Below are 47,512 nucleotides of genomic sequence, written 5' to 3'. Positions count from 1 at the left end.
CCCTGCCGTTGCCCATTCCACATAGCCGCGCGGGTTGGCCGCGCTGGAGAGCGCGACCGCACGCGGCGAGAGGATCTTGACCGCAACGGCCGCAGAATCTGCTTCCCGCAGAGCGTCGAGGGTGCCCGTCAGGCCATAGACCTTATCCTGCGACAAACCGCCGTGCATCAGGTCGAGGCGGGTCAACTCCTCCTCGGTGAGCAAGCCATCCCATGCGCCCGGGGCGAACAGATCCGAGCGCCATTCAAACGTCCGCTCCGCTTCCAGCACATGCACGCGCATGCCGGGCCCGCGCTGATCGAGCGGGATCGCCTCGCGCGCGCCATAGGTCCCGACCGCCCGATAGCTGGTGCTGGCGATCGCCTCGGTGCGCGCAGCCGCTGCGACGGTCACGATCCGCGCTTCCTCCACGGTCTCGCGCAAGCCGCCGATCAGGTCCGCACCGTCGATCACGACTGTGGCGCCGCCATCCTGGCTGATCGTCAGGGTTGCGCCTGCGTCGGGGGACACCGCTTGCCGCGCCATTCCCGATGCATAGGCAAGCGGTCGGTTGGCGGGCGCGTCATCGGAGCGGTACGGGTGCGCCGGCAGGATGACCCGACCGCTGAGCCGCGTGCGGCCCCCGATGACTAGCGCATAAACGAACTCGGCGGCGGTTCCGATCGGTCCAAAATAGTCGAGGCCCTGCAGGGTGCTCCGATCCATGCGGATTCGGATGTCGCTCACGTCGACACCGTCGACGACAGTCACACCCCGGAAATGGACGCCTTGCGTTTCGTAGGTGGCGCCCCCCTCGCCCGGCACAACCTTCGCGAGCGCAATCCGGGGAGGGCCGGGAACGTCGCCATCCAGGCGAACTTCCATGGCAAGCGCGATGTTCTTCAGATCGGCTCCGACGACGCGGATCGGGTACTCGTAATAGTCGTCGTTCCGCCAGATCTTGAGATCGTGGCGCGCCGTGACATCCTGCGTCATGGACGGTTCTCCGGTGAGGTGTTTGGGTGCGGACAGGTCGGCTGGCCGGCCGGTATCAGGTCTGGTCGACCTGCCGCGGCTCCATCTTGATGTTGTGCGAGAGGACGCCGTTGGAGACGTAGGTATGGGCGTCCGTCACCGTCGCCTTGACGATCTGATGCGAACCCGGAACCGGCGTGCCGATGTCGCGCATCTTCTTCCAGGAACCGGTATAAACGAGGTGATCGCCGGTGGCGCGCAGCTGCCGGCCGCCAACCTCCGCCAGCCACACGTCCTCGCTGTCCGCGATCTCCACCGCCTCAACCGGGAAGATGCCCCAGCCGCCTGCGATCTCGCTCAGGCGCAGCTCGTGGCGCGTCAGGATCCGGTCACCAACGGCAAGGCCGCCAGCCGGTTTCTCCGTACCATCGGCCATCAGGATCGGTGTGTCGGTGGTCACGCACTGCCCGCCTGGAGGAGTCGCGCCGCCACCGCTCGACGGAGGGCTCCCGGCAGTCGGGATGATCGCATAGCCCAGGTAATGCCGGCCCGGGTGCTCGGGCGCGGCGCGGGCGTCGATATCGTCTTCGAACAGCTGGTAGGTCACTGCGCCGCCAAGGCGTTCCTCGTCGTCGTAGCCGAGTGCTCGGAAGGAGCCGGGAGCGAGGCCGGTGGCGATCGTCGCTCCGGCAACCGCAACGTCCGGATGGCCGTCCGTGTAGCGGCGAGTGTGCGCGCTGATCGACAGCGCCCCGTCGTCGCCGGCCGAGATCGTCAGGCCGATGGGGAACGACGTGGCGATTGCGGCTTGGGTTCCGCCCGCCGCACTGAACACCCCGGCTGTGACCGGGCCCAGCACCAGCCGGTCGCTGTAGGCGCCCGCCACCATATAGCGGACCGCAACCTCGTACTGCGTGCCGGAGCTAACGCTCGTGATCTCCTTGCGAGTGATGCCCGCGCCGTCGATACCTCCCCCGCTCCAGCCGGCGTCCGGATCGGCGCCAGCCGCATAGGGCCGGTATTCGAACAGGACGCCCGCCATCGGGCGATCATCGGCGGCACCGGTGACGATCAGCGCCGGGAAGGACACGCCGTTGGCACTCAGCACCGCCCCGTTCGCGATCCAGTCGGCGGCATCTGGCGCGCTGAGGTCGACCGTCGGGATCGAAAGATCGGGCGTCGGCGGCGCGGTGCCGCCCTTGCCGAGCGCGAAGTTGTGCTTCGACGCAGTCTCCGACCGGCAGGTGAAGGTCACGCCGACCGTCGCCATGTCGATTTCGCGCATACGCACCACGACGCTGCGGCCGACGAGCGCGGCTTCGGGAATGTCCACTGTCAGGCAGTCACCGGGCCGATAGCCGATCATGGTGGCGTTGCAGGGAAGAAGAATGCCGTCGAGCTCGCGCCCGTTCAGGATCTCGTAGAGGCCCAGCTGCGCGCCCTGGTCGACCTGCTGCACCAGCGGGAACTTCGCCTCCTTCGGCCGGCTGCCGCCGTCGACGGCGACATAGTCCGGTATCGCGATCGCATCGAGCGGGACCATCTCCCAGCCGTGGCTCTCCAGCCGCACCCAGGGGATCACGGTGTTGCGGCGAGCACGGCGTGAGGCGGTTCCCGGCACGTCGACGTCGCCGATGATGTCGCCGCTGGTGATGGTGCCGATCGACACCCGGGGGGCGTTGAAGGTGACCGACAGCTGCCCGGCGACCGGCATCGGCTCGCCGCCGCCCGCCTGGCAGATCATCTTGAGGATGTCCCAGTCGTTGTCGGCCGTCGTGTAGACGATGCCGCCAGCCTTCCAGTTGTTCGCATCGCAGATGTTCGCGAACTCGACGAACGGCGCCAGGTCGATGCCAACGACCTTCATACCGCCCCCGGCGATCAGCGTGCCGTTCTGGGCCCGCCCGTGCGCCCAGGTGATAGCATGCAGCCCCGGGTTCTCGCTGTAGACGTACGTCGCCTCCTGCCCCAGCCGGCACGGACCCGCGCCGCCCGGATAGGTGCTGTCGAGACGGGGATCGTAGACGAAGACGCCCTCAAGGATCCGGCCGCGCTCGGGCACCCCGTTCGGGAACTTCTTGCCCTTGCTGTCGAACTTGAGCGTCCACAGGTCAGCAGCGAGCCCCGATAGCTTGGAGGTCGCATTCCAGCCGGGGAAGTCACCCTGCGGCCCCTGCAGCGCCCGGCTTTCCGGACAGGCGCCAAGCTGCTGGTCGAGCCACATGTAGCCCGCGTACGTTCCCAGCGCCGCACGATTGGAGAAATTGACGGTGGCCTTCTCGACCTGGAACGGACCGAGGCTCTTGATAGGGCCGATGCTGTGGACCGCGACCCAGCTCTCCAGGCTGTTCTTCGACCCATAGAACTGGCGATGCACGACCTTGCCGGCCGAGTAGGTCCGGCCCATCGCGTACGGCAGCCCCGATTCCTTATCGATCGTAAACTGGGTCGGATTGCCGCCGAGGGAGCCCTTCGGCTGGGCAACGGACGCTGCGATGGATAGCACGCTCGCGCCAGCCGAGGCCGCAGTCGCGATCGTCGCGATCGATGCTCCCGCGATCGTTGTCGTAGCGGCCGCTGCAGCGCCGATGGCAAGGCCCACGCCGGTCGCCGTCAAGGCGACGGCACCAACCACGAAGGCGGCTGTTCTCAGGGCTTTCGCCATGGCAGGATGTCTCCGAGGGAGCAGCTGATGGATTTCGCACTTGGATTTGCTTTGGCTGCTGCAGCTGTTTTGCTGCCCGGGGGCCAAGCAGGGACGTCCAAAGTCGAGGTCGACGGGAAGACGTATCGCGTCACGGTCGAAGGGGAGAGCGTCGTCGTCGCTCGCAAGTCGATGCTGGTCCGCTACGATATCGAAGAGCGCGATCGGCAAAGGCTCGCGGTGGAGAAGGCGACGGGCTGCAGGATTGCCGACGAACTACCCTCTAGCGACGCTCGCCTACGGGGCCGTCTCGTCTGTTCGCCGGCAAGCGAAACGCCAGGTAGCTAGACGCGCCAGGCGGTGAGAAATTCGACCGGCTGGAGGATCTGGGCGCCTTCGAAATCCTGATGCCATCCGAGCGTGCGGCCGTTGTTCAGGGCAACCTGCAGCGAGCCTCCGAAGGGGCCCTCACCGGGCACCACAACTAGATCTGCCATCCAGCGCATGGCTGGCGGGATCCGCATGAGGCCCAATGCATCGAGTGCATCGGGCAAGCTTTCGAAGCCAGCCCGTTGCAGCGCGCGGCTAGCGCCAAGCATCGACGAGTAAGTTCCTGCCTTTGCCAGCTGCGGCCGGTGCCCCATCTTGCGCAGAAGAAACGCTGCCATCCGCACGCAGTCGTTCTTGCCATAGATCAGGGGCTGCCCCCTGAAGCGGTCGAGGGTCGCCTCGGTGGCCTGCTGGCGGCGAAGGAGCACGGTCATAGCCCGATGTTCCCGAGGAATGAGGCGGCAAGGCTGCCGCCGCCAACAACGCGGACGTTTGAGGGGGGCTTCTCGACACCCCATAGCGACGTCTTGTCGATGCCGGTCATGTTCGCCAGCCCGGTCTCGCCCGGCCACATCATCCGGTGCCAGCTATCCGACAGACGGGCGCCGCGCTCTACGTCATGGAACGTCTCGAGTGCGGAGGCGCAGCGCCATTCCAGCGTGCGCGTCCCCTTCCCGACCCGCAGCCGGGGCACGTCCAGCTCTCCAGCGAACAGCTGCAACGGCTCCGGCAGCAGCCGGCCGGTCGCGGGATCGATCAAGCCGAGCCAGCCGGCGACCTCCCCGCCCTGAGCGGTCGCCGACGCCAGTTCCGAGGCTGCGGCTTCGTCTGGAGGAACGAAGGTCAGCTGCCAATCCGGCGCCTCGTCCGCTACACCGTCCTTCAGGTTGCTCGCAGCGACCAGGACGCCAAAGCGCGGATCCTCGCCGACGTAACGGTCCGCCCCGAACGGCACCTCGACCGAGCCCACCACCTGGCACAGCGTGTAGCCGGGCAACCGCACCCGCACGAGCGGCGCAAACGGGTATCGCCCGGAGCGCAGCGCTGCCGCCATCTGGGGCGTGAGGCGAAACGTCATGCCCGCTCCTGGATGCTGAACGACAGTGGGTCCGTCTTCGCACGCCGAAACAGCGCGCCCTTGTCGAAGCCGAGCAGCTTCCCCTCGATCATGGGGGCCACGAACTCGACGGGCTCGGCGTCGATCGTCAGAAAGCGGAGCATCGGCCAGATGGGCAACTCCACCCTTCCGGTTTCCGGCACCATCATCTGCCCGGCGCCAGCGATCATGTGGACGTAATGCCGCCCCCGGTGGATGATGCTGAAGAAGTTGCCGCGGGTCAGCCAGCCCCGCTGCAGTCCGCGCAGCGACAGCGTCGTGCCGCCCTGGTCGGTGCCATCGACCACCACGGCGAAGCCGGCGGTATGACGGGCCCGGTTCGGCTGGACGATCCGCATGGCAGCGGTTCCGTTGCTGGCCTCGAACAGCGCGGCCATCATCACCCGCCCCTCGTCATCGTTCCGGAACTGGGTGGTTTCGACGTCCACCGCGAAACGATCGCCCGGGCGCGGGATAGGAAGGTCCGGGCCCCCGAGCGCGCCCTCCTGCTCACTGCTGAACAGACGCGGGCGCAGCGCAAACGACTTGATCCGCAGATGCGGGATCTCAACAGCCATCAGCGCCAACCCCGCCCTAGACGTCGAGCGCCAGCTGCCATGTCGTTCGCCTCCGCCATTGCCGCGCCACCCGCCGCTGCGACTTCGGCACCTTGAGCCACCATCGGGCCCGCCACGGACGAAACCCGGGCGTCAAAGTACGGAGACGGGGTGAGCTCAAGCTTCAGCTTCATCTCGCCCCCCGGCATCCCTCCTGCCCCACCAAGCAGGCGCCGCGTCTCGCCGGCCGATGTCACCCGCGAACCCTGCGGCAGGTTGACGATCTCCGGCCCGTTCTCCGCGAGCCAGGTGGCGCCACCCGACCACCATTCCGTGCCAGCCGCGTTGTTGCCGACACCCTTGGAGCCGAACAGCTTCCCGATGTTCCCGATCGCGCTGGTGAGGGTGGGCAGAGCCTTGTCGCCGTTCAGCAGGTTCTTGATCGGGTTAAGCAGGGCGAGCTTGATGAACTCGCTCTTGAGCATGTTCAGGATCGTCTTGCCGGCATTCCCCCAGCTCGACCACGTGTCCTCAGAAAGCACCGTGTCCACGAAGTCGCTGCCGAAGTCGCGCAGCTCCTGGAACCCGGCGGCGGCGAGCTTCGCCTGATTATAGAGGCCGTCCAGCCGCTCATGGTTCGCGAGGATCTCGCGGCCTTCGGTACTGTCGGCGTCAATGCCCTGCCGCTTCAGGTCGAGGATCAGCCGCAGCTTCTCCGCCTGGCGCCCGCGCTCGTTGTCGTTGGCAGCGGACATCGCCAGTTCCAGCTGCGCCAGCTGCAGGGAGTCACGCTGATCCTCGACGGTGCCGGCGTAATACTCCGCACGGCGCTTCGCCTCGCTTGCCCATGACTCGTCTACACGGGCATCCACGAAGCGCTTGCGCTCCTCGCCCTTGTAGCCCTGGTTGTCTGCCTCCGTCTCTGCGGCCCGGCGCGCGCTATCCATCGCGCGGCTCAGCGGATCCTTTGCGAGGTCGTAGATGCTGGAGATGGTCTCCGCGAACCGGGCCTTGGCCGCATCGGTCGCCTTCACCGCGCCGCTGTTCGCCTCTTCCTCGTGCATCTCGGCCAAGGCTTTGCGATAAGCCTCGATCACCGTCGTCAGCTGCGCCAGCGCCTCGCCCTGCGCCACCGTCTGCAGCTTCAGCAGCGGCCGAAGTGCAGCCTCGTCGGACAGCGCTCGCGCCATGTCCTGCGCGGGCAGCGTGCCGGCGAGCACCTGAGCGCGGACAGCCGCACGGGCCTCGGTCTCCTCACGCAGCTGGGCAACGGACTTCGCGCCGCTCGCCACCTGCTCGCCGACCATCACCTGCAGCTGGCGGGCGACCTGCGCGTCAGTGTCGATGCCGCGACGCGTGGCGTCGGTCAGGCCCTTGCGGGCAGCCTCGGCGCGCAGGGCGGCAGCTCCGCCCACCAGATACGCCTTCGCCAGATCGAGCGACGCTTCGGCGTTGACCTCCATCGCCTCGGCCTGACGGCCCAGCGATTCCGCGCGGCGATCACCGCTGCGCCGGCTGGCGTCCTGCGCGACGTTGAGATCGCGCTCGGCTGCCGTGCGTGCCTCCAGCAGCTTCGCCTGATCCGCGTGCGTCTTGCCGCTCGCCTCATAGGCGGCATCGGCTTCCTTGATGCGGATTTGATACTGCGCCTGCGCGCGATCAAGCGTGGTGGTCGCCCCGGCGAGCTTGGCACGCGCTTCCAGCAGGCTGGTGTCGGCGTTCGCGAGCGCGGTGGTGTCGCCACGAAGCGCACGAAGCTCCTTCTGCAGGTCCGCGTTCTCGCGCGTGGCGATGATCGCCTGACCGCCGATCCCGGAGACGTCGAGGGCTACCCGCGCCAATTCCGGCCGGGTTTTCGCCAGCGCAGCGAGGCCGTCGGCCAGCTTCGCCACATCACCACCCGCAGCGCGAATGACCCGCTGCACGTCGACGTCGTCTTCGAAGCTCACGCCGCTCGTCGTGGAGCCTGGGGCGGCGCGGGTCGTGCGGAGGGTAGCATCCGCGGCGCGATCGAACGCCTTCGCCCGGGCATCGGTGACCGCCTTCTCGTTCGCCGCGATCTGCGCCTGGCGCGTCAGGATGGCATTGAGGACCAGCGTGCGGTTCTGCTCCTTGAGCTTGCCCGTCGTGCTGTCGATGAAGTTCCCGATATCCGACTGCCGGTCCTGGAACTTCTTCATGCCCGCCTCGGCCTTCTCCGAAGCGTCGTTGTTCTTGAGCAGGTGATCGGTGAGAGCGCCGAGCAGCAGCATGCCGCCCGTGATCGCGAGACCGTAGGGCCCGATCATGAAGCGGGCGAACGACCCGGCCTTGCCCTCTAGGTTGGCAAACTGCCCCGCCGCCTGACCGCCCTGGATCGCCAGCACGCTGAGCGGGTTCGCACCCATAGACAGCTGGGTGAACAGATCCTGCGCCTGGAACGACAGGCCCTGCATCGCCGCACGCTGGGCGCCAGCGGAGTTGGCGTTGCGTTGCTGCGCCGCGGTCGCGGTGTCGAGGGCGGCCCTCTCCTGCCCGAGCTTGGCGACGTACTGGTCGAGCGAGATCCGGCCCTTGCTGACAAGATCCCGCGCGTCCTCCATCTCGGCGTTGAAACGCTGCTGCGCGGCCGCAGCAGGATCGATGGAGGCGACCAGCGCGCGGGTCCGGGCATCCAGTTGCTCTTCGACGGTGAGCAACTCGCTCATTGCCTGAGCCGAGCGCTTTGCTGAGCCCTCCCACTGGCCGAAGCCGGTCCCGGCGGCAGCCTCGACGCGAGCCTGTACCGCAGTCAGCTCGGCAGTCTCGGTCGCGGCCGTGCGCGTTGCGCCAGCCACCTTTTCGAGGATCGCAGCTGCCTGTGCCTCGGCCTGGACGAACTGATCGAGCGTAATGCGGCCGGCGTCGTGCAGCGCCGCGGCCTCGCGGATCTCGGCGTTGTAGCGCTGCTGAGCTGCGAAGGCGGGATCGATCGCGCTCACCAGCGCCCGGGTCCGGACGTCCAGCTGCTCTTCGGCTGCGATCAGCTCCTTGAAGGCCGCGGCAGACTGGCGGGCGGATCCCTCCCACTGGCCAAAGCCGGTGCCGTTCGCGTCGGCGATCCGCATCTGCACCGCCGACTGGGGCGTGATCGCGGCGATCTTGGCAGCGGCGTTGGCCTGCCGCTGGATTGCTGCCTCAGCTTCCTCACCCGCCCGCTGGTAGGCTTTGCTCCAGCGCTTTGCCGACGCGTCACCCGACGCGGCGATCTCGTCAAAGGTGCGGGTGACATCGGCCTTCCCAGTCGTGCCCATGCGGATCGAGACGGACTTTTCCACGCGCCCTCCTCAATCCCCGGCGTCATCCCCGGCGAACCGGGCGACGATCACGGCTTCCGCGTCTGGCAGAACGTCCGCCAGCATCTCCATGTCGGCACCCAAGGCAGCACCGATCGCCATCACGGCGGCGTAGTCGAGGGCGAACGGCTTGCCGTCCATTCCGCGGACGCGCAGCTGCCGCTCGCAGGAGTTCAGGACTTGCCAGACGCCTTCCGCTTCCTCGGTATCGGGCTCTTCGATCCGGTACGGGCACTGCTCGCACCGCCGCGCTTCGCTCGCTTGGCAGGTGAGCTGGCAATATCGCTCACCGGCATCGCCGCCTCCCCAGTGCCATTCTGAGAGGCGGCGGAGACGTTTTTTGTCCGCTCCCGCAGCACGAACGGCATGACATACGCTTGGTCGAGAGCCTCAAAGATGAGCGGGTCTGAGAGCGCATGCTCAAGGTTCTCCCGGCTGAACGGCAGCTGCTGACCGGGGCCCTCGTCCTCGGGCCCGCCCATCAGGCAGACATCCTTCCAGTCGCGGGCGCCAGCAAGGATCAAGGCCACGCTGAGTGCGTCACCCAGTTCCTCCAGCTGCTCGGCAGCCGGGGCATCAGCGGCATCTTCGCCTTCCTCGGCCTCTTCGCCCCGGATCGCCTTGATCGCAGCGCGGCGGGCCCCGCGCATCATCTTGCGGTCGATCGGAGCGAACAGCACCTGGCAGCCCATTACGGGCACCCAGGCGGGGCCCTCTGCCTTCTTCTGGATAACGAGCATCAGGCGGCGTCTCCGATCCACTCGAGACGGACCTTGCGCTCCTCCTCGATCACCTTCAGGTCGCTGCCCTCGCGGACGAAGTTGCCGCGCTCGACCGCATAGCGGCGGACGGTGCCCTTCTCGGTGTCGGCTTCGAGGACGTGCTGGATCACCTTGTCGGTCGCGGTGTCGACGACACGAAGGTTGGCAAAGCCGGGGGTGATGCCGGCGGCAGCATGGGTCGGCAGCGGCGGCACGGTCTTTTCGGTCGCCGCGTTGGCGGCGGTATCTTCCTTCTTCACGGGCGTTCTCCGCTGGAGGATCAGTAGCTGGCGACGTCGTTCTTGAGCACGGCCGTCAGCGTGTGACCGCCGGCACCAGATGCCTGCCAGTTGGACGTGGCCTGGACGCCGCCCGGGCCGGTGATCGGCGTCTTCACGCGCGGGAGGAACACGCGCGGGACAGTGAAGACGAGGCTGAAATCGCCTCGCTTCCAGCCGAACGACAGATCGATCGGCGTGCCGTCGACAGCCGCGTCGTAGAGGTCGAGCCGGTCGAACCGCATCGTCAGTTCGCCGTTCATCATCGCCTTGAGCGGATCCGCGCCGTCGATACGGCCGTCTTCGCGGATGGCCTCCACCTTCTCGTAGCTGTTCGAATAGGTGAAGCCCGCGCCCGTAACGCTGCCCAGCACGTCGCCGCCGCGCTTGATCGAACCCGTCGCCTGCTGGAACCGCTCGCCGGCAAGCGTCGTGGGCGTGCCGGCGACGCTCAGCGCCTGCTTGCGGGTCTCGCCCTGCGCGATAACGCCGATCGTCGCATTGAGCATGCCGGAGCGCGCCATCGACACGCGCAGTTGGTTCGCCAGCGCGCCGAAGTTGACGGAGAAGCTCGGGATCTCGGGGTTGCCGATCTCGATCGACGCGGACGGCAGCTGGTCCTTGCCGGAAGTGAAGGTGTGCGTGGTGACGCCGCTTGCAGTGGCGGAAACCGGATCGCCCAGCAGCAGCTTCAGCCACCAGCCGAATGCGCGGGTGTCCATCGGCACCACGACGTCGCCGTCGTTGGTCGCGACGTCATATTCCGGGTCGAGCCCCTCGCGGCCGAAGCCAAGCTGGTCGTCCTCGATCAGCGGCCGCTCTTCGCCCAGAGAGTTGCTGACGAACGGCAGGCGCCGGAAGCCGCTCGTGGGCGTCTGCCCATAAGCGGTTTCGAACACGGCCGACTGCACGGCATTGATGCCGAGCGCGCGCCGGCGGGTAGGCTGTACGGCCATGGTGGGTTCCTTCGGGCTCAGTTGAGAGGGGAAGTGGTCGAGTAGGAGGCGACCAGGTCGAAGTCGCCGCCGCGCGCAGGGTTCGCGCCCTCGCCGTAGATGTCGTCAGTGTTGGGACCGGTCGGCTCCAGCCAGTCGCACAGCCCGCCGAGCGTGCGATCGGCTTCGATCTGGTCACCGATCCGGCCCATCATGCGGTCGACGTCTTCTTCGGTGGCCCCGGTCACTTCGATTGGGATGCGGTGCTCATAGTGGTAAACGAGCGGACAGAGGTCGACTTCGGGCTCTCCGGGCTCGCCACTGCGAATTACCACGCGCCCCGTCGGCGGGATCCGAGCGGGCGCGGCGTCGGCGCCGTCGAGCCCCAGCACCTGCGAGTGCGGCACGGCCGCTTGTACGAGCGCCTTTACGGCGGCGAGAACATCGAGGCGCTTGCTCACCAGTTCTTCTCCAGGCCTCGCGTGAATGCTGCGATGAAGGCCGCGCTCCAGTTCGCGGCGGGGCGATCAAGGTCGAGCAGCTTCGGCATGCGTGCGCTCGGCACGAGGGTGTACATGAGCGTCAGGGTTGCAGCGCGGCCCTGCCGTTGGCGGCCGGCGGTGTTGGCGCGCACGCCGCGGCCGCTCCGGGAGCGAATGAGTTGCATGAAGGCAAGCAGGTTCCCGTTCTTGCCGCGCCGGATGATGAAGTCCGTGTTGAACCGGTTCTCACATTCCTCTGGAGTGATCGCGCCACCCTTCAGGCCTCGCGCGCTCATCTTCCCATTGGACTGCCGGCCGATCCGGCCCATGCGAGCGGATGCGCGCGGCACGTTGCCGGTCGGGATCCAGAGGAACTTCGCGCCGCCGACGGGACGGATGGTCGCGCCTCGCACGAAGCTGTCGATGATGTCCGGGGCACGGCTGTAGATGTAGCCGGCCGGGTTCATGCCGTTCCGCGACTTCGGATAGACGTTGCCGCGCCATGTGTTCGCCAGGCGCTGTCCGAGGCCGGCCGAGGTCACCTGCCCGCGCAGCTCGCGCAGCGCGTCGCCAGTGGTAGCACGCATAGCGACCGTCGCGGCGCGCGCGACGCCGCCCTCGGCTTCGCGCATCACCTTGGCGAAGTCGGGGACCTCGACCTCGAATTTCACGCTTCCGGCGCCTCGCAGGTCCAGGTCATGCCCTCGACATCGACCGCCGGGTCGCCGGTGACGATGCAGACGGTTAGGACCTCCGCCTGGGCGGCCGGATCAATCTCGCGGATCAGGAAGCGATCGCCCGCGGACGGCATGGGCACTTCGGAGCGCCGCACGTCGATTATGCAGGTGTCCTGCCGAATCCGGCTGTCGCCGAACGGGGCGTCGGCAGTCGGGCGGGAACGGATGATCCGCACCCCCTCCTGCACGCCGCTTTCGGTCACGTAATCCGCCGCCTCGGAGCCCGGCCCGTGGAACAGGGCGTCGAGCGCCGAGGCGAACGGATCCATGGCCTTACGCGGCGATCTGGCCGGTCAGCAGAACCCGGCCGACGGTGTCGGCAGACGCCTGCGACTGACGCGCCACGCCGATCAGCGTGTTGCCGGTAGCGGTCGAGGTGACCCGCTTGTTGGTGTTGTCCCAGTAAAGCTTGGTGGTGTCCGCCACCCAAGCTTCTCCAGGGGCCTTGGTCATGTCGAACACGCCAACGCGGCGCGCTTCCACTGGGGCACCCTGCGCAGCAGAGGCGAGGGCAACGGCGAACACCGCGCCGACCAGCAGCCCTGCACCACTGGTTACCGCATAGGGAGCGGTCATGGTGATGGTCTCACCGGGCTGGATGAAGTTGCGTGCCATCTTGGCTTACTCCTTGTCCGCCGCGGCCTTGCGGCGCGCAGGCTTGGCCTCGGCCGGAGCGTCGGTTTCGACTTCGGCCTGGTGGGGGTTAGCGGGGGTCTCCGCTTGCGAGCCGCTCGGCTCGGTGCCTGCTTCGACCGGGGCGTCCCGGTTCTGCTTGGCGGTAAAGTCGGCGGTCACATCCTCGCCCACTTTGCTCTCGACGAGGCGCTCGGCTTCGGCATCGTCAACATGCAGCACACCCTCGTGGGGGTGCCGCAGCACGCCCGCGACGTGCGCTGCGGTCAGCAGCTTCACGAACTTCATGGCTGTTCTCCTAAAGCGGTCAGGGCGGCCGCAGCCGGCCCTGCCGCAGGTTCACGGGTGCGCGGGCCTTAGGCGCCGGGCTGCTTGTAGGCGGAGCGCCAGTTCACGGCGCCGACGCCGTAATCGTGGCGGACCTTCCACTCGACGCCGTCGACGCGCCAGCCGTCCTGGCTGTCGGTGAACGGCTCGGTCACACCGTTGAGGAACACCACCTCGATTGCCGGCGCGACGTTCGGATCCGCGAAAGCGTAATAGGCGGCGCCGGACAGGCGCGGGCTGTCGACGATGTCCTCAAACATCCCGTTCACGATGTTGGGCCGCTGCAGCTTGTTCACGGCATCCGGATCGTACTGGCTGCCGTTGATGACACGCGCTGCGCCGCCAAGCGCGAGCGCGAGCAGCAGGATGGACGGGCGGATGTCGAGGAACTCGTTTCCGCTGACGTCCTTCTGCTGCGCCATCGCAACGCGGATCGCGTCGAAGGCAGCGACCGAAGGCGCGGCACCCGCTGCAGCGAGGTTGCCGTGGTCCGCGTGGAACAGCGGCTTGCCGTCGTTCATGATCGGGTTGCTGTTGAGCAGCGCGAACACGTCGATCTCGATCGTCAGCTTGGCGGCCCGGCCGAGGTCGACGGCGAGACCGGAGAACACCTCCATATCGTCGTTGACGATCGCCTGACGCGACAGGTTGATGATATTGCCCTTGGTCGAGGCGGTGATCGCTTCCTTCGCGAGGTCAGGGATGGCCTTATTCTTGAACTCACCCGACTCGTTTACGTTGTCGAGCGCGCCGAACGAACCGCGCAGGTATCGGCTATGCGGCCGGAAGTCGGTCACCGTGCCGGTGCCGCAGAACCGCGTCCAGGTGTCGGGCGTCGTCGCATAGGCAGCCTGCAGCGTGCGGTGGATCGCGTTCTCGAACAGGACCGGGAAGTCGCTGGTCGTCTGCGTGATCACCGCGCCCTGCGAGGTCATCGCCTGGCGAACGATCTGGTCCGGGTCGCGAGTGGTGATGTTCACGCCCAGGTTGCCGAGCGATTCGCGCGCGAGGTCGACGTTGCGAACGCCACGGAACTCGCCCGGGTCGATCTTGATCGGCTTGCCGTTTAGCGCGGCGGCCTTCTCGACAAGGTGAGCGACGCCCGCCTTGACGAGCAGCCAGTTGGTGGCGCCCTCCCGGAACTTCTCGCGCTGGTCCACGGTGACCCGCGCGGGGCTGTTGTGGCCGATATTGGCGGCATCACCCTCCTCCGCCAGCTTGTCGAGGATCTTCTCGCGTGCCGTCGCGAGCGGAGTGCCGTCGTTGACGAGACTGTCGATGAAGTCGCCCGGCAGATTGTGCTTAGAGCCGAGCGCCCGGATGGTCCCAACGCGGGAGCGTTCCGCGGTCACGGCGTTCTGCACATCGGCAGTGGTGAGCGCGACGGCCGACGTGTCGGTCTGGGGCGCCGGAGTGCTGGTGGCCGGCGTCAAGGCGAGGGCACCGGTTGCGGGGAGCGCGTCCTGTGCGTTGAGCGCCACGGCAGACTTGACGATCTTGTCGATCTCGTTCTGCGTGCCGCCGTCCTTCTGGAACGTGGCGATCGCGGCAACCAGCGCCGCGCGGGTCTTATAGAGGTCCATGGTTTTCTCCTGTGGACGTTTAGGAGCGGCAGCGGCCGTCCGCGGGGTTCCCAGCATCGCCAATGCGGAGATGACCGGGCTTTCGGGGGCCTTGCGAAACCCGAATGCTGACACGTTGCAGGCCGCGGCGTTCGACGCCTCCGACACGGACGTGATGAACTTTTGCTCGAGCGCCTGCTCCGAGGTGAGCCAGGTCTCTGCGTCGAGCATGGGGATCAGATCGTCGGCGCTGAGACCGGTCTGACCCGAGTAGATCCGCACGAGCTGGTCGCGGATCACGTCGAGCTTGTCGGCCGCAGCGCGAAGCTCGCGAGCGTCGCCGATCGCCACATCCCACGGATTGTGAATCATCATCAGAGCGTTGTCGGCCATGATGATCTCGTCGCCGACCATCGCGATCACCGACGCCATGGAGGCCGCTAGCCCGTCGATATGGACGGTGACCTTGCGGCCGGCGGCCTTGGCGGCGGCGAGCGCGTTGAAGATCGCCAGCCCTTCCATGACGTACCCGCCAGGCGAGTTGATGCGGACTACGATGTCGCCGTCGTCGCTGGCGATCAGGGCGAAGAGCGTCTTGGCATCAAGGCCGTCCCACTCGTCACCGACGATTCCGTAGATGAGGATTTCGAGCATTCAGGCCCCCTGAGGCTGTGCGGGAGGAGCGGAGGACTCTTGCTCCGCGGGGTTGCCGACAGCGGTGACCCGGCGAGGGTCGCAGTCGAAAATGAGCCCGAGCTTGTCGATCTTCTCGGCGTCGGCCTTCCACTCGGCGAGGAAGGTGTCGGGATCCTCCCCGCGGCGGCGGGCGGCAGCGGAGATCGTGTCCTGACCAGAGCGGATGGCGTCCCGGGTCGCCTTCACCTCTTCGGCGGGGTTGATCATCTCGCGGCCCGGGGGCGTCCACCGTACCGTGACGCCCTCGACGTTCTCGCCCAGCATCGCGAATGCATCGATCAGCCAAGTCGAAACCGCGCCGCAGAACTGCGGAATGAACATCGTCCACTGCCAGGCAGCCAGCGACCGCTGATATTCCAGCCAGCCCATCCGCCCGGACGAGAAGTTCACGTTGGACAGGTCGCCGGTGAGCGCCTCGTACGGCACGCCCAGGCCGGCACTCACCGCGCGCAGCGAGACCTTGGTGTAGTCAGCGTACCCGTCGACGCCCGGCGGGCTGGAGAAGGTCACGTCCTCCCCGGGGCGGGCGTATTGAAAGGTGCCGGGCTCGATATAGTCGAGCGGCTCGCGATCGTCGGGCCCGCCCTCTTCCTGCGCGATGCCGGGGATCAGGCCGTCCGGATCCTCGCCGGTCACGACACCGACGAACGCGCTGGCGAGCTTCTGACGCGTGAGCTGCGCATCCTCGAAGTCGCCGAAATCCTTCATGCGGAGGATGACCGGTGCGAACCAGGTGGCGCCGTGTTCCATCTCCGGGCGGTCCGCGCGGAACACGTGCGCCACGTCTGCCGCCTTGACGAAGGTAGAGCCCAGCGCGTCGGCGCGACCTCCACCCGGATGGCCGTTGAACAGCCAGTAGCCCTCGCGGGCACCGAGCGGACTGAACTGCACGCCGTTGATCAGGAAGCCGCCTTGCACACCGGGAGAGGTGGAGAGCGGCCCGTGCTTCGACGGATCGATATAGTCAGGCTCGATCACCTGAAGCTGGAACGGCAGCGGCAGCCGGTCGGAGGCCCGACGCCACCGGCGACGCATCACCACGGCGCCGCTCTCGACGATGGTCCGGGCCGCCTGAAGCTGGAGGCCGTAGAGATCATGCCGACCGCTGGCGTCGCACGCGATGGTGTCGAGGTGCCTACGAGCCAGCTTGTTCAGCCGGTCATCGATCTTGCCGTCGCGGTACACCTGAAAGGTGATTCCGGTGCCGACCATGTTGTTCGCGATCGTGGACGCGCCGCGCGCCGCGAACGGGTTGTTGCGGACGAGGTCACGCGCGATTCCGCGAAGCGCGGCGGCAACAGCAGGCGAGAGCTCGCCATTGGCATCCAGGCGCGTGCGCCGCCACCCTGCGGCCCGGCGACCGAGCGTGGCGCCATCGTATTCTGCTCGCGGACGGCGCCCAGTACGGATGCGCTTGCGCTCGCTCGCGACAGCGGGCGCCGGCTCGGCAGGCGCCGGCTCGGCAGGCGGCCGCCGAAGCAGCCGATCCATCAGGGTGCGCTCGGCCATTTAGAGGCCGCTCCGGTAAAACGGCACACGGCGGCGGACGATGGCCCCCTTCGCGGTCGCCTTCATCGCCAGCTCGCTCTGGATCACCGCCTTCGCGGCGAGGAGCTGGTCGAGCGACTGATATTCCGTCCGGCGACCATCCGCGAAGGTGACGCTGCGGATGCCGCTCGCGATCGCTTGGTTGAGCCGGTCCAGGTCGGACTGCTGATACGACATTCCTACCTCCCTCGGCTGGTGAACGGGTTGGCGCGCTTGGGCTTCGGCTTGGACTTCGCGGCGGCCGGCTGCGCAGGAGCGCGATCGTCAGGAACCTGCGGCGGCGGCGCCGGCGGGGAAGGTGCCGGCTTGGTGAACTCGCCTCGGGCCTTCTGCCAATCGCTCTCGCGCCAGCGATCGACGCCCAGAGAGAAAGCGACCGCGCGGGCATAGACCGCGTTATCGAGCGCCTCGTTGCGGTCGCGGACCTTGTGCCACTCACGCCGGAAGCCGCCGCTGCGCAGCCGGATGATGCGGAGTTCCTCCGCCACCAGCTGCTTGATCCACTCGTCCGTGGTGCCGTCGGGCAGGAAGACATACCCGTCGGGGTATTCCTCGCCGTCGACCGGCTTCTCCTTCTCAAGGTCGCCGAAAAGCTCGAGCTTGAGCATCGAGGTGCCGATGTTCCAGAGGCGGACACCGCGCTTTAGCTTGCGACCGTTGACTGTGACGTCCTGCCAGGTCGGGGAACCGATCGGTTGATTGGCGCTGATCTGGTGGCGCCCTTTGACCGCCATCGCAAAGCCCGGGTGCCGGCGCGCCCAGGCGTACACCTCCATGGTGTTCTCGCCGTCGCCGGAGTCGATCGCCACCCGTGCCAGCCGCATCGACCGGCCGTCCTCAGTCTCCCATGTGCGCGCGACCTCTACGTCGAGCTTCTTCCAGGTCTTCTTGTCGGCGATCGGGCCAAAGACCTCGATCCGCTCGACGAACTCACGACGCCCGTTCGGACCAAAAGCCCAGATGTCGAGGTCGATGCGCCCGCCGCCGCCGCGCTGGACGTCAGCGGCCCCCACCAGCAATCCGGCCTTCGCCGAGGGCGTTCCCAGCCGCATCGCCTTCTCCCGGCGATCGTAGAGGCGCTGCCATTCCGGAGCTTCACCGCGTTCGGCCCATGCCTCACCCAGCACCTGGTTGACGAAAGTACGGAGCAGGTTCGGGTCCTTGCGGACCTCCAGAAACTCGCGCGCAATCTCCAGCCAGGCGGCGCCGGGATGCTGACTATAGGCTGCCCAGATGTGGAACGACCGGTGCCGCGGGAAGGCGTCGGGATTGTGCGCCCGCCACTCGCCCGCCTCGTCCATCGCCGGCTTGTCAGCTTCGTCGATGTCACAGCCGTTGACGCACCGGTACCAGGCGCGGGTCGGGTTCTCCTTTGGCTCCCAGCGGATGCCAGCGCCGGTCCCGTCCCCGAACACCAGCTGCTGCATCTCGCCGCAGTGTGGACAGGGAACGTAGCGGTATTCCTGGCTGCCCTGCTCGAACAGCAGGTCGATCCGGCTGAAGCCCTTTACCTTCGGCGTGGACCCGGCAGCGCTGAAACGGCGCGGCGACGTAAGGTTGCGCTTAAACGCGAGCCGGGCGGGATCACCCTCTTCCTTCGACGCCCAAGGGTAACCGTCGCATTCCTCCAGGAACACGTCGTCAGCGGTGACGCGCCGGAACTCCTTCGGACTGTTCGCACCCTTGATCTGGATCCAGCCGCCTTTGTAGCGCTTCGCCCGAATCTGGTTGTCAGCGTGCCTCGGCTTGAACGTGGCAACCGAGCGGACCACCGGCCATTGCAGAACCGGGTCCAGATCGTCGCGGCTGAACTTCTCCGCGTCGTCGATCGTCGGCTGGTAAATCAGCGTGCGAGCCGGGTCGAACTTGATGCGCCACGCGACGAAACATTGCAGGATGGTCGAGTAGCCAATGCGGCTGCTCTTCCGCACCGACAGCTGCGACGTCTCCGGATCCGTGAACGCGTCAGCAATGTCCGCCTGGAACGGGAACGGTCGGATACGTGCACCGTCGTCGGAACGCGCATGCTCGACCATGAACTTCGACAACGGCGGCCGCTCGCGAGGCTTGCAGGCGGCCAGCCAAGCACGGGCGAGAGCTACACCATGCGGGCCGGGTGCCCGGTAGGGCTCAATCGCCCCCTTCTTCTTCGGGCTCGCTGTCATCGAAGCCCCCGCCGCGCGCCTCCTCAATCCGGGCCATGCTCAAGTCGGTGAGGACGTTGTTGATCTCGGCATCGATGCGGGCGCGAAGCTTAGTGTCACCCTTAGCGACGCGGGCGCCGACCTGCTGCAGCTGCGCAACGATCATGACGATCACGCCGGCGCCGGCGGCGACCATGTCGGGCAAGGAAGCAAGTTCCTGGCGGCGCTCCGCATTATCCATCGCCTTGGCGTCGGCCTGCTCCTTCGCCAGCCGCGCCTGCTCCTGTTCCTTGTCGAGCATGCCGCCGCCTTCGTTCAGGTCGGCAATGACTTGCTCCAACTTTCGGAGCCGAAACGAGACGAACGCCTCGACGTATTCCTCTGCCGTCGTACCCGGCCGCGGCAGCTCACCTGCCTGCATCCGGTCGCGAACCCAGCTGTCCGACATGCCGACAAGCCACGCGACGTCGGCGCGAGTGAGCGTTTCGGTGTCGATCGCCAAAATGCCGTCTCCACATGCTCGAAAACGGCCGAAAACCGCCAGATTTCATGTCAAGGCGGCGGCACCCATGCGGAATTTCGTGCCTAGACGGAAGTTGCGCCTTTGCCCCCCGTATTACCCTGCGGCCCCGGAAGGACCCAAAGGGGGGTGGCATCCCATCCCATGGGACACCGATTGGCCGGGGTTGGAGCTGATCACCACGCCGCCCGTCCGTCCCGGTGCCACAGCGGCGGATGGATCGAGCGAACAGGCCCGCGCACCACTGCTCGGACGTCGCACGCGATGCGCTCGCATTCGGCGATCAGCATGTCGCTGCGGGTGGTGGACCGGGACGGCCGCTCCATCGCGTCGGCCAACGTCTCAAGCTCAACGGCCAGGTGCCGGAGGCGGTCGGACGGTGTGCACGCAGCGACAGCCATCCGCACCTCCCGGAACGACAGACGCGCCCAGAAGCGCGGGGTGAGCCGGTTAAACGGCTCGGGTCTTGGATTTCAGGTAGCCTGCCGGACTCCCGGCCCGGCGCCATGTTGGCGCCTTCACCGGTCCACCGTGACGAGGGCAGTGGCGTTGCCGCCGGCGCTTCTTGCTCGTCGAGCTGCATCACGCAGCAGATGCCGGCTCTGCTACAGCATTCCCGCGCAATGTGGAAGTATCAATCGTCACGACCAAAGACTTCCCGAACAAGAGCAGAGTGTGGCGGCCGTCGCTCTCTTGCACGGTGCCCGACAGCCCAGCAAAGGCGCCCGCCTCTACTGCCACCTCAGCGCCCCTGTCGTAGGGCTCAGCACGCTCGCGCAGCGGGCGCCCGTGCCGTGCCTGGGCCGCAAGGCTCTGCTCCATGCGCCGTAGGCTCTCCGCCTCACGCTGCCGCAGGGATGCGACCTCAGCCTCGGACACCAGCACCGAGGCGCCGCAGTGCCGGAAGATCGAGAATGCCGGGTGCCCGCTCTCCGTCGCCACCTCCAGACGGCGCAATTCGCCCAGGTCGGCGGCCGGGGCGAACACATAGGTTGGCAGGTAGGGCACGGACCTGAACTCCCGCTCCTTCTCCTTCGAACGCGGGATGCGCCGCCGCACATGCTCGACGGGCGTCCAAGCAAGAATGCCCGCGTCGGCAAGCGAGCGGGCGAGTGGCATTGTCCTGCCGCCATGCGTGCGCAGGATGCACCAGCTCCTGACGCTCGCGTACTCCCCGTCTTCCCCAGCCATCACTTCCACCCCCACTTGTTCCGTTGAATCGCTTGCCCCAGCATTTCCCAGCGGCCGGGACCTTCCCCTTGTGGCGGCGCCGTCGCCTGGCGCGAGGAACGCGACAGAGCCGACAGGGGGACGCGGTAGGCGTGGCTGTGCGGCTTCGCGCCGAGGATGCGGACAGCGCGCGCCATCAGCTCGTTGCCCTCGTGGCAGCTGAACCGGACCTCGTGCAGCCCGCTCCCCGCGAGCTTGCCGCGCAGCCTGGTCAGCAGAAGCGCGAGGGCGCCCGGGTAATCTGGGGCAGCAAAAGCGAAGTCGACGTTCAGGGCGAGATCGTCGCGGTCTTCGGAATAGCTGATCCCTCCCGCGCACACCTCGCCCGCCATGACAACGATCGCCGGCTGGTCCCACCGAGCCGCGGGGTAGCGCATCCAGCCGCTCTCGATCAGGATCAGGGAGGCGCGATAGGCGGCCACCATGGCCGCTTGGCTGTTGGCGAGTTTCGGCAGCTCGACGATCTCCAGCTTGGCCGCCATCACGCGGCCTCGCTCACGATCGCCGCGTCAACTTCGTCCTGAGTGATCACCCGTATGCCAAAAACCATCGGAACCACTTGCGCACCCCGTAGGTTTATGACATACACAATCCATCGGCACGGAGCCGACCGGGCGCCTCGCCGGATCAGGGGCGGAGACAGACGATGGCGACGATCAGCATCAGCAATAACACCGTCCGCAACGCCGTCATCGACGCGCTCAACGCCGTAATGGACAACGCGGTGCGTGCCGCTGTGGATGCGAGCCGCGCCGGCCGCAACGCCGGTGCCGACGCCGTGAACTCGATCTTCCCGGGCTCGGTCCAGCCGGCCGCAACGGTGATCGCTGACGCGCAGGCGGATTTCGTGGCTGCGAAGACCACCCTCGCTGTCGTCCTCGGCCACGCTGAGACTGACGCCGCCGCCAACTTCAACGATCGCGTTACGCTCGAACTCGACAGCGAGGTGATGTGAGCCGTGCCCATCGCCGCGATCACTTACCGGGGCTGGGAGATCATCGATCTCCCGCCCCTCAATGGGTCGCCACGCCAAGTCGAATGGGCGCAGGCCATCCGCGGCCGCTTTGCGTACACAGGCGCTGACGATCTCCACACCGCAATCGCGCGCATCGATCGGCGCTCCCCTGGCACGCTCCCAACTGACTGGCCCGACCAACTGGCAACACGCCTGATCCCGGTTTTCGCCAACCCCGACGCCAAATGGTGGATCGAGCACCGCTACGACCTCCCACGTTTCTGGATCGGCTGGCTGGATAGCGCGGATCTGGCCGTGACAATTTTCGGCGCAGCGATGCGCGGAGGAGACTGACATGCCCAACCACCCCAACCGCACCGGTGGCCGCCCCAAGATTCCGGCCGACCAGCAGCGCCGGACGTATGCCCTGCGCCTCGATCCAGACGTGTACCGTGCCGCCAACGACGCGGGCCGGGCGAAGATCGAAGCCATCCTGAAGGCCGCGCTGCTGTAGCTCATCGAGTGCTCTGCTGCTGGCGATACCAGGCGGCCCAATCCGCCTGGATCCCGCATCGCGGCGCTCTCCAGCTCAGCCGACATCACGCCGCCTGACTCATGAGCGCCGCATCGACTTCGTCTTGAGTGATCGCCCCGATCGACACCCCGATCGCGCGCATCGCTGGCGGCAGGGCCCGGATCTTCTCCGGGCTCAGCGGCTGGATCGTGTCGCCCTCGATCGCCTGCCCCGCCTGCTGCGCCTCGATGGCCTCGCGCAGTTCGCGGATCCGGTACCGAGCCCGCGAGCGGCGAGCGAGGATACCACTCGCCGCCTCGCGGATGGCGGGGTCCACGTCGCCCGCAAACCGGATCGGCTGCCGCAGCACCATCTGCGCCGCCTCGCGCGCCACCCGCCCCGGCAGGTCGTCGAGCGCAATCACCATCGTCTTGATCCAGGCGTCCGCCTGATCCGCGCTCCCGGTCGGCGCGAACTTCGTCCAGATCATCGCCAGGTCGTCGCCCAAGCCTGTCGTCATCTCGCCGGCCGCTCCGGGGTGACGCAGCGACTTGCCGCCCGGCTCGGTCTCGCGCAGCGGGGCCGGCGGGCGACGGTACAGCGCCTCAAGGGCCACCAGGTCGACACCCTCAGCCATCGAGATCGCTTCCGACAGGCTCCAACTGGTGCTGCTCGCGAAAGCGGCGACGGCTTTCGATCGCTCCGCTCGGTCGTTCATGGTGAGGTCGTTGGGCATTTCGGTTTTCCGTCGCGTTGGTGAGCCAGGGGAGTTCGAAGCTGAGCCAGCCTCGTTCGACCATCAGGTCGACGATCCGGCCGGGCGGCCAGTCAGCGGTCGCGTGCTTGTCCAGCTTGTCGACCAGCAGCTCGTAGGCCCGGGGCGTCAGGGTGTTCCGCTTGGCCTTGCGGTGGTCGATGTACCCCGCCCACTGGTCCTCGGTGACACCGGCCGGTGGCGGCATGTCCTTGGGCCAGCGGCGCTTCGCGACTGGTGCAGCGCTCTGCCCATCTGCAGATCCCGCGCTCCCGGGCTTCCCGGCTGGGGCCGGATGCGTGCGCCTCGTAGGATGCGAAGCATCCGAAGAGGTAATGGGGGTTCTTGACGGTTTGTCCGAAGCCGCTTCGGGGGTCGGCGCAACGGTTTCGGGGGGAAGCCGCTTCGGGGGCGAAGCCGCTTCGGGGGTGGGGTGGATGGTATAGAGCACGCCCTTGCCCGGGCGCTCCAGCCGGGAAAGGTGACCAGCCGCCGCGAGCGACTTGATAGCCGCCTGTATGGTGCGGTCGCTCTTGCTGCACTTCCGCACCAGCGCGGCGATGGAGGGCCAGCACACGCCGTCGTCGTTGGCGCAGTCGGCCAGCGCGAGCAGCACCAGCTTCTCGCTGTCGGCCAGCGGCAGCGCCCAGACGGCGGACATGATGCGGATGCTCATCGCCACCCCCACGCGCGCAGGATCTCCCGCGCCTGGTCAGGGCGGTTGGCAAGCGCCCACGGCAGGTCCAGCCGCAGGATCTCGTCCCGCCACCACACCTGCTCCGGATCGAGGTCGTCCCGCCCTTCCCGCTTCACCTCGACGAAGCCGACGCGCGGCTGGCGCTGGTCGAGCACCGTGAGGTCGGGAAAGCCCGGTCGCACGCCGTCCGCCTTCAGCGCGGCCACCTGCTTGGCGCGCGACAGCGAGCCGCCCGCGAGGTGGCTGCCGTTCGGCACGTGCACGGCATAGCAGCCCTGCCAGCCGAAGCTGGCGATCAGCGCGCGTTGAACCGGACGCTCCAGAAGTTTCGGAGCCCTCAACGGATCACCTCATATTCTTTGATGTCGAAGGGGCTGCCGGTGATGGTCCAGCGACACCCGCCGCGGCCATCCGCAGCCCATCCGGGCGGGCTCTGCGCGCCATCGTCGCAGGCGCCCAGGCGACCGTGCGCCAGCCGTGGGCGGATCCTCTTACCGACCGCGTCGCTAGGGAGGTAGCCGGGGTTCGGCTTCACGGCTGGAGGCATCCTTCGGCGGTGAGTTCGGCCATATCGAAGAGGTGCCGCAGCACGTGCCCGCCCCGTCCCGGCTTCACTCCGCCGAGTGCCACCTGGGCGGCGACCATCACGCCGAGCGCGATCGCCACTGCGGCGGCCGTGTCGTGCGCGTTAGTCTCGGGATACCGGCCGCCGAGGTCTGCGACGATTTCGCGCGCCATCCGGCGCACAGCCGCGAGCTCTTCCTCCCCGCCGCTCACGCCAGCCGCTCACGGATCGACGCGGCCAGCGCCAGCATGGCGTTGGCGTGAGCCTCCACTGTGGAAGCGGCCAGCCGCAGGTCCACGTCGCTGATGCCTCGGTCGCTATCCAGCTTGGCGCGAAGTGACCTGTCTTCGATGCCGAGAGACTCAGCGATTGCCTTGCGGCTGACGAACTCGGTTGCTCGGCGCAGCTGACCGACGCGTGCCGCCTTCTCGCCCATGCTCATACCGAGCCGGTTTGTAGGCTCGGTCATGCCGCCTTCTCCGTGCCCAGCAGGTCGAACAGGGTTGGCACGGCAGCTTCGCGCTCGGCCTCTCTGAGGTAGCCAGCCGCCGCCCGGAAATAGTCTGGGTTCAGTTCACTGCCTGCCCCGCGGCGTCCCATCGAGATTGCCCGCATCGGCACGGTGCCAAGCCCCGCGAAGGGATCGAACACCAGCTCGCCCTTCATGCTGAAGCGCTGGATCAGCCGGTCCACGATGTCGAACTGCAGGGGGCAGACGTGCTTCTCGGCCCCCTTACGGACCTGCTCGCCGTTAAGCGTCCGCATCCGCACGACGTCGTCCCAGGTGTTCGGATCATGGGCGCCGGGAGCGAGCGACATAAAGGTGCGCGGCAGATGCCCACGGCCGTCGTTCGGGGCCCTAGCTTCGATCGTCTCTCCGATCCCGACATGCGCCTCATGGTTGTGGACCAGATCACGCGTCTGCTCGGTAAATGCCTTCACCAGCAGGCCAACCGGGAGGCTAGCGAACCGCTCGGCCGTGTCAGCTAGCTCGGCTGGCGTCAGCGGCCGGTCGCCCGACGAACGCCAGAACGAGTGGGCGTCAATCTGCCAGCGCGCGAGGCTGTATTCGGCCGCATCCTTCACGACCGGTGCGTCGGCATAGCCGCGGCTGCGGTCGGTCTGGGGCTTGCGCATCAACAGGATGTACTCGGGCGAGCCCACGCCCATCTTCGTCCCGTCCTTCAGCATCTCGCTGTAGGAGAGGCGGTAGGTCTGGTTGTTTTCCCGCACCACGTCGGTGTTGACGTGGATCATGCCCAGGTATTGGAAGCCGTGGCGCATGTAATGGCTGATGCACTTGGCGTGAAACGGGTTGACCGTGGGCACGCCCTCCCCCGTCACCGAACCGAACAGGATCCGGTCCTTGACGTGCACGCACGCCAGCCGGCCGGGCGCGAGGGCGCGCAGCAGGTTCGGCGTCAGGTGGTCCATCTGGGCGAAGAAGTGAGCGTCGTCGTCGGTGTGGCCGAAGTCGTTGTAGCTCGGCGTGTATTCGTAGTGATTGGAGAAGGGGATCGAGGTCACGATTAGATCGACTGAGCCGGTTTTCAGGCTCGCCGCTTCCTCGACGCAGTCGTTGTGCGCCAGCCACCAGCCGTCACCGCGCGCCTCGTTGCGCACGACACCAATCGACCGCTTCAGCTCCGCAATGGCGATCTCATGCTGGAGGCCGTGCTTGCGGATGATCTCCGACATGCGCTCGGCCAGCTCGTCGTGCCGCGCCCACTTCGTCTGAAGGTCGCGCACGACCTCCGTCTCAGTCTCGGCATGGATGATGTCGATCTCTACCGGGTGCGGCTGCTGGAAGCGCTGGAGCCGGTGGATCGCCTGAATGAAATCGTTGAACTTGAAGCCGACGCCAACAAACACGGCACGGTGGCAGTGGCGCTGCAGATTCGTGCCGCTCCCCAGCATCACCGGCTTAGCAGCAAGGATCCGCGACATGCCCTCAGCGAAGCGCGAGATGATGCCCTCGCGCTGATCGAGGTCCTGGTTGCCGTAGACGCTTTCCGCGCCGGGCAGTGCACCCTCGATCGCGCGGCGCTCGTCCTCCAAGTCATGCCACAGGATGAAGTGGTCGGCTGGCGCCCGGGCGACGATCTCCGCCGCCTTGGCGACGCGCGCCGGCAACGTTTCCCGCTTCTCACGCGCAGCCTGGGTGATCCCCATCGCCGCGTCGCGGATCAGGCGCCCCTGCCCGTTGCTCTCGGTACCAGCCGCGGCGAGGTTCGCCTGCACCGAATGCCAGCGCACGGTAAGCTGCGGCAGGTCGTAGCCGGCGTCGTCGAAGCCCAGGTCGCTCGGGCGCTGCAGGAACACCGCCCAGCTATTCAGCCACAGCCAGAACTCGTCTTCCTTGTGCGGGTAGAGCGTTAGATCGCCCGCCTTTTCGCTGTTCCGCTGGAAGAAGCGGGTCAGCGCTTGGCCGGTGTCCATCACGCCCAGGAAGCCGGCGTAATGGATCAGCTCCTTGTAGCGGTTCGGCGACGGCGTTGCGGTCGCGACGAAGCGGTAGGGCACCGCATCGAACAGCGGCATGAATTCCTGAAACGTCTTACTGCCGTAGCTGCGCAGCACGCTCGCTTCGTCCAGGCTGGCGACCGTGAAGCGGCTGACGTCGATTTTTCCGTCGCGCACGCTCTCGTAGTTGGTCAGAAACAAGCCGGCGAGATCGCCGGTCGCCTCGATCTCCGCGTCCGACTTCACGAAGTGCAGCGTCAGGCCCAGCTTGCGCGCGTCTGCGATGAACTCGCGGCGCACGCCCAGCGGCGCCACGATCAGCCCCATGTTCGGTGCGCCCGGCTCGCGCTCGGGATCGGCCTCTACCTTGTCTAGGATGATGTCGCAGATCAGCAGCTGCTGGATCGACTTGCCCAAGCCGAAGGCTTCGAACAGTGCGCGGCGGCCGCCCTCCACCGCCCAGCGCACGATGTGACGCTGGTGATCGCGCAGCGGCTGGCCGTCCTCCAGGTGCGTCGGCACGTCGTCGATCGAGCATGGCAGCCCAGCCCGCTGTGCCATCGGGATCTTCGCCTCCAGGAAGGCGCGGTAGTCGAGCAGATCGGGCCCGGAAGCGGGCAAGCCGGTATCGCTCGCGGAAGCGGCCATTGCCGCCCCCGCGCTGTTCGTCATGTCCATATCGTCACTCCTGCCGGTGGTGCCGGCGTTCAGGTCCTCAGCCGGTGGCGACGGCGCGGAGGCGGAGCCTGTCGCGCAGCCGATCGATATGCTTCGCGGCGGCTTCGAGCTCCGGCCGCATCGCCAGCAGCTCGACGTCGTCGATCTCTCCATCGTCCTCGACCGCGCCCGCCATTTCGGCGAGCAGCGCGCAGAGGGCGCTGAAACCCTTCCGGTCGCAGCCGTCGGCCGCCTCGAGCGGCGCCAGCTTCATCCCCACCAGGGCCAAGGCGGCATTGGCGAAGCGCCCATCCCACTCGCGGCATCCGCGCAGGAACGAGACGACCGGCATCTCTGCCAGCCCGGTGCGGTACCGGGCGGCAGTGTCTTCACTCTTGGCAAGCACCGCGCCGAGATCCGCATCCGTTGCGCCGTCCTCGTGCTTGATCGCCTCAAGGCTGTCGCCGAGGGTCTTAAGCAGCAACGACGCGGGAACCGTGCGGTAGCGGGTGTGGATCTGCGGGGCGGTCATCGTGCATTCCGATCGGTATGAACGGGAACAGGAACATCAGCGGAGGGATCACGCTTCAGCGGGCAGCGCTCGAATGGGCAGGAGCGCGCCTCGGGGTGCTCCGGGCCGACGTCGCAGATGTTACAACGGGCGGCGGTCACTGGTGCGCTTCCATGAAGCTGCGGATCCGCGCGAGCGTACCGCGCCGAAGCTCCCGGCCGCTGCGGATGCCGGCGATCAGGTTGGGATCGCGCACCGCGCTCCGCCCGAAAGTCGTTTCTGCCATCCCGGTGGCAGTGCGGAACCGCTCAATCTGGTGGAGCAGCTCGTCTTCATGTGCGGGTTCGTTCGCCATGACGTTGGTTTAGTCGGATGTTTCCAACAGTTCAAGTCGGAAACTTCATCCTACCTCCTGACATCCCTATGTGGGAAACGTCCTACATGCCCGACCCAGACGATATGCGCGGAACGCCGCTCTACCAGTCGCTGATGATGCTGAAGCCAGCCGATCTGCCCGAGACGGAGTGGGCGGAGAAAGCCGGCGTCAACCGCAGCTTCTTCAGCAACCTCAAGAGCAAGGGCAACAGTCCCCGTTCGGACACGCTCCGCAAGCTCCTGTCGTATATCGGGAAGACGGCTGCGGACCTCCCCATGCCCGTGCCTTCGCGGCTTACCGCGCTGCCGTCACCGAACGCCGTGACTTTCCAAATGGAGGGCTCGGGAGCCGGTCGCATGGCTCGGGATTTACCTGTGTACGGTACCGCGCTGGGCGCAGACCAGGTCGTTGATGGGGAAGCCGTAGAACAGACGATGCTCAACACCGCGGAAGTTACCGAATATCGTAGGCGCCCCGCTATCCTCGACGGGCGGGCCGATGTGTATGGCCTCTATGTGCAGGGCTCTTCGATGCATCCCAGGTGGCGAGACGGGGGCATCGTATTCGTCGAGTCCAGACGGCGCCCCGCCGTGGGGGATGACGCCGTTGTCTACCTTCGCACTCCCGACGAGCACGACGGCGAACGCACGAGCTCGGTGCTGATCAAGACCCTCGTCCGGAAGACAGCCGCCTACGTCGAGCTGGAGCAGTACCAGCCGCCCTTGGTCTTCCGGATCCCGATGGAGCAGGTGGCCCGCATGGATCGGGTCCTCACGTTGGATGACCTGACTGACTGACAGGATATTTCCAACTTGTTGGTTGACTAGTTGGATTTCTCCGACGATATTGCGGCTCACCACCTGAGCCGGCGCATCCTCGTGCCGCGACAGACGGTGGCGAGGAGCCCGTCGTGTCCAATACCCCCGCAATTGAGTGTCCCGACACGCGCCAGGCCGTTGAGGACCTGCGGCACGTCGTCGTGGAGCTGCGCCAGCGCAGCGCCCGGATAAGCAACCTCGACGAGCGTCAGGGGACCTACCTGGCAGAGCGCCGGGTGATCGGCGAACTCAACTCCCGCATCCGTCTGCGCGCCGAGCGCCTCGGGATCACCGGCGAGACGCTGCTCGCGCTCGTTCAGGACGATCTCAACACGAAGGCTCGGCGCGGGCGCCCTGCCCCGACACGGGTGACGACGCTCACCCTCAAGGACGACATCGCCCGCTCCCTCCAGCGCATCGAAGCCGCAGCCGAAGCCAAGCGCGCGGCGCTGGCCGAGGAAAAGGAGGCACTGGAGCATCACGTCACCATGATCCAGCGGGCGAAGTCCTACGGCGTGAAGGGGCTTGGCGCATGAGCGAGAAGCCGACCCTCCATGAAATCGCAGCCATGCCCTTCCCGGCTTCTGTCCAGGCGATGCGAAAATTCTACAATCCCAACTGGGGGATGCCGGTACCGGACGACGCGGGCGACCTCCGCAAGTTCAAGGTCCGCGTAGAGTACACGTACACCGAGAGCGATAGCCGGACGTACACGGTCGAGGCCACCACCAAAGAGCAGGCCGAAACCATCGCTGAAGGGATGTTCGATAAGGACATCACTGTCGAGGATGACCCCGAACTCGGGGATATCGAAGCGACAGAGGTTGAGGACGCATGAGCGGTCCCGATCCCGCCCGGACGGACCGGTCGCCCCGCCGTATCTGGCGCCCCGATCGTGTGACCGTCGGACGCGTTGCCATCGCCACGTTCGGACTTTTGCTCCTGCTGCTCGCCCACCTCTGCAACGCCGTCTGGGAGAAATACCATGGCTGAGCCAGCGCACCCCACCGACGCCGACCGCGACCGCTGGCTGATCGAGAAGATTCTGCCGGTCGGTGTCGCCTGCATGATCTTCGGCGCTGCCGCTGCGGCCGGCGCCCGTGATTGGCGATCGTTCGCCGTGTTCGCTGTCGGCGTCGTGTTCTTCGGCTGGCCCTACGGGGTCCGCCTCCTTCGCGCGTGCACCAGCCGCGCCCATCCACACCGCTAAGGAGCTTCGGCCGCAATGAATGCGCCCGCACATTTCGACGCCCCAGACCGCCTGCTGCGCTTGCCCGAGGTGAGCGAGATGGTCGGCCTGAGTAAGTCCATGATCTACCGGAAGATGCGTGACGGCAGCTTTCCGGCCGCGATCAAGCCAGGCGGCGTCTCGACCCGCTGGAAGGAGAGCGAGGTCTGCCGCTGGGTGGAGAAGGTCAGCGAGAACCGGATCGTGGGCTCCCATCATGGCTGAGCAGTATTCCGAGATCGTCCGCGACATCGGGCAGAAGTGCGGCGACGACGCCTCAGGGGCCATCCGCCGCAACATGGCGCTGATGGATACCCACCATGAGATGGCGCAGGTCGCTGTCTTCGGCGCCGGAAGCGCTCTCGGCACCGCTGCCGGAGCCATGGCGGCGAGCCTGCGCGGAGATTCTGACACGCCAATCAACAGCGTTGAGGTGGCCGACCATCTTTGGACAATCCTCCGCCCCGCCGTCTTAGCCGGGCTGCAGCGCATCGAAAGCTCCCAGCATGGCTGACGAAGTCGATGCCGCGCAGGTGATCCAGGAGCGGCACCTTGCGCTCAGCATTGCTGCTGCTCGCGCCCCCGCCCCTGAGGGCCAGCCCGGCGAGTGCGACGAATGCGGATACGACCGCCCGCGGCTCGTGCGCGGCCGCTGCGCCTTCTGCCGCGACGGGAGATCACCTCATGGCTGAGAACACGGCAATCGAATGGTGCGACCACACCTTCAACCCCTGGGAGGGGTGCCAGAAGGTCGGGCCGGGCTGCGATCACTGCTATGCGGAAACGCGCAACGCCCGCTTCGGCGGCGGTACCGCACCGAACTGGGGGCCGAACGCGCCCCGCCGCCGCACCAGCCGTAGCAACTGGCGCAAGCCGCTACGTTGGCAGGCGGATGCCGCAGCGTTCCAGGCCAAGCACGGCCGTCGGCAGCGCGTGTTCTGCGCCAGCCTCGCGGACGTGTTCGACAATGCTGTCGATGACAGCTGGCGCGCGGATCTGTTCGAACTGATCCGTGCGACGCCCGATCTGGACTGGCTGCTGCTGACGAAGCGGATCGGCAACGTCGCGAACATGCTCCCGGTGCCCTTCGATTTCGAGGAGCTCTATCCGAACGTCTGGCTGGGTGCGACCATCGTCAACCAGGCGGAGGCAGACCGCGACATCCCGAAGCTGCTGGCCGTGCCGGCGCGCGTGCGGTTCCTGTCGATGGAGCCGCTGCTCGGGCCGGTCGAGTTTGACCCGTGCGAGCTGGTGCGCCTCGATTGGATCATTGTTGGCGGCGAAAGCGGCCCCGGCGCTCGGCCGATGCACCCGGACTGGGCGCGGTCGCTGCGAGATCAGTGCGCCGTGGCCGCCGGGGTGCCGTTCCTGTTCAAGCAATGGGGCGAGCACTCGCTCGGCTATGACCGCGAACGCGACGATCCAGACTGGCGGCAGTGCGGCGAACAAGCGCGGAAGCATCCCGGTCAGTGGCTGAACCTTGAGGGTGGTACCGGCTTCCACGGCGAGCGCGTCCACTACGCCGCCAGGGTCGGCAAGAAGGCTGCTGGCCGCCTGCTCGACGGTGTCCAGCACGACGGAGCGCCCAGCTGATGCCCGCCGAATACCGCGAAATCGAGGTGGCGCCCGGCCACCGCATCACCGTCCGCCGCTCGCGCAAAGCCGCGCGCCGCCCGGGCTTCGTCATGGTCCAGAAGTCGCACCGCCCGCCCTTCGAGGTGCGCGAGCAGTGCTGGCAGGAAGGAAGGGTTCAGTGAGCATGATTCAGTACGCGACCGTCGAGGAAATGCGCGCGTGGGCAACCACCCTGATCGCGAGCCTCGCTCCCGACTTCGTGATCGGGCCAGCCGACAACCCCTACCTGCGCCGCTGGTGGGTGATCCCTCGCAACACGGGCTGCAACGTCTACCTGCACGAGATCCTGCGCAGCGACGATGATCGCGCGCTGCACGACCACCCGTGGGCGAACACCTCGATGCTGCTGGACGGCCGCTACGTTGAGCACACGCCGGAGGGCAGCGCGCTGCGCGAGGCCGGCTGGATCGGAAGCCGTCAGGCCGAAGACGCGCACCGGCTGGAGATCCTGCCGGGCGAGCGCGCCGTCTCCTTGTTCATGACCGGACCCAAGCTGCGCGAGTGGGGCTTCCTCTGCCCCAAGGGCTGGGTTCACTGGCGCGACTTCACCGGCGGCGAAAATGGCGAACTGGTCGGCCGCGGGTGCGGTGAAGCGTGAAGCCGGCCGCGTCCGAACTGCGTCAGCTGCGCCGGGACAATCAGCGCTGGCCCGCTGAGCTTGTTGCCGTGCCCGTCGCCGACTGGCCGCTGGAGCCGATCTGCGCCAGCCGCGTGCGCGTTCTCCGCTCGCGCAACTTCCTGGTGCAGGTCTTCGTCGAGGTCGGAAGCATTGTGCGCCTGTCGGTGAACCGTACCGACTGGGACGAGCGGCAGCAGCGTTTCCGAGAAGACATAAGCTGGGAGGACCTTCAGCGCCTGAAGCGGGAGGCGGGATACGCCGACGAATGGGCTGTCGAGGTGCTGCCAGCCGACGGTGAAATCGTGAACGTCGCGAACATGCGCCACATCTGGCTTCTGCCAGAGGCGCCGGCTTTCGGCTGGAGGCGTGGCGTATGAAGTCCGCCGACGTCCGCGCCGCGCTGGCACGCAAGTTCTGCGCTCCCGAATACGCGCTGTTCTATGAAGTGGGGGATGCAACCGGCGGCCGACAGCGCCGCTGGGCAGATGCGATCGCCATGGGTCTGTGGCCGTCGCGAGGACTCTACCTGCAGGGCTTCGAGATCAAGGTTTCGCGCTCTGACTGGCTGGTCGAATTGCGCAACCCCGCGAAAGCGGAGGCCATTTCGCGCTTCTGTCACCACTGGTGGATCGTGACCCCGCCGGGGATCGTGCGGGACGACGAGCTACCTGAGACGTGGGGTCTGTACGAGGTGACCGGCAAGGGCCTCGTGTGCAAGCGCAAGGCGCCGGTGATGCCGGACATCCAGCCGATCGACATGCCGTTCCTGGCGTCCCTGCTGCGGCGTGCGGATGAACATGCCCGCGCTACCATCCGCGGTGCCGTAGACGACGCCATGCGCGACGAGCGGGCTGCGATCGAGACGACGGTGCGCGAGAGGGTCGACCGCGAGGTGCGTGCGCGTCAGGGCCTCGACCAGCGGGCGCAGAGCGCGCTCGACAGCATCAAGAAGGGCGCCGGTGTCGACGACATCGAGGAGGTTCAGCGCTGGTTCGACGCCGAAGAGTTCGGCCGAGCCGTCGGCCTAGTGCATCGCCTTGGCATCGCGAGCACCTATCGCGGCCTCCGCACCATAGCGATGCAGCTCACGCCCATGCAGGCGGCGATCGAGCGGATGTTGCCGCCGGCCGAGACCTACACGACGCTTGAGGACCTCCAGTGAAGCGGGAGGACCTGCTCGTCCCCCTCACCCTGGGCATGCTCGTGGGCGCCGCGAAGGCGGATGCTGGCGGGCACGCGGATTCAGCCGCCGTCCACCTCCTGATCGCCGCCATCTTCTTCGCCGCGTCCTGCATCTGCGCGGCGATCTCACGCATCCAGCCGAAAGGACCCGCCGCATGAGCGGATTGATACCTGAAAGCACGAACGCGGCCGACCAAGTGAAGGTGAAGATGGAAGGCGAGCGCCAGCGATACAGGATCATGGCTCGGAATGACCGGTTCGTCATCATGACCAAGCCGTTCAATGCCCAGCGCACCTACCTCTACACCATAGCCGATCTGCGGCGGGGTGTTCGGGGTCCATGCAACCTCATCTTCGGACTGCCCTGTGATGTGAGCACACCGGACGGAGCGGCAGAGGCGCTGAGCAAGATCGAGGCTGGCGAGATGGAGGTGAGCTATCGCCGGTGCGTCGATCTGACGCCGGCCGAAGTCGCCGCCCTCGCCGCGATGCAGTCGCAAGGTGAGCAGCAGGCACGGCGGGAGGTCTGATGGTAGAGATCCTCACCCCCAGCACCGGCGAGACGCGTCCGGGCGGAAAGCTGCGGCTGAACAGTCGCGGCTTTGAGGTTGGCGAGCGCGTGCTTGCCTGGGCGGGCGGCGGCTGGATCGTCAGCGACATCACCGCACTGGCGGATACCACCGTCGGCGTTCGCTGCCACGGCGCCCTGACCTACAGGGACATTGCTGGCACCCTCTCGCCAAAGGTCGACGCTGAGCAGCTGCTCGCCCGGATCCGCGCCGTCGAGCGGGACGCTGACGCCGCGATCGAGGCGGCGCGCCAGGCGAAGTGGGATGCGCTGATGCAGTTCCTCGAGGGCGGTGACTTGGCCCGCGTGCCGCCGTTCGTGCCGGGGATGTAATGCCAAGACCTATTGCCGGTGCATCGCCGCCAGCCGCTGGCTTGACCATCGCGCTAGGTCCGCATCGCTCCAGAGCGGCCGGAACACGCCGTGCAGGTAGTAGAAGTGGTTCCAGCCGGCGCAGCCGGGCGTGATGCGGCACCGGCAGCGCCGCCCGATCAGCGAGTAATCGCGGCCCACGCGTGCAGCCAGTGCCGCGACGTCCAGATCGGTGGACCCGCAGCGCTCTTCGCACAGGATCCGCACTTCGGCACCGCCGTCGATCATCGCGCCCAAGGTGCGCGCCCAGGTTGGAAATTGTGAAGGTCGCCCGTTGCCCATCTGCCAGCCTGAAGCACGGCCCGGGCTTTGTAGGAAACCGCCCGAATCGCGCACGCCGACCGCAGGAACAAAAAAGGGCCAGCCTCTCGGCCAGCCCTCTCAGTTTCGATAGCGGTTCGTCCGTCAGTCCGCGCGAATGTCCGGCGTCGTGCGGATGATGCGCTCCACCTCCTGCGCGCCTCCAGCCGCCAGCGCGGCTTCGAGCTCGCCCCTAAGCGCATCCTGTCGACTGCGGCCGAACAGCGTGGCGCGGCCGCGCTGGTACTTCTCCACATCGGTAAGGAAGCGCTCGACCGCCTCGGCCGGGTGTTCCGGCAGCAAGGCCGTCGCGCGCCCGATTGCCCATTCCATGTGCTCACGTCGGGATGCGCTCCACTCCCCGATCACAGGCTCACGGCAGGGCCGGTCCACCAACGCAGCAGCTGGCGGCTTTCCTTCCATGAGCAGCGACGCCCACTCCTGCGCGATCGCCCGCCGGCGGGGCATGAAGGCGGCGCGGTTGTAGGCGCTCTCGACCTTATCCTTCGGCACGTGCGCCAGCATCAGGTCGATCACGGCGCGGTCGCCCGCCCTGCCGGCGCGGCTGGCCTGCTCGTTCATGATCGTCGAGAAGGCCGCGCGGAAGCCGTGCGGGACGTGGCGGCCGTGATAGCCGGCACGGTTCAGCAGGTAGCCCATGGCGTTCTCGCTCATCGGCTCATGCGACCGGCGCTGGTTCGGGAAGATCATCGGCAGCCGGCCGGTGATGTCGCGCATCGCCAGCAGCACGTCGATCGCCTCCATGGACAGGGGAACGACGTGGTCCCCGCCCACCTCGTCCTTGCGCGCCAGCGTGCCCTTCATCCGTAAGGCCGGGACGGTCCAGGTCGCGAGATAGGGCCCGTACGACTGGCGGGTCCAATCGACGCCGTCGATCTCGTCCCAACCCGCGCCACGCGACTCGCCCGGGCGAACGGCAGTCAGCGCCAGGAGGCGGACCGCCAGCTTCGTGACGATATGAGAAGGAGTTGCCTCGGCGTCGGTGAGGACGCGGCGGATGCCGTCGAGATCAGTGATAGCCGGCTGCTTGCCGCGACGAACGACCGGCTGCAGCTCGTTCTTGAGGCTGGCAGTCGGGTCGCTCTCGGCGATGCCCATCGCGATCGCGGACCCGAACACGCCGGAGATCCGCTGGCGCACGCGCTTGGCGGTCTCGACGGAGCCGCGGCGCTCGATCTGGTGCAGGAGGTCGAGGATCCGGGGGGCACGGAGCCGCGCGATCGGTAGCCCGCCGATCTCCGGAAAGACGTCACGCTCCAGCGACTGGAGCACGTCGTCGGCGTGCCGGGCGGACCAGCGCGGCTTGTTCCGCTCCCACCAGCGGCGGGCGATTCGCTCAAAGGTCGCCTCGTGGTCGGCCTCCTGCGCCTTGGCAGTCAGCCGGCGCTCGACGGCGGGATCAAAGCCGTCGCGGATCAGCTCCTTCGCCTCGTCGCGCTTCCGCCGCGCGTCCGACAGGGTGACCTTGGGATAGGCGCCGAACGACAGCGTCTTGCGCTTGCCGCCGTGCTTATAGTCCATCCGCCAGAGACGGCTGCCGGTGGTTGAGACGTGCAGATAGAGCTGCTCCGCGTCGGCGAGCTTGTACGCCTTGTCACGGGGCTTGGCCGCTTTCGCCTTCGCGTCGGTCAACATGGTGCGCCCCTCCCGGCCCGATACCGTACGTTCTCGATCCGATACCGTGCGCGATACCGCATCAGGCGGTGGACGCGTGTGGACGGCTGCGGAAAACTAAGTCGTCCATGAAGCCGAGGATGAGGGGATTTTCAAGGGCCAGTGGACCGCTGCGCACGTGTGCGGATACGGTATTGGCGGAGAGGGAGGGATTCGAACCCTCGGAACCCTTGCGGGCTCAACGGTTTTCGAGACCGCCCCGATCGACCACTCCGGCACCTCTCCGCAGAGGTTGGCATGATCCGTTTCCGTGGAGGAAGCGGCACGCCGGTCAGCGAGCGGTCGCCGTTAGGCCAAAGTTTCGGGCAGTGCAAGCGCCCGCTTGTGCCTTTTCTCCGTGAGACTAGATATTGGACATGATCGAGATGTCGGAACCCCGGAATCTGCACGAAGCGCCGCTGGCCATGCCGCCGGTCGCCCACGCCCGTTTCTCCATCGGCGACGTGGTGCGCCACCGCGTGTTCGACTTTCGCGGGGTGGTGTTCGACGTCGACCCCGTCTTTGCCAACAGCGAGGAATGGTACGAGGCGATTCCGGTCGAGGTGCGGCCGCGCAAGGACCAGCCCTTCTACCACCTGCTCGCCGAGAATGCGGAATCGAGCTACGTCGCCTATGTCAGCCAGCAAAATCTGGTCGCGGACCAAAGCGACGAGCCGGTCGAGCATCCCGCGATCAACGGGCTGTTCGATGCCTTTGCCGATGGTCGCTACCGGTTGCGTCGCCAGCACCGCCATTAAGCCGGGGCGCCATAGGGGCGCCGATCGTCTTTAGCTGCGCGCCCGCTTGTTGAACCGCAAGATGCAGAACAGGACGACGGGCCAGAACCAGGTCGCAAGCGCGTCCCCTGCCGTGTCCGCCCATTTCCAGCTACCGCCTGACATCCGGTCGAGGATCTCGTTGGCCACTTCTGCCAGGATGCAGATCGCAAGTGGCACGGGCGAACGCAGCGGAAGTCGCAAGACCAGGGCGCTCAGGCACCAGATTGCCAGGCCGACCTGAACGTGGATGAACTTGTCCGGGGCGACCTGGATCTGTTCAACGCGAACCGCGAAGTCATGATAGAGTTTCTCGAACGACACGGGAGCGCCTTTGCCGAAGTGGCACGGGATTGCCTAGTGTGGAATCGCCATCCGGACCCCGGTGCGCTAGCCAGCGACGATGCGCTGCAGTCCCCCTCCCTATTATCTCGTCAGCGGCTTCTTTCTGTCGGGTCTTGCGACACTGCTCATCGTGGCGACTGTGAGCGGGATTTCGCAAAGCTTTTTCGATCCCGATGAGTCTGCCCACTATGTGAATTCCCTCTTCCTGGGGGATTGGGTCCGGAGTGGATTTCCTTCGCCACTCACCTTCGCGCGCGAGTTCTACGCGAATTTTCCAAAGCTCTCGATCGGCCACTGGCCGCCCGGCTGGTATTCCCTCCTCACGCCGATCTTCGCTGTCGTCCGGCCCTCCCCGTTTGCCGCCCTTGCGCTCAGCGCCTTTGTCGCAGGGCTCCCAGGGGGGCTGATCCTGTGGGCACTGGCGCGGGCGGGTTTCTGGCGGGTCGGGATTTTCGCGGCAGCCGCCTATGTCGTGCTTCCCCTCGTCCTCGTCAGCGCGCGACACTTCCTGCTGGATCAGCCGGCTGCCCTGGCCGTGGGACTGGCCGCCATCGCCTGGGTGCGAGCGACCGAGCGTCCACGCTGGCCACGCTTCCTGCTGTTCGCAGCGCTCGCCGCATTTGCGCCGCTGGTGAAAGGGAATGGCGCGCTTGTCGCGCTCGTCCCCGTCTTCGACATCGCCATAGGCCGTCGTTGGGCGTTGCTGAAACATCCCGCTTTATGGGGTTCCGCCTTGCTGGCGATCGCGATCGTTGGTCCGTGGTATTGGCTTTCCTTCCAGATCTCGGCCGGAGGGTTCAACTACGCCCCCGGTCCCGAATATGCGGCGCTGTCCTTCGCCAGCAACCTGCGCGCGATCCTCGACAATGTCGGATGGGTCGGCGTCCTGCTGGCGATCGCAGGAGCCGGCTCGGCCTGGATCGCGCGCCGCGAGCGGCCCGAGGCAGCGCGGATCGCAGCGATCGCGGTCGCCGTCCCGATTGCGACCCTGATCTTCCAGGCTGCGATCCCGGTCGCCATCGAGCCGCGCTATGTCGCACCGCTGCTTCCTTGGGTAGTCGTCTTGGCCGCACTCGCGCTCGTCTCGCTGTGGCAGCGGGGCACGCCGCTTGCCCGTGCCGGAACGGTGGCATTGGCGCTGGCGAGCCTCCTGCCCGCCGCCACGAGCGCTCCGCGGCAACCACCGGCGGCCGACATCGATGCCGCCGCGCTGATCGCACGCATCCAGGCACATCCCGGCATCTGGCTGGTCGACGGGCGATCGGGCGGGGAAGGGTCGGTCATTGCCGCCGCCGCCTATGCCGATGGCGGATCGCGGCGCGTCTGGGTGGCTCGCGCGTCCCAATGGCTGTCGACGAGCGACTTCATGGGCCGGGACTATCGCGTGACCGCGGCAACCCCGGCGGCAGCCGGAGCGGTTCTGGATCGCCTTGGCGTTGCAGGAGCGGTGTCGATCGCAGACCGCGGCCAACTCGCCTATCCTCATAGCGCGACGCTTCGTCATGCCCTGAACACTCCGGCCTATACCCGGGAAGTCGTACCTTTCCGCCGCGGCGCGGGGAGCAGCCTCGTCGCGACCCGCCTGGCCCCCGTGACGCCGGCGATCGATCTGCTGAACTCCGGCTCAGGCTCCACCAATGTGAAGAAAATGGGTGTGGCGCTCGACTAGCTGAGCGCGGTCTATTCCCGGAAGCGCGAGATGTAGTTGGCTCGGCGGGATGCAGGGGGAGCGGCCCGCCGAGCCTAGCCATGAGCTTCAAGAGGGGTGCTGATGGCTGCCCTTGGCGTAGCGCGCCCGGGGCCATCTCCCATTCGTACAACTACTTAGTCTGAGCCCCAGGAAGGCCCGATGTTTCAGCCGTAACACTCACGCATGCCCCCTCTCCCGCCTGTGCCGCCGCGCGCGCATGAGCAGGATTAGGCGGCCGGCGATCGGCTATCGGACGTCCCGCCGTCGCTCCCCGCACATCGCGATGAAGGCACGCAAGGGCGGCGACGCGAGCCTGTTCGGATAATAGAGCCGTGGGCCGTCGAACTCCGGCCAGCGTTCGGGAAGCACCGCCATAAGCCTGCCGGTCGCAAGATCCTCCTCCAGCCAGTTCCGAAACACGCCGATGATCCCCAGGCCCGCCCGGGCATAGGCCAGGCCGGCATCGAGGGCGTTCACGCCCAGCACCAGCCTCGTCGGAGGCATGGCCTCGGCGACTTGGTCGCCCTGCTGCAACTGCCACGGGATCAGCGAGCCGCTGGGCAGCCGGTAGCGGATCGCATCGTGTTCGGTCAGGTCTTCCACCGACTGCGGCATGCCCTTGCGGGAGAGATAGTCCGGCGATGCCGCCAGCCCGACCTGCTGGCGTCGCGGGCCAATCGGCACCGAGATCATGCCCTGTTCCAGCGCCGTGCCATAGCGGATGCCGGCATGGCAGCCGTCGGCAACGATGTCGACCAGGCCGTTTTCAACCAAAAGCTCGACCGCGACGTCGGGATGCCGTTCCTGATAGGCGGCCAGCAGCGGCGGCAGGATGTCGGGCACGACCGCGCCGGGCACGTTGAGCTTCAGTCGGCCGCGGACTTGGGTGGCGCTATCGGTAACATCGGCACAGGCCAGGTCGATCTGCGCGAACAGGGGCGAGATACGCTCCGCGAGCGCCCCGCCCTGTTCTGTCGCCCGGAGGCTGCGCGTGGTCCGCAGCAGGAGGGGCGTGCCAAGCTCCCGCTCCAGCCGCGACACAGTGGTGCTGACGCGAGATGCGGCCATTCCCAGGCGTAGCGCCGCCGCGCGGAAGCCGCCTTCGCGCAGCACGGTCAGGAAGACCGCAAGGTCGTCGGCACGGATGTTGTTCTGCATGGAGAACGCCCTGTTCCGATTTGCGCCGCTTATCGTCAGCCCAAAGATCAATCATCTCCTGAACGCGTTATCGGCAGGAGACAATCATGCTCGTCATCACCGGAGCGACAGGTCAGCTGGGCAAGCGGATCGTCGCCGAACTGCTGCGGCGCGTTCCTGCCCAGCGGATCGGCGTCAGCGTCCGGTCACCCGACAAGGCGACCGATCTCGCCGCGCAGGGGATCCGCGTCCGGCAAGCGGACTATGAAAGGCCGGAAAGCCTGCGGCATGCATGGGAAGGGGCGGAGCAGCTGTTGCTGGTTTCGTCCGACGCCGCGGCGCACGGCGGCGACCCGATTGCCCAGCACGCGAACGCCATCGCGGTTGCGCAAGAAGTCGGCGTCGGGCGCATCCTTTACACCAGCCATGTCTCCGCCTCGCCGACCTCGCTGTTCCCACCCGGACGCGACCATGCGGCGACCGAGGCGTTGCTGGCAGGGTGCGGGATCGCGTGGACGGCGCTGCGGCACGGCTTCTACGCGGAGAGCCTGGTGGCCATGGAGGCGCAGGGGCTGGCGAACGGCGCGATCATCGCCCCTGCCGACGGCCCGGTCGCATGGACGACGCATGACGACCTCGCCGCGGCGGACACGGCGCTGCTGGCCGGCGAACAGGTCATCGACGGGCCGACTCAACCCTTGACCGGAACCGAAGCCCTGGACCTCTCCGAGATCGCCCGACTGGCGAGCGAGGTGAAGGGAACGCCCGTCTCTCGCGACGTGATCAGCCTGGATGATCTCGATGCGCAGGCACGCCAATATGGCATTCCCTCCGGTATCCGGGCGATCATGCTGGGCTATTACCGGGCTGCGCACGCCGGCGAGTTCTCGAAGGTCGATCCATTGCTGACCACCATCCTGGGCCGTCAACCGACGGGTATGCGTGACTTTCTCCAACGGCATCTGTCCGGGTGATTGGCGCGTTCACACCCAGGAACCTCTGCTGACGACGATAGGCAGCTGGTGGTGGAGGACTTCCTGAAGGCGAACAGCCACGGCCATCGCCCTTGGAAAGCCAATTTCTGAGCGCCATCGTCCAAGGGCAGGAGTTAAGCGGATGAGCAACGGTGCCATGGCGGAACCACGCAGAATCTTTCTCGTCACGGGTGGGACGTCGGGCGTCGGACGTGCGATTGCCCTCGATCTTGCCCGTCAGGGCGCGCATGTCGTCGTGGTTGGCCGGTCGCCCGCTAAGGCGGCGCAGGAGATCGCCGCCGCTTCGGGCAACTCCAGCGTCGAGCCTCTGGTCGCCGACCTGTCCCTGCAATCGTCGGTCGAGGCGGCGGTCGCCGAATATTGCCGACGCTTCGACCGGCTGGATTGCCTGGTCAACGCCGCCGGGGCGATCATCCATCGCCAGCAGACCACGGCCGAAGGGCGCGATCTGTCGCTGGCGGTGAACTATCTGGGCCATTTCATCCTCACCACCGGGCTTCTGGACCAACTGGCCCGCGGCCGCGACGCGCGCGTTCTGACCGTCGGCGGCAATCCGCGCTTCCTGAACTCGCCGGACCTGGACATTGATCGGCTGTTCCGGCCGGATGCCTATCGCGCGCTGCCCGCGACGCTGAGCGCGATGCTCGCACGCATCCATTTCTCGTTCGAGCTTGCGCGCCGGCTGGAGGGCTCCGCCAAGGCCGCGATCGCGTTCCACCCCGGCCTGATCCGGTCCAACCTGACGCGGGGCGGCCCGCTCTGGTTCCGCCTGTTCGGGGTCGTCAGCAACCTGCGGGCAAGCGAACGCTGCGACGTGGGCGCATGGCTGGCCACCTTGCCCGACGCCCTGCAAGCCAATGGCGCCTATTTCGATGACCAGCGCGAACGACTGCCCCTGCCTTCCGCCTTCGATCCTGCCGTCGGGCGGCGCCTTTGGGAACGAAGCGAGGCGACCGTACGCGCCGCGCGCTGATATGGCTGAACTGCTGGAAAATGGGGTGGTGGAGCTGAGGGGAATCGAACCCCTGACCTCTGCAGTGCGATTGCAGCTAACGTTGCCCGCGAAGAGAGGAAGCGCCAGCCCGAAATAGGTGTTCCGCCGGAACGGCTAGGGAACATCGGGCAATTTGCGGTCCCAGTGCGGTCCCAGTTTCGGCATCCACACTGCTGCAGCCGCTGCCCATAGCGAGCACCTGAGCCCCAGCGCGCGACTGCACCCCGCTTGCCACGGGCGCAGTCTAGGCGCTGGAGGGAAGAGGTGGGGACGGCTCGGCAGGCTGTAGGGGGGGGCCCGCCGAGCCTAACCATAAGCGTGCTTGGGGAGCGCCAATGGGTGCCATTGGCCTACACCGTCCGCGGCCCTGATCCATCTGTAGAAGCACTTAGCCGCCGCAAGCAGCCTAACCGGGAAGGGTGACCGCCAGCACATCCATGTTATGGCACGAAAGCCAATAATCGGGTAGATGGTTAATTTCTGTTTAAGGAATCGGCCATGCCCCTCTACCGATTTGTGGTGGACGACGGCTTAAGCCCTCCGTCCGCTGATCTATTCGAGTTCACCGGCTTCCAGGAAGCGAAGTCGACCGCTGTGAACTTCGCCACGGAACTGCTCCGAGAGAAGAGCGTGGAACCTTGCGCGGCATGCGATTGTCGGTTGGAGGTCGCTGAGGAGCGAGGTCCGGTTCTGTTTTCCGTCGAGATGCACATGCTGGTGGGCGATCCGCCGTGGAAGGCGTAGGGGCGGCTCGGCGGGCTCCATGTGCCCCCCGCCGAGCCTAACCATGAGCTTGCTTGGAGGGCGCTAATGGCTGAGCTTTGGGTACAGCGCCCGCAGCCGCGTCCCATAGGCAGAGATACGTAGTTCGGCGTCAAGGAAGGCCGGTGTTTCAACGGTAACCAACCACCCCTGCACCCGGCACGTCTAAGCCCCCGCCCCAGCCGTGCCAGTGCGACGGCACCGCCGACGGATGGGTGCTGCCACCTCCAAGGAGGCGAGGAGCAAGCAGCGGTCGCGAAGTGCGCGCGGTGAGGGATATCGATGACGAGCCGCCAGCCGAACAGTAGCGGCTCGGCGGGCTGCTGCCGATACCCCCGCCGAGCCGTGCCATCATCGCGGTTGCAAGACGACGATGGCTGTGCCCGGCCTACAGGGTCTCGGCGCCCGTCCAATCGGTAGATGCCCTTAGCGGGCGGAGGTCCGTAGGCTCCGATCCGGCCGCGGCGCTCGTCGCGATCAGCGCCAACACCTAGCCGTGCACATTGGCCGCGTGCACGTGCCGGAAGGACTCTGGGAGCGGCGTCACCATGTACCCGCGGTCGGCGGTCACACTTCCATGCCGCTGAGGCAATCGGGTGTAACGCATCCAAAGTAGACCGGTTGTATAATCTAGATGGCCCCCCACTCGAAAGGCGGCGGGTATTCGCCTTCCTTCCATATACACGGTTGGCGGGATACGCGAGGGATGAGACCGAGCGGATCATCGCGACGATTAACTCAGCGGCCAAGCTGATGCTCTACCGGACACCATACTGCTGAAAACTTGCTCGGTTACTGATAACTAGCGCAACGGCCGGGCTCGACTTGGCGACCTCGTCCTTTGATGATTGCGCAGGATTGCCAAGCGGCTCGTTGTCGCTAACCTCGCCGGTGGCGAAGGGGGGAGAATAATGAAATGACACCACCTGGTTGGCTGCCGCGAATGGACGCGTTTCCGAAGAAAAGCATTCTCACACCAATTGGAGCGCTGGCGGTGGCCGTGTTGAGTGTTACCGTCACGGCTGCGGTTTACGTTCGGCCTTCACCGCTCAGCTGGCTGCTGCTGATCATCGGAGTTGTCCCGTTAGGCGTGGCTCTATGGGCCTATATCTACTTCGCGATTCGTGATCCCGACCGACTTCAGACTGAGGACTTCCGCATCCAACGACAGTATGTCGCCTTGATAGGAACGCCCGACGGCCAGCACATAATCACAGGAGAAGGTGCGCGATTGATTGATAATCCTCGCGACAGGGCGGGAGCGGTAGAATGACGACTTTCGCGATCTCTTACGACAGCGCCCAAATGCAGAATGTAGAACAGCAACTTAATGCTTTTGTGCAGAGCAACCGCTATGTCTTCACGTGGGCAAAGCCGTTCAACGGATGCATTTTAGTTCGCACTAACCTTGACCGTATAACTCTTTACGAGAACCTGCGGACGTTCTTCCCGCCGTCCGCACCATTTTTCGTGGCGGAAACATCATCCAGTCAAGCCTCCGGAACTCTCCCTCAGCATGTGTGGACCTGGCTTAATAGCGCGGACGTGTCAGCACTACTTGCCTTTGGAGCGCCTCCTCCAGCACCGTCAGATAGCTGACTTCGACTAGCTGGGCCAACTTTCCACCAGCAGCCGACGTTTCGCCTCGCACGCGGCCAGGTCAAACCTACCGTCGCGGATCGTGCCGTCGTCGTCGGCAGCGGTGGCGCTACCGTCCGCCTGCCGGCGCTGCGGCGTCGGGACGCACGGCTCCTGCGCCGCCCGCGGCGGCCTCGGCAAGCTCGGCATCGAGGGCATCGACCGCGCGCACCCGGTCAGCATCGCGGCACAGCACGCGGCCAGCATCAGTCTGCGCATATTCCCTCACGGTGTTTGTGGATCGGACAATGATCGGCTGGCGCGCGGCCAGGCCGTCGGCATAGTTCGTCGCCGCCTGGGCGAGGTTGCTGGCATACCGGCGCTCCGCCTCCAGCCGGGCTTTCTCCGCGTCATCCAGCGCGGCCGTCCACGCCGCGCGCTCGGCGCGCAGCGTTGCGGTGCGATCGGCGAGCGTGGCCCGGGTGGCGAGCAGCGCAGCACCGAGCACCAGCATCGGCACCGCCCACCAGAAGCGGAGGATAAGCGGCCAGTTCACGCTGCCAGCCCTGTGAGGCAGATCGACCGCTCGCGCTCGCGCCGGTTGACCAGCCCCTGCACCACCTTCCCGCCCGCCTTGTTCCACATACGGAAGGCGTCGCAACCGCTGCGCCACTGCCGGGCGTTGAAGCGTCGCGCGACAGTCGATCCGCAGAAGCCAGAAGTGCCGATATTGTACGCCAAGCTGACAGCGGCCCAGCGCTGATAGTCGCGACCATGTTCGGCCAGCGTTGGAACGCACGCCATGACCGGTTCCGCATGGGCGAGCAGCTGACGCTCCAGCCGCGCCTGGCACCCCTCTCGCGTCTCGATCGTGCCGGCGGTGACGTTCTTCGTGTCGCCGTCGCACACGGTCCAGACGCCAACGATGTCACGATAGGCCTTCAGGTGCTCGGGGCCACTGATCGGGTTGCTCACGACCTGGCCCGCAGGCGTCACGCTGACAGCCACCTTCCGGCCGCTCTCGTCCGCCGGAATGCTGGTGTAGAGCCCGGCCGCCGCAACAGCGCCGATCAGCGCAACGAGTGTCCCCTTCCGCGCGGCTGGCTTGCTGCCCGGGCGTGGCTCGGGCTGCCCCTTGTTGAGCATCGTCGTTCCTTTCGATGTTGAAGGCGGCCGGAGCCGCTATTTGCGAGGGTTGAAGAACCCGTCGATCGCGCCGCGCACCCGCTCCGAAAACTGGGCGGCGACGAACTCAAGCAGACCCAGCCCGAGGAACCCGGCCGACGCGCCGGCACCGAGCGCACGAAACGGCGTCAGCTCGCGCTCTGACGAGAATGCGATCATGGCGAGCGCGAACAGCACGGTAACAGCGAAGTTCGCCCGGCTGGGGACGCGCTCCTCCCCCTCACGGCGCACCGACTGCGCGATGTATCGACCCAGAACGACGCCAGCCACGCCGAAGAGCGCCGGCACGATCGGGATATTGAGGCCAAGCAGCGCGACTGCGGCCGGCCCCACGGCCGCAGGGACCACGCTCTGCCCGGCCATCAGACAAACGGAGCCGAGATCAGGGCGAGCCCCAGAATGATGAGGACGATCATGGTGTCGTGGCGGAACTGGATGCGCGTGCGATGCTCGTCCGACGTCGGCCGGCGCGTCAGCTGGTCGATCATGCGTGGACGTTCTTTGTCGATCACGAAGGCCGCGAGCAGCAAGCCGGCCACGAGGATCACGCCCCTCGCAGAGGCGAGGAAGGTGACGATCCGCTCGGCCATACCCTCGTCCCCGATGCCGAACATCAGGAACGCCCCGGCCGGGCTGACCACGGCCAGCAGCGGGACGATCAGCGCGATCTTGATCCAGCGATAGACGTTCACCGGATGCCACAGGCCATAGCTGCGATCGTGGAACACCTGTGCCCCTGCCCTTAGCGTCATCGACAGGGGCAGGAAGGTGCCGACGAGCACCGCGAACATTCCCCAAAGTGGGTTCATGGGATATCTCCCTGCCCGGAGCGCGCCGGGCTTCGCTTCACCTCGGGAGGGTGCCTTAGAGGGCAGAGATCCCGCGCAACGCCATGCGGCTCTTCAGCGAGGCGATCAGGACATCCATCTCGGCTGCTGTCTTGGTGACGTTCTTGTAGATGCCGGCCATCGCTATTTCGCCGATGACAGTCTGCGAGGTGTAGCCCACCGCGCCGAACACATGCCGGGCGCCAACCGACTTCTGGTAGTCAATCCAAACCGCTGCATCTTCCGGCGACGCAATGGTGTGACCACCGCCGAGGGCGCGGAAGGTGTAGCCGGCAGACCGGTCGAACGAGAGCGCCCAAGCGATATATGAGTCCTTTGGCGTGCCCGCCATTTGGGGGCCGGGGCGCACCTGCCCGCCACCCCACGCTTGAGTGTTGTTTGGCGTCCCTCGGAACGACAGAGCGCCCATTTCGGCGATGGTGCCGGTGGGGCTGGTCTGCTGATTGATGTGCAACAGGCCGTCACCCCCGTTGAGAGAACCCCTATTCGGGTTGGACATGAGCGGCTGCGCGGGCGTGTTCCAGTCACCAGAAGCGGACCAAGGGATCACGTAAACGGTTCCGCTC

General features: G+C 66.7%; 67 protein-coding genes and 1 tRNA gene (1 of these 68 cut by a window edge). 26 read left to right on the top strand and 42 right to left on the bottom strand.

Going from position 1 to position 47,512, the window contains the following annotated elements:
- On the bottom strand, positions 1-975 hold a 975-nt coding region (locus QP045_RS13780; RefSeq protein ID WP_422515566.1), incomplete at its 3' end, for a hypothetical protein.
- A gap of 55 nt (positions 976-1,030) precedes the next feature.
- The gene (locus QP045_RS13775; protein WP_422515565.1) at positions 1,031-3,619 is read right to left on the bottom strand and encodes a hypothetical protein; all 2,589 of its coding nucleotides are present in this window, start codon (positions 3,617-3,619) and stop codon (positions 1,031-1,033) included.
- A 27-nt stretch (positions 3,620-3,646) separates the two neighbouring features.
- Between QP045_RS13775 and QP045_RS13770 the strand changes: the two genes are divergently transcribed.
- Complete coding sequence (locus QP045_RS13770) at positions 3,647-3,946, top strand: hypothetical protein (RefSeq protein ID WP_422515564.1); 300 nt, start codon at positions 3,647-3,649, stop codon at positions 3,944-3,946.
- On the opposite strand, the gene QP045_RS13765 is transcribed toward QP045_RS13770, so the two are convergent.
- The 21 genes from QP045_RS13765 to QP045_RS13665 all read right to left on the bottom strand — a co-directional run bounded on the left by QP045_RS13765 (position 3,943) and on the right by QP045_RS13665 (position 21,230).
- Positions 3,943-4,362 carry a DUF6950 family protein gene (locus QP045_RS13765; RefSeq protein ID WP_422515563.1) on the bottom strand — a complete coding sequence of 140 codons (420 nt, stop codon included), beginning with the start codon at positions 4,360-4,362 and terminating at the stop codon, positions 3,943-3,945. The two genes, QP045_RS13770 and QP045_RS13765, sit on opposite strands and share 4 nt — an antisense overlap.
- The gene (locus tag QP045_RS13760) at positions 4,359-5,006 is read right to left on the bottom strand and encodes a hypothetical protein (RefSeq protein WP_422515562.1); all 648 of its coding nucleotides are present in this window, start codon (positions 5,004-5,006) and stop codon (positions 4,359-4,361) included. The genes QP045_RS13765 and QP045_RS13760 overlap by 4 nt, the downstream gene beginning before the upstream one ends.
- Positions 5,003-5,602, bottom strand: coding sequence for a hypothetical protein (locus QP045_RS13755; protein WP_422515561.1), 600 nt, complete (start codon positions 5,600-5,602; stop codon positions 5,003-5,005). The genes QP045_RS13760 and QP045_RS13755 overlap by 4 nt, the downstream gene beginning before the upstream one ends.
- Positions 5,602-8,877 carry a phage tail length tape measure family protein gene (locus QP045_RS13750; protein ID WP_422515560.1) on the bottom strand — a complete coding sequence of 1,092 codons (3,276 nt, stop codon included), beginning with the start codon at positions 8,875-8,877 and terminating at the stop codon, positions 5,602-5,604. Before QP045_RS13750 ends, QP045_RS13755 begins: the two co-directional genes overlap by 1 nt.
- 9 nt (positions 8,878-8,886) lie before the next feature.
- Positions 8,887-9,036 (bottom strand): DUF7697 family protein, encoded by a 150-nt coding sequence (locus tag QP045_RS13745; RefSeq protein ID WP_422515559.1) that lies wholly within the window; start codon positions 9,034-9,036, stop codon positions 8,887-8,889.
- A 32-nt stretch (positions 9,037-9,068) separates the two neighbouring features.
- The gene (locus QP045_RS13740; protein WP_422515558.1) at positions 9,069-9,635 is read right to left on the bottom strand and encodes a hypothetical protein; all 567 of its coding nucleotides are present in this window, start codon (positions 9,633-9,635) and stop codon (positions 9,069-9,071) included.
- Complete coding sequence (locus QP045_RS13735; protein ID WP_422515557.1) at positions 9,635-9,916, bottom strand: hypothetical protein; 282 nt, start codon at positions 9,914-9,916, stop codon at positions 9,635-9,637. The genes QP045_RS13740 and QP045_RS13735 overlap by 1 nt, the downstream gene beginning before the upstream one ends.
- Positions 9,917-9,936: 20 nt before the next feature.
- Positions 9,937-10,890 (bottom strand): phage tail tube protein, encoded by a 954-nt coding sequence (locus QP045_RS13730; RefSeq protein ID WP_422515556.1) that lies wholly within the window; start codon positions 10,888-10,890, stop codon positions 9,937-9,939.
- Between the two features lie 17 nt (positions 10,891-10,907).
- Entirely contained in the window at positions 10,908-11,330 is a 423-nt protein-coding gene (locus QP045_RS13725; protein ID WP_422515555.1) for a hypothetical protein, read from the bottom strand.
- Entirely contained in the window at positions 11,327-12,022 is a 696-nt protein-coding gene (locus QP045_RS13720) for a DUF6441 family protein (RefSeq protein WP_422515554.1), read from the bottom strand. The genes QP045_RS13725 and QP045_RS13720 overlap by 4 nt, the downstream gene beginning before the upstream one ends.
- Positions 12,019-12,357 (bottom strand): head-tail joining protein, encoded by a 339-nt coding sequence (locus QP045_RS13715; RefSeq protein WP_422515553.1) that lies wholly within the window; start codon positions 12,355-12,357, stop codon positions 12,019-12,021. Before QP045_RS13715 ends, QP045_RS13720 begins: the two co-directional genes overlap by 4 nt.
- 4 nt (positions 12,358-12,361) lie before the next feature.
- Complete coding sequence (locus QP045_RS13710; RefSeq protein WP_422515552.1) at positions 12,362-12,703, bottom strand: DUF2190 family protein; 342 nt, start codon at positions 12,701-12,703, stop codon at positions 12,362-12,364.
- A gap of 6 nt (positions 12,704-12,709) precedes the next feature.
- The gene (locus tag QP045_RS13705; protein WP_422515551.1) at positions 12,710-13,009 is read right to left on the bottom strand and encodes a hypothetical protein; all 300 of its coding nucleotides are present in this window, start codon (positions 13,007-13,009) and stop codon (positions 12,710-12,712) included.
- A 68-nt stretch (positions 13,010-13,077) separates the two neighbouring features.
- Positions 13,078-15,264, bottom strand: a complete 2,187-nt coding sequence (locus QP045_RS13700; RefSeq protein ID WP_422515550.1) for a ClpP-like prohead protease/major capsid protein fusion protein — start codon at positions 15,262-15,264, stop codon at positions 13,078-13,080.
- Complete coding sequence (locus tag QP045_RS13695) at positions 15,265-16,815, bottom strand: phage portal protein (RefSeq protein WP_422515549.1); 1,551 nt, start codon at positions 16,813-16,815, stop codon at positions 15,265-15,267.
- Complete coding sequence (locus QP045_RS13690) at positions 16,816-17,031, bottom strand: phage head-tail joining protein (RefSeq protein ID WP_422515548.1); 216 nt, start codon at positions 17,029-17,031, stop codon at positions 16,816-16,818.
- A gap of 2 nt (positions 17,032-17,033) precedes the next feature.
- A complete protein-coding gene (locus QP045_RS13685; RefSeq protein ID WP_422515547.1) occupies positions 17,034-19,019 on the bottom strand; it encodes a phage terminase large subunit family protein in 1,986 nt (661 codons plus the stop codon).
- Positions 18,985-19,500 carry a terminase gene (locus QP045_RS13680; protein ID WP_422515546.1) on the bottom strand — a complete coding sequence of 172 codons (516 nt, stop codon included), beginning with the start codon at positions 19,498-19,500 and terminating at the stop codon, positions 18,985-18,987. Before QP045_RS13680 ends, QP045_RS13685 begins: the two co-directional genes overlap by 35 nt.
- 194 nt (positions 19,501-19,694) lie before the next feature.
- Positions 19,695-19,919, bottom strand: a complete 225-nt coding sequence (locus QP045_RS13675; RefSeq protein ID WP_422515545.1) for a hypothetical protein — start codon at positions 19,917-19,919, stop codon at positions 19,695-19,697.
- Between the two features lie 181 nt (positions 19,920-20,100).
- Positions 20,101-20,709, bottom strand: coding sequence for a transcription termination/antitermination protein NusG (nusG, locus tag QP045_RS13670; RefSeq protein WP_422515544.1), 609 nt, complete (start codon positions 20,707-20,709; stop codon positions 20,101-20,103).
- Entirely contained in the window at positions 20,709-21,230 is a 522-nt protein-coding gene (locus QP045_RS13665; protein WP_422515543.1) for a hypothetical protein, read from the bottom strand. The genes nusG and QP045_RS13665 overlap by 1 nt, the downstream gene beginning before the upstream one ends.
- 164 nt (positions 21,231-21,394) lie before the next feature.
- Between QP045_RS13665 and QP045_RS13660 the strand changes: the two genes are divergently transcribed.
- From QP045_RS13660 to QP045_RS13650, 3 genes are read left to right on the top strand one after another with little or no spacing between them, the layout of a single operon-like run.
- Positions 21,395-21,703: a hypothetical protein gene (locus tag QP045_RS13660; protein WP_422515542.1), complete on the top strand. Its 309-nt coding sequence runs from the start codon at positions 21,395-21,397 to the stop codon at positions 21,701-21,703.
- A gap of 3 nt (positions 21,704-21,706) precedes the next feature.
- The gene (locus tag QP045_RS13655; RefSeq protein WP_422515541.1) at positions 21,707-22,057 is read left to right on the top strand and encodes a hypothetical protein; all 351 of its coding nucleotides are present in this window, start codon (positions 21,707-21,709) and stop codon (positions 22,055-22,057) included.
- Between the two features lies 1 nt (position 22,058).
- A complete protein-coding gene (locus QP045_RS13650) occupies positions 22,059-22,217 on the top strand; it encodes a hypothetical protein (protein ID WP_422515540.1) in 159 nt (52 codons plus the stop codon).
- Positions 22,218-22,302: 85 nt separating this feature from the next.
- On the opposite strand, the gene QP045_RS13645 is transcribed toward QP045_RS13650, so the two are convergent.
- From QP045_RS13645 to QP045_RS13605, 9 genes are all read right to left on the bottom strand, one after another.
- Positions 22,303-22,854 carry a hypothetical protein gene (locus tag QP045_RS13645; RefSeq protein ID WP_422515539.1) on the bottom strand — a complete coding sequence of 184 codons (552 nt, stop codon included), beginning with the start codon at positions 22,852-22,854 and terminating at the stop codon, positions 22,303-22,305.
- On the bottom strand, positions 22,847-23,647 hold the full coding sequence (locus tag QP045_RS13640) for a helix-turn-helix domain-containing protein (RefSeq protein ID WP_422515538.1): 801 nt from the start codon (positions 23,645-23,647) through the stop codon (positions 22,847-22,849). The genes QP045_RS13645 and QP045_RS13640 overlap by 8 nt, the downstream gene beginning before the upstream one ends.
- Positions 23,644-24,009 carry a VRR-NUC domain-containing protein gene (locus QP045_RS13635; protein WP_422515537.1) on the bottom strand — a complete coding sequence of 122 codons (366 nt, stop codon included), beginning with the start codon at positions 24,007-24,009 and terminating at the stop codon, positions 23,644-23,646. Before QP045_RS13635 ends, QP045_RS13640 begins: the two co-directional genes overlap by 4 nt.
- Positions 24,006-24,203, bottom strand: a complete 198-nt coding sequence (locus QP045_RS13630) for a hypothetical protein (protein ID WP_422515536.1) — start codon at positions 24,201-24,203, stop codon at positions 24,006-24,008. The genes QP045_RS13635 and QP045_RS13630 overlap by 4 nt, the downstream gene beginning before the upstream one ends.
- Complete coding sequence (locus QP045_RS13625; RefSeq protein WP_422515535.1) at positions 24,200-24,445, bottom strand: hypothetical protein; 246 nt, start codon at positions 24,443-24,445, stop codon at positions 24,200-24,202. The genes QP045_RS13630 and QP045_RS13625 overlap by 4 nt, the downstream gene beginning before the upstream one ends.
- The gene (locus QP045_RS13620; protein WP_422515534.1) at positions 24,442-24,702 is read right to left on the bottom strand and encodes a hypothetical protein; all 261 of its coding nucleotides are present in this window, start codon (positions 24,700-24,702) and stop codon (positions 24,442-24,444) included. The genes QP045_RS13625 and QP045_RS13620 overlap by 4 nt, the downstream gene beginning before the upstream one ends.
- Positions 24,699-27,374: a DNA methyltransferase gene (locus tag QP045_RS13615; protein WP_422515533.1), complete on the bottom strand. Its 2,676-nt coding sequence runs from the start codon at positions 27,372-27,374 to the stop codon at positions 24,699-24,701. The genes QP045_RS13620 and QP045_RS13615 overlap by 4 nt, the downstream gene beginning before the upstream one ends.
- A gap of 37 nt (positions 27,375-27,411) precedes the next feature.
- Entirely contained in the window at positions 27,412-27,885 is a 474-nt protein-coding gene (locus tag QP045_RS13610) for a hypothetical protein (RefSeq protein WP_422515532.1), read from the bottom strand.
- Positions 27,886-28,021: 136 nt separating this feature from the next.
- Positions 28,022-28,219: a hypothetical protein gene (locus QP045_RS13605; protein WP_422515531.1), complete on the bottom strand. Its 198-nt coding sequence runs from the start codon at positions 28,217-28,219 to the stop codon at positions 28,022-28,024.
- An 86-nt stretch (positions 28,220-28,305) separates the two neighbouring features.
- Between QP045_RS13605 and QP045_RS13600 the strand changes: the two genes are divergently transcribed.
- The 15 genes from QP045_RS13600 to QP045_RS13530 all read left to right on the top strand — a co-directional run bounded on the left by QP045_RS13600 (position 28,306) and on the right by QP045_RS13530 (position 34,623).
- The gene (locus QP045_RS13600; protein ID WP_422515530.1) at positions 28,306-29,037 is read left to right on the top strand and encodes a LexA family transcriptional regulator; all 732 of its coding nucleotides are present in this window, start codon (positions 28,306-28,308) and stop codon (positions 29,035-29,037) included.
- 113 nt (positions 29,038-29,150) lie between these two features.
- Entirely contained in the window at positions 29,151-29,594 is a 444-nt protein-coding gene (locus QP045_RS13595; RefSeq protein WP_422515529.1) for a hypothetical protein, read from the top strand.
- Positions 29,591-29,896, top strand: a complete 306-nt coding sequence (locus tag QP045_RS13590; RefSeq protein WP_422515528.1) for a hypothetical protein — start codon at positions 29,591-29,593, stop codon at positions 29,894-29,896. Before QP045_RS13595 ends, QP045_RS13590 begins: the two co-directional genes overlap by 4 nt.
- 147 nt (positions 29,897-30,043) lie before the next feature.
- Positions 30,044-30,268, top strand: a complete 225-nt coding sequence (locus QP045_RS13585) for a hypothetical protein (protein ID WP_422515527.1) — start codon at positions 30,044-30,046, stop codon at positions 30,266-30,268.
- A gap of 15 nt (positions 30,269-30,283) precedes the next feature.
- On the top strand, positions 30,284-30,511 hold the full coding sequence (locus tag QP045_RS13580) for a helix-turn-helix transcriptional regulator (protein WP_422515526.1): 228 nt from the start codon (positions 30,284-30,286) through the stop codon (positions 30,509-30,511).
- Positions 30,504-30,800, top strand: coding sequence for a hypothetical protein (locus QP045_RS13575; protein WP_422515525.1), 297 nt, complete (start codon positions 30,504-30,506; stop codon positions 30,798-30,800). Before QP045_RS13580 ends, QP045_RS13575 begins: the two co-directional genes overlap by 8 nt.
- Complete coding sequence (locus QP045_RS13570) at positions 30,793-30,978, top strand: conjugal transfer protein TraR (protein ID WP_422515524.1); 186 nt, start codon at positions 30,793-30,795, stop codon at positions 30,976-30,978. Before QP045_RS13575 ends, QP045_RS13570 begins: the two co-directional genes overlap by 8 nt.
- Positions 30,971-31,879, top strand: a complete 909-nt coding sequence (locus QP045_RS13565; RefSeq protein ID WP_422515523.1) for a phage Gp37/Gp68 family protein — start codon at positions 30,971-30,973, stop codon at positions 31,877-31,879. The genes QP045_RS13570 and QP045_RS13565 overlap by 8 nt, the downstream gene beginning before the upstream one ends.
- Positions 31,879-32,043 carry a hypothetical protein gene (locus QP045_RS13560; RefSeq protein WP_422515522.1) on the top strand — a complete coding sequence of 55 codons (165 nt, stop codon included), beginning with the start codon at positions 31,879-31,881 and terminating at the stop codon, positions 32,041-32,043. Before QP045_RS13565 ends, QP045_RS13560 begins: the two co-directional genes overlap by 1 nt.
- Positions 32,044-32,045: 2 nt before the next feature.
- Positions 32,046-32,519, top strand: a complete 474-nt coding sequence (locus QP045_RS13555; RefSeq protein ID WP_422515569.1) for a hypothetical protein — start codon at positions 32,046-32,048, stop codon at positions 32,517-32,519.
- Complete coding sequence (locus QP045_RS13550; protein WP_422515521.1) at positions 32,516-32,917, top strand: DUF7694 domain-containing protein; 402 nt, start codon at positions 32,516-32,518, stop codon at positions 32,915-32,917. Before QP045_RS13555 ends, QP045_RS13550 begins: the two co-directional genes overlap by 4 nt.
- The gene (locus QP045_RS13545; RefSeq protein WP_422515520.1) at positions 32,914-33,702 is read left to right on the top strand and encodes a hypothetical protein; all 789 of its coding nucleotides are present in this window, start codon (positions 32,914-32,916) and stop codon (positions 33,700-33,702) included. Before QP045_RS13550 ends, QP045_RS13545 begins: the two co-directional genes overlap by 4 nt.
- The gene (locus QP045_RS13540; RefSeq protein WP_422515519.1) at positions 33,699-33,881 is read left to right on the top strand and encodes a hypothetical protein; all 183 of its coding nucleotides are present in this window, start codon (positions 33,699-33,701) and stop codon (positions 33,879-33,881) included. The genes QP045_RS13545 and QP045_RS13540 overlap by 4 nt, the downstream gene beginning before the upstream one ends.
- Positions 33,878-34,252 (top strand): hypothetical protein, encoded by a 375-nt coding sequence (locus tag QP045_RS13535; RefSeq protein ID WP_422515518.1) that lies wholly within the window; start codon positions 33,878-33,880, stop codon positions 34,250-34,252. The genes QP045_RS13540 and QP045_RS13535 overlap by 4 nt, the downstream gene beginning before the upstream one ends.
- A complete protein-coding gene (locus QP045_RS13530) occupies positions 34,252-34,623 on the top strand; it encodes a hypothetical protein (protein ID WP_422515517.1) in 372 nt (123 codons plus the stop codon). Before QP045_RS13535 ends, QP045_RS13530 begins: the two co-directional genes overlap by 1 nt.
- A 9-nt stretch (positions 34,624-34,632) precedes the next feature.
- Here QP045_RS13530 and QP045_RS13525 read toward each other — a convergent pair whose 3' ends face one another.
- The 3 genes from QP045_RS13525 to QP045_RS13515 form a co-directional block, all read right to left on the bottom strand.
- The gene (locus QP045_RS13525) at positions 34,633-34,899 is read right to left on the bottom strand and encodes a hypothetical protein (RefSeq protein ID WP_422515516.1); all 267 of its coding nucleotides are present in this window, start codon (positions 34,897-34,899) and stop codon (positions 34,633-34,635) included.
- 168 nt (positions 34,900-35,067) lie between these two features.
- The gene (locus QP045_RS13520; RefSeq protein ID WP_422515515.1) at positions 35,068-36,618 is read right to left on the bottom strand and encodes a tyrosine-type recombinase/integrase; all 1,551 of its coding nucleotides are present in this window, start codon (positions 36,616-36,618) and stop codon (positions 35,068-35,070) included.
- Between the two features lie 174 nt (positions 36,619-36,792).
- Positions 36,793-36,882, bottom strand: a tRNA-Ser gene (locus tag QP045_RS13515).
- A 140-nt stretch (positions 36,883-37,022) separates the two neighbouring features.
- Between QP045_RS13515 and hspQ the strand changes: the two genes are divergently transcribed.
- Positions 37,023-37,394, top strand: a complete 372-nt coding sequence (gene hspQ, locus QP045_RS13510; RefSeq protein WP_422515514.1) for a heat shock protein HspQ — start codon at positions 37,023-37,025, stop codon at positions 37,392-37,394.
- Between the two features lie 30 nt (positions 37,395-37,424).
- Here the strand turns inward: hspQ and QP045_RS13505 are convergent, their stop codons facing one another.
- Positions 37,425-37,736, bottom strand: coding sequence for a hypothetical protein (locus tag QP045_RS13505; protein WP_422515513.1), 312 nt, complete (start codon positions 37,734-37,736; stop codon positions 37,425-37,427).
- 79 nt (positions 37,737-37,815) lie between these two features.
- On the opposite strand from QP045_RS13505, the gene QP045_RS13500 reads away from it, so the two are divergent.
- Positions 37,816-39,426, top strand: a complete 1,611-nt coding sequence (locus tag QP045_RS13500; protein ID WP_422515512.1) for an ArnT family glycosyltransferase — start codon at positions 37,816-37,818, stop codon at positions 39,424-39,426.
- 267 nt (positions 39,427-39,693) lie between these two features.
- On the opposite strand, the gene QP045_RS13495 is transcribed toward QP045_RS13500, so the two are convergent.
- Positions 39,694-40,605: a LysR family transcriptional regulator gene (locus QP045_RS13495; RefSeq protein ID WP_422515511.1), complete on the bottom strand. Its 912-nt coding sequence runs from the start codon at positions 40,603-40,605 to the stop codon at positions 39,694-39,696.
- A gap of 86 nt (positions 40,606-40,691) precedes the next feature.
- On the opposite strand from QP045_RS13495, the gene QP045_RS13490 reads away from it, so the two are divergent.
- The 5 genes from QP045_RS13490 to QP045_RS13470 all read left to right on the top strand — a co-directional run bounded on the left by QP045_RS13490 (position 40,692) and on the right by QP045_RS13470 (position 44,934).
- Positions 40,692-41,558, top strand: coding sequence for an NAD(P)H-binding protein (locus tag QP045_RS13490; protein ID WP_422515510.1), 867 nt, complete (start codon positions 40,692-40,694; stop codon positions 41,556-41,558).
- 142 nt (positions 41,559-41,700) lie between these two features.
- The gene (locus QP045_RS13485; protein ID WP_422515509.1) at positions 41,701-42,552 is read left to right on the top strand and encodes an SDR family NAD(P)-dependent oxidoreductase; all 852 of its coding nucleotides are present in this window, start codon (positions 41,701-41,703) and stop codon (positions 42,550-42,552) included.
- Between the two features lie 519 nt (positions 42,553-43,071).
- Positions 43,072-43,317 carry a DUF6894 family protein gene (locus tag QP045_RS13480; protein ID WP_422515508.1) on the top strand — a complete coding sequence of 82 codons (246 nt, stop codon included), beginning with the start codon at positions 43,072-43,074 and terminating at the stop codon, positions 43,315-43,317.
- A gap of 961 nt (positions 43,318-44,278) precedes the next feature.
- Entirely contained in the window at positions 44,279-44,608 is a 330-nt protein-coding gene (locus tag QP045_RS13475) for a hypothetical protein (protein WP_422515507.1), read from the top strand.
- Entirely contained in the window at positions 44,605-44,934 is a 330-nt protein-coding gene (locus tag QP045_RS13470) for a hypothetical protein (RefSeq protein WP_422515506.1), read from the top strand. Before QP045_RS13475 ends, QP045_RS13470 begins: the two co-directional genes overlap by 4 nt.
- A gap of 109 nt (positions 44,935-45,043) precedes the next feature.
- On the opposite strand, the gene QP045_RS13465 is transcribed toward QP045_RS13470, so the two are convergent.
- The 5 genes in view from QP045_RS13465 to QP045_RS13445 are tightly spaced (at most 55 nt apart) and all read right to left on the bottom strand, a layout consistent with a single transcriptional unit that may run on beyond the window.
- Positions 45,044-45,469 (bottom strand): hypothetical protein, encoded by a 426-nt coding sequence (locus tag QP045_RS13465; protein ID WP_422515505.1) that lies wholly within the window; start codon positions 45,467-45,469, stop codon positions 45,044-45,046.
- Complete coding sequence (locus tag QP045_RS13460; RefSeq protein ID WP_422515504.1) at positions 45,466-46,059, bottom strand: lysozyme; 594 nt, start codon at positions 46,057-46,059, stop codon at positions 45,466-45,468. Before QP045_RS13460 ends, QP045_RS13465 begins: the two co-directional genes overlap by 4 nt.
- 36 nt (positions 46,060-46,095) lie before the next feature.
- Entirely contained in the window at positions 46,096-46,461 is a 366-nt protein-coding gene (locus QP045_RS13455) for a hypothetical protein (RefSeq protein WP_422515503.1), read from the bottom strand.
- Entirely contained in the window at positions 46,461-46,907 is a 447-nt protein-coding gene (locus QP045_RS13450; protein ID WP_422515502.1) for a hypothetical protein, read from the bottom strand. The genes QP045_RS13455 and QP045_RS13450 overlap by 1 nt, the downstream gene beginning before the upstream one ends.
- A 55-nt stretch (positions 46,908-46,962) precedes the next feature.
- On the bottom strand, positions 46,963-47,512 hold the 3' portion of the coding sequence (locus QP045_RS13445) for a hypothetical protein (protein WP_422515501.1). Its footprint extends 350 nt past the window's final position; only the last 550 of its 900 coding nucleotides appear in the window; its start codon lies off the right edge, out of view; the stop codon is at positions 46,963-46,965.

The sequence above is a fragment of the Sphingomonas sp. 3-13AW genome (assembly GCF_049311085.1).
Lineage (GTDB): Bacteria > Pseudomonadota > Alphaproteobacteria > Sphingomonadales > Sphingomonadaceae > Sphingomonas.
The sequence above is the reverse complement of the archived record's forward strand: the minus strand, read 5'-3'. Positions and strand labels throughout refer to the sequence as shown.

Bases quoted from the DNA above. Each gene is read 5' to 3' on its own strand.
- QP045_RS13775 (WP_422515565.1), bottom strand. From the start codon at position 3,619: ATGGCGAAAGCCCTGAGAACAGCCGCCTTCGTGGTTGGTGCCGTCGCC.
- QP045_RS13770 (WP_422515564.1), top strand. From the start codon at position 3,647: ATGGATTTCGCACTTGGATTTGCTTTGGCTGCTGCAGCTGTTTTGCTG.
- QP045_RS13765 (WP_422515563.1), bottom strand. From the start codon at position 4,362: ATGACCGTGCTCCTTCGCCGCCAGCAGGCCACCGAGGCGACCCTCGAC.
- QP045_RS13760 (WP_422515562.1), bottom strand. From the start codon at position 5,006: ATGACGTTTCGCCTCACGCCCCAGATGGCGGCAGCGCTGCGCTCCGGG.
- QP045_RS13755 (WP_422515561.1), bottom strand. From the start codon at position 5,602: ATGGCTGTTGAGATCCCGCATCTGCGGATCAAGTCGTTTGCGCTGCGC.
- QP045_RS13745 (WP_422515559.1), bottom strand. From the start codon at position 9,036: ATGGACGGCAAGCCGTTCGCCCTCGACTACGCCGCCGTGATGGCGATC.
- QP045_RS13740 (WP_422515558.1), bottom strand. From the start codon at position 9,635: ATGCTCGTTATCCAGAAGAAGGCAGAGGGCCCCGCCTGGGTGCCCGTA.
- QP045_RS13730 (WP_422515556.1), bottom strand. From the start codon at position 10,890: ATGGCCGTACAGCCTACCCGCCGGCGCGCGCTCGGCATCAATGCCGTG.
- QP045_RS13715 (WP_422515553.1), bottom strand. From the start codon at position 12,357: ATGGATCCGTTCGCCTCGGCGCTCGACGCCCTGTTCCACGGGCCGGGC.
- QP045_RS13710 (WP_422515552.1), bottom strand. From the start codon at position 12,703: ATGGCACGCAACTTCATCCAGCCCGGTGAGACCATCACCATGACCGCT.
- QP045_RS13705 (WP_422515551.1), bottom strand. From the start codon at position 13,009: ATGAAGTTCGTGAAGCTGCTGACCGCAGCGCACGTCGCGGGCGTGCTG.
- QP045_RS13700 (WP_422515550.1), bottom strand. From the start codon at position 15,264: ATGCTCGAAATCCTCATCTACGGAATCGTCGGTGACGAGTGGGACGGC.
- QP045_RS13695 (WP_422515549.1), bottom strand. From the start codon at position 16,815: ATGGCCGAGCGCACCCTGATGGATCGGCTGCTTCGGCGGCCGCCTGCC.
- QP045_RS13690 (WP_422515548.1), bottom strand. From the start codon at position 17,031: ATGTCGTATCAGCAGTCCGACCTGGACCGGCTCAACCAAGCGATCGCG.
- QP045_RS13685 (WP_422515547.1), bottom strand. From the start codon at position 19,019: ATGACAGCGAGCCCGAAGAAGAAGGGGGCGATTGAGCCCTACCGGGCA.
- QP045_RS13675 (WP_422515545.1), bottom strand. From the start codon at position 19,919: ATGGCTGTCGCTGCGTGCACACCGTCCGACCGCCTCCGGCACCTGGCC.
- nusG (WP_422515544.1), bottom strand. From the start codon at position 20,709: ATGGCTGGGGAAGACGGGGAGTACGCGAGCGTCAGGAGCTGGTGCATC.
- QP045_RS13665 (WP_422515543.1), bottom strand. From the start codon at position 21,230: ATGGCGGCCAAGCTGGAGATCGTCGAGCTGCCGAAACTCGCCAACAGC.
- QP045_RS13660 (WP_422515542.1), top strand. From the start codon at position 21,395: ATGGCGACGATCAGCATCAGCAATAACACCGTCCGCAACGCCGTCATC.
- QP045_RS13650 (WP_422515540.1), top strand. From the start codon at position 22,059: ATGCCCAACCACCCCAACCGCACCGGTGGCCGCCCCAAGATTCCGGCC.
- QP045_RS13645 (WP_422515539.1), bottom strand. From the start codon at position 22,854: ATGGCTGAGGGTGTCGACCTGGTGGCCCTTGAGGCGCTGTACCGTCGC.
- QP045_RS13640 (WP_422515538.1), bottom strand. From the start codon at position 23,647: ATGAGCATCCGCATCATGTCCGCCGTCTGGGCGCTGCCGCTGGCCGAC.
- QP045_RS13620 (WP_422515534.1), bottom strand. From the start codon at position 24,702: ATGACCGAGCCTACAAACCGGCTCGGTATGAGCATGGGCGAGAAGGCG.
- QP045_RS13615 (WP_422515533.1), bottom strand. From the start codon at position 27,374: ATGGACATGACGAACAGCGCGGGGGCGGCAATGGCCGCTTCCGCGAGC.
- QP045_RS13610 (WP_422515532.1), bottom strand. From the start codon at position 27,885: ATGACCGCCCCGCAGATCCACACCCGCTACCGCACGGTTCCCGCGTCG.
- QP045_RS13605 (WP_422515531.1), bottom strand. From the start codon at position 28,219: ATGGCGAACGAACCCGCACATGAAGACGAGCTGCTCCACCAGATTGAG.
- QP045_RS13600 (WP_422515530.1), top strand. From the start codon at position 28,306: ATGCCCGACCCAGACGATATGCGCGGAACGCCGCTCTACCAGTCGCTG.
- QP045_RS13590 (WP_422515528.1), top strand. From the start codon at position 29,591: ATGAGCGAGAAGCCGACCCTCCATGAAATCGCAGCCATGCCCTTCCCG.
- QP045_RS13585 (WP_422515527.1), top strand. From the start codon at position 30,044: ATGGCTGAGCCAGCGCACCCCACCGACGCCGACCGCGACCGCTGGCTG.
- QP045_RS13580 (WP_422515526.1), top strand. From the start codon at position 30,284: ATGAATGCGCCCGCACATTTCGACGCCCCAGACCGCCTGCTGCGCTTG.
- QP045_RS13575 (WP_422515525.1), top strand. From the start codon at position 30,504: ATGGCTGAGCAGTATTCCGAGATCGTCCGCGACATCGGGCAGAAGTGC.
- QP045_RS13570 (WP_422515524.1), top strand. From the start codon at position 30,793: ATGGCTGACGAAGTCGATGCCGCGCAGGTGATCCAGGAGCGGCACCTT.
- QP045_RS13565 (WP_422515523.1), top strand. From the start codon at position 30,971: ATGGCTGAGAACACGGCAATCGAATGGTGCGACCACACCTTCAACCCC.
- QP045_RS13560 (WP_422515522.1), top strand. From the start codon at position 31,879: ATGCCCGCCGAATACCGCGAAATCGAGGTGGCGCCCGGCCACCGCATC.
- QP045_RS13555 (WP_422515569.1), top strand. From the start codon at position 32,046: ATGATTCAGTACGCGACCGTCGAGGAAATGCGCGCGTGGGCAACCACC.
- QP045_RS13545 (WP_422515520.1), top strand. From the start codon at position 32,914: ATGAAGTCCGCCGACGTCCGCGCCGCGCTGGCACGCAAGTTCTGCGCT.
- QP045_RS13535 (WP_422515518.1), top strand. From the start codon at position 33,878: ATGAGCGGATTGATACCTGAAAGCACGAACGCGGCCGACCAAGTGAAG.
- QP045_RS13530 (WP_422515517.1), top strand. From the start codon at position 34,252: ATGGTAGAGATCCTCACCCCCAGCACCGGCGAGACGCGTCCGGGCGGA.
- QP045_RS13520 (WP_422515515.1), bottom strand. From the start codon at position 36,618: ATGTTGACCGACGCGAAGGCGAAAGCGGCCAAGCCCCGTGACAAGGCG.
- hspQ (WP_422515514.1), top strand. From the start codon at position 37,023: ATGTCGGAACCCCGGAATCTGCACGAAGCGCCGCTGGCCATGCCGCCG.
- QP045_RS13500 (WP_422515512.1), top strand. From the start codon at position 37,816: ATGCGCTGCAGTCCCCCTCCCTATTATCTCGTCAGCGGCTTCTTTCTG.
- QP045_RS13495 (WP_422515511.1), bottom strand. From the start codon at position 40,605: ATGCAGAACAACATCCGTGCCGACGACCTTGCGGTCTTCCTGACCGTG.
- QP045_RS13490 (WP_422515510.1), top strand. From the start codon at position 40,692: ATGCTCGTCATCACCGGAGCGACAGGTCAGCTGGGCAAGCGGATCGTC.
- QP045_RS13485 (WP_422515509.1), top strand. From the start codon at position 41,701: ATGAGCAACGGTGCCATGGCGGAACCACGCAGAATCTTTCTCGTCACG.
- QP045_RS13480 (WP_422515508.1), top strand. From the start codon at position 43,072: ATGCCCCTCTACCGATTTGTGGTGGACGACGGCTTAAGCCCTCCGTCC.
- QP045_RS13475 (WP_422515507.1), top strand. From the start codon at position 44,279: ATGGACGCGTTTCCGAAGAAAAGCATTCTCACACCAATTGGAGCGCTG.
- QP045_RS13470 (WP_422515506.1), top strand. From the start codon at position 44,605: ATGACGACTTTCGCGATCTCTTACGACAGCGCCCAAATGCAGAATGTA.
- QP045_RS13460 (WP_422515504.1), bottom strand. From the start codon at position 46,059: ATGCTCAACAAGGGGCAGCCCGAGCCACGCCCGGGCAGCAAGCCAGCC.
- QP045_RS13455 (WP_422515503.1), bottom strand. From the start codon at position 46,461: ATGGCCGGGCAGAGCGTGGTCCCTGCGGCCGTGGGGCCGGCCGCAGTC.
- QP045_RS13450 (WP_422515502.1), bottom strand. From the start codon at position 46,907: ATGAACCCACTTTGGGGAATGTTCGCGGTGCTCGTCGGCACCTTCCTG.